At 68.0% G+C, this 55,562-nt stretch carries 57 protein-coding genes and 1 pseudogene (2 of these 58 running past the window's edge); 20 read left to right on the top strand and 38 right to left on the bottom strand.

The window, feature by feature from the left end; translation table 11 throughout:
- On the bottom strand, positions 1 to 1,863 hold the 5' portion of the coding sequence (locus IE206_RS34045; protein ID WP_189969111.1) for an ABC transporter ATP-binding protein. Its footprint begins 156 nt before the window's first position; the window shows 1,863 of its 2,019 coding nt (coding positions 1-1,863); it begins with the start codon at positions 1,861 to 1,863; the stop codon falls past the left edge of the window.
- A 535-nt stretch (positions 1,864 to 2,398) separates the two neighbouring features.
- Here IE206_RS34045 and IE206_RS34040 point away from each other — a divergent pair.
- Entirely contained in the window at positions 2,399 to 2,959 is a 561-nt protein-coding gene (locus tag IE206_RS34040) for an NUDIX hydrolase (RefSeq protein WP_189969109.1), read from the top strand.
- 89 nt (positions 2,960 to 3,048) lie between these two features.
- Here the strand turns inward: IE206_RS34040 and IE206_RS34035 are convergent, their stop codons facing one another.
- The 13 genes from IE206_RS34035 to IE206_RS33975 form a co-directional block, all read right to left on the bottom strand.
- Entirely contained in the window at positions 3,049 to 3,882 is an 834-nt protein-coding gene (locus IE206_RS34035) for a class I SAM-dependent methyltransferase (protein WP_189969107.1), read from the bottom strand.
- Positions 3,883 to 4,015: 133 nt separating this feature from the next.
- Complete coding sequence (locus IE206_RS34030) at positions 4,016 to 4,657, bottom strand: mycothiol-dependent nitroreductase Rv2466c family protein (protein ID WP_189969105.1); 642 nt, start codon at positions 4,655 to 4,657, stop codon at positions 4,016 to 4,018.
- A 57-nt stretch (positions 4,658 to 4,714) separates the two neighbouring features.
- Entirely contained in the window at positions 4,715 to 5,377 is a 663-nt protein-coding gene (locus IE206_RS34025; RefSeq protein ID WP_189969103.1) for a 3'-5' exonuclease, read from the bottom strand.
- A gap of 94 nt (positions 5,378 to 5,471) precedes the next feature.
- Positions 5,472 to 6,440, bottom strand: coding sequence for a phosphoribosylaminoimidazolesuccinocarboxamide synthase (locus tag IE206_RS34020; RefSeq protein WP_229853277.1), 969 nt, complete (start codon positions 6,438 to 6,440; stop codon positions 5,472 to 5,474).
- 28 nt (positions 6,441 to 6,468) lie between these two features.
- The gene (locus IE206_RS34015) at positions 6,469 to 7,251 is read right to left on the bottom strand and encodes an HAD family hydrolase (protein WP_189969101.1); all 783 of its coding nucleotides are present in this window, start codon (positions 7,249 to 7,251) and stop codon (positions 6,469 to 6,471) included.
- A complete protein-coding gene (locus IE206_RS34010; protein WP_229853276.1) occupies positions 7,248 to 8,018 on the bottom strand; it encodes a nucleoside/nucleotide kinase family protein in 771 nt (256 codons plus the stop codon). The genes IE206_RS34015 and IE206_RS34010 overlap by 4 nt, the downstream gene beginning before the upstream one ends.
- A 76-nt stretch (positions 8,019 to 8,094) precedes the next feature.
- Positions 8,095 to 9,156 (bottom strand): DegT/DnrJ/EryC1/StrS family aminotransferase, encoded by a 1,062-nt coding sequence (locus IE206_RS34005; RefSeq protein ID WP_229853275.1) that lies wholly within the window; start codon positions 9,154 to 9,156, stop codon positions 8,095 to 8,097.
- A 41-nt stretch (positions 9,157 to 9,197) separates the two neighbouring features.
- Complete coding sequence (locus tag IE206_RS34000) at positions 9,198 to 10,235, bottom strand: radical SAM protein (RefSeq protein WP_189969097.1); 1,038 nt, start codon at positions 10,233 to 10,235, stop codon at positions 9,198 to 9,200.
- Positions 10,225 to 11,001, bottom strand: coding sequence for a dTMP kinase (locus IE206_RS33995; RefSeq protein ID WP_189969095.1), 777 nt, complete (start codon positions 10,999 to 11,001; stop codon positions 10,225 to 10,227). The genes IE206_RS34000 and IE206_RS33995 overlap by 11 nt, the downstream gene beginning before the upstream one ends.
- Positions 10,991 to 11,518, bottom strand: a complete 528-nt coding sequence (locus IE206_RS33990) for a phosphoribosyltransferase (RefSeq protein ID WP_189969093.1) — start codon at positions 11,516 to 11,518, stop codon at positions 10,991 to 10,993. Before IE206_RS33990 ends, IE206_RS33995 begins: the two co-directional genes overlap by 11 nt.
- A gap of 39 nt (positions 11,519 to 11,557) precedes the next feature.
- Positions 11,558 to 12,004: a GTP cyclohydrolase I gene (locus IE206_RS33985; protein ID WP_268254459.1), complete on the bottom strand. Its 447-nt coding sequence runs from the start codon at positions 12,002 to 12,004 to the stop codon at positions 11,558 to 11,560.
- 246 nt (positions 12,005 to 12,250) lie between these two features.
- Entirely contained in the window at positions 12,251 to 13,000 is a 750-nt protein-coding gene (locus IE206_RS33980) for a 7-carboxy-7-deazaguanine synthase QueE (RefSeq protein WP_229853274.1), read from the bottom strand.
- Positions 12,997 to 13,407: a 6-pyruvoyl trahydropterin synthase family protein gene (locus IE206_RS33975; RefSeq protein WP_189969091.1), complete on the bottom strand. Its 411-nt coding sequence runs from the start codon at positions 13,405 to 13,407 to the stop codon at positions 12,997 to 12,999. The genes IE206_RS33980 and IE206_RS33975 overlap by 4 nt, the downstream gene beginning before the upstream one ends.
- 302 nt (positions 13,408 to 13,709) lie before the next feature.
- Between IE206_RS33975 and IE206_RS33970 the strand changes: the two genes are divergently transcribed.
- Positions 13,710 to 15,119: a Twin-arginine translocation pathway signal gene (locus IE206_RS33970; protein ID WP_229853273.1), complete on the top strand. Its 1,410-nt coding sequence runs from the start codon at positions 13,710 to 13,712 to the stop codon at positions 15,117 to 15,119.
- 1,856 nt (positions 15,120 to 16,975) lie between these two features.
- Here the strand turns inward: IE206_RS33970 and IE206_RS33965 are convergent.
- The 8 genes from IE206_RS33965 to IE206_RS33930 all read right to left on the bottom strand — a co-directional run bounded on the left by IE206_RS33965 (position 16,976) and on the right by IE206_RS33930 (position 23,130).
- Entirely contained in the window at positions 16,976 to 18,214 is a 1,239-nt protein-coding gene (locus IE206_RS33965; RefSeq protein WP_189969089.1) for a cytochrome P450 family protein, read from the bottom strand.
- 11 nt (positions 18,215 to 18,225) lie between these two features.
- A complete protein-coding gene (locus IE206_RS33960; protein WP_189969087.1) occupies positions 18,226 to 19,422 on the bottom strand; it encodes a cytochrome P450 in 1,197 nt (398 codons plus the stop codon).
- Entirely contained in the window at positions 19,419 to 20,021 is a 603-nt protein-coding gene (locus IE206_RS33955; RefSeq protein WP_189969085.1) for a GTP-binding protein, read from the bottom strand. The genes IE206_RS33960 and IE206_RS33955 overlap by 4 nt, the downstream gene beginning before the upstream one ends.
- On the bottom strand, positions 19,999 to 20,328 hold the full coding sequence (locus tag IE206_RS33950; protein ID WP_189969083.1) for a DUF742 domain-containing protein: 330 nt from the start codon (positions 20,326 to 20,328) through the stop codon (positions 19,999 to 20,001). Before IE206_RS33950 ends, IE206_RS33955 begins: the two co-directional genes overlap by 23 nt.
- 23 nt (positions 20,329 to 20,351) lie before the next feature.
- A complete protein-coding gene (locus tag IE206_RS33945; RefSeq protein ID WP_229853272.1) occupies positions 20,352 to 20,774 on the bottom strand; it encodes a roadblock/LC7 domain-containing protein in 423 nt (140 codons plus the stop codon).
- Positions 20,774 to 22,078: an ATP-binding protein gene (locus IE206_RS33940; RefSeq protein WP_189969079.1), complete on the bottom strand. Its 1,305-nt coding sequence runs from the start codon at positions 22,076 to 22,078 to the stop codon at positions 20,774 to 20,776. The genes IE206_RS33945 and IE206_RS33940 overlap by 1 nt, the downstream gene beginning before the upstream one ends.
- Complete coding sequence (locus IE206_RS33935) at positions 22,078 to 22,590, bottom strand: hypothetical protein (protein WP_189969134.1); 513 nt, start codon at positions 22,588 to 22,590, stop codon at positions 22,078 to 22,080. The genes IE206_RS33940 and IE206_RS33935 overlap by 1 nt, the downstream gene beginning before the upstream one ends.
- Before the next feature lie 96 nt (positions 22,591 to 22,686).
- On the bottom strand, positions 22,687 to 23,130 hold the full coding sequence (locus tag IE206_RS33930) for a DUF6415 family natural product biosynthesis protein (RefSeq protein WP_189969077.1): 444 nt from the start codon (positions 23,128 to 23,130) through the stop codon (positions 22,687 to 22,689).
- A 250-nt stretch (positions 23,131 to 23,380) separates the two neighbouring features.
- On the opposite strand from IE206_RS33930, the gene IE206_RS33925 reads away from it, so the two are divergent.
- Together IE206_RS33925 and IE206_RS33920 are read left to right on the top strand one after the other, a co-directional pair.
- The gene (locus IE206_RS33925; RefSeq protein WP_189969075.1) at positions 23,381 to 24,769 is read left to right on the top strand and encodes an NsdA family TPR-like regulatory protein; all 1,389 of its coding nucleotides are present in this window, start codon (positions 23,381 to 23,383) and stop codon (positions 24,767 to 24,769) included.
- A 54-nt stretch (positions 24,770 to 24,823) separates the two neighbouring features.
- A complete protein-coding gene (locus tag IE206_RS33920; protein ID WP_189969073.1) occupies positions 24,824 to 25,306 on the top strand; it encodes a TrmO family methyltransferase domain-containing protein in 483 nt (160 codons plus the stop codon).
- Positions 25,307 to 25,409: 103 nt separating this feature from the next.
- Here IE206_RS33920 and IE206_RS33915 read toward each other — a convergent pair whose 3' ends face one another.
- The 4 genes from IE206_RS33915 to IE206_RS33900 all read right to left on the bottom strand — a co-directional run bounded on the left by IE206_RS33915 (position 25,410) and on the right by IE206_RS33900 (position 29,105).
- Positions 25,410 to 26,333, bottom strand: a complete 924-nt coding sequence (locus IE206_RS33915; protein ID WP_189969071.1) for a hypothetical protein — start codon at positions 26,331 to 26,333, stop codon at positions 25,410 to 25,412.
- 12 nt (positions 26,334 to 26,345) lie between these two features.
- Positions 26,346 to 27,131 (bottom strand): hypothetical protein, encoded by a 786-nt coding sequence (locus tag IE206_RS33910; protein WP_189969069.1) that lies wholly within the window; start codon positions 27,129 to 27,131, stop codon positions 26,346 to 26,348.
- 110 nt (positions 27,132 to 27,241) lie between these two features.
- Positions 27,242 to 28,117 (bottom strand): GntR family transcriptional regulator, encoded by an 876-nt coding sequence (locus IE206_RS33905; protein WP_189969067.1) that lies wholly within the window; start codon positions 28,115 to 28,117, stop codon positions 27,242 to 27,244.
- Positions 28,118 to 28,598: 481 nt separating this feature from the next.
- Complete coding sequence (locus IE206_RS33900) at positions 28,599 to 29,105, bottom strand: ATP-binding protein (RefSeq protein WP_189969065.1); 507 nt, start codon at positions 29,103 to 29,105, stop codon at positions 28,599 to 28,601.
- Positions 29,106 to 29,397: 292 nt separating this feature from the next.
- Between IE206_RS33900 and IE206_RS33895 the strand changes: the two genes are divergently transcribed.
- Complete coding sequence (locus tag IE206_RS33895; protein ID WP_189969063.1) at positions 29,398 to 30,300, top strand: helix-turn-helix domain-containing protein; 903 nt, start codon at positions 29,398 to 29,400, stop codon at positions 30,298 to 30,300.
- Positions 30,300 to 30,503, top strand: coding sequence for a DUF397 domain-containing protein (locus IE206_RS33890; protein WP_189969062.1), 204 nt, complete (start codon positions 30,300 to 30,302; stop codon positions 30,501 to 30,503). The genes IE206_RS33895 and IE206_RS33890 overlap by 1 nt, the downstream gene beginning before the upstream one ends.
- 146 nt (positions 30,504 to 30,649) lie before the next feature.
- Here IE206_RS33890 and IE206_RS33885 read toward each other — a convergent pair whose 3' ends face one another.
- Positions 30,650 to 31,567, bottom strand: a complete 918-nt coding sequence (locus tag IE206_RS33885; RefSeq protein WP_189969060.1) for an rRNA adenine N-6-methyltransferase family protein — start codon at positions 31,565 to 31,567, stop codon at positions 30,650 to 30,652.
- A 101-nt stretch (positions 31,568 to 31,668) separates the two neighbouring features.
- Here IE206_RS33885 and IE206_RS33880 point away from each other — a divergent pair, with 101 nt between their 5' ends.
- The 6 genes from IE206_RS33880 (at position 31,669) to IE206_RS33855 (ending at position 36,503) form a co-directional block, all read left to right on the top strand.
- A complete protein-coding gene (locus IE206_RS33880) occupies positions 31,669 to 32,004 on the top strand; it encodes a DUF805 domain-containing protein (RefSeq protein ID WP_189969058.1) in 336 nt (111 codons plus the stop codon).
- 232 nt (positions 32,005 to 32,236) lie between these two features.
- A complete protein-coding gene (locus tag IE206_RS33875; RefSeq protein ID WP_189969056.1) occupies positions 32,237 to 33,322 on the top strand; it encodes a hypothetical protein in 1,086 nt (361 codons plus the stop codon).
- Between the two features lie 93 nt (positions 33,323 to 33,415).
- Positions 33,416 to 33,754 carry a hypothetical protein gene (locus IE206_RS33870; protein WP_189969054.1) on the top strand — a complete coding sequence of 113 codons (339 nt, stop codon included), beginning with the start codon at positions 33,416 to 33,418 and terminating at the stop codon, positions 33,752 to 33,754.
- 226 nt (positions 33,755 to 33,980) lie between these two features.
- Entirely contained in the window at positions 33,981 to 34,418 is a 438-nt protein-coding gene (locus IE206_RS33865; RefSeq protein WP_189969052.1) for a DUF3592 domain-containing protein, read from the top strand.
- A 673-nt stretch (positions 34,419 to 35,091) separates the two neighbouring features.
- The gene (locus IE206_RS33860) at positions 35,092 to 35,535 is read left to right on the top strand and encodes an RDD family protein (RefSeq protein ID WP_189969050.1); all 444 of its coding nucleotides are present in this window, start codon (positions 35,092 to 35,094) and stop codon (positions 35,533 to 35,535) included.
- Positions 35,536 to 35,594: 59 nt separating this feature from the next.
- On the top strand, positions 35,595 to 36,503 hold the full coding sequence (locus IE206_RS33855) for a phytoene/squalene synthase family protein (protein WP_189969048.1): 909 nt from the start codon (positions 35,595 to 35,597) through the stop codon (positions 36,501 to 36,503).
- A 143-nt stretch (positions 36,504 to 36,646) separates the two neighbouring features.
- Here the strand turns inward: IE206_RS33855 and IE206_RS33850 are convergent, their stop codons facing one another.
- From IE206_RS33850 to IE206_RS33830, 5 genes are all read right to left on the bottom strand, one after another.
- Positions 36,647 to 36,949 (bottom strand): PadR family transcriptional regulator, encoded by a 303-nt coding sequence (locus IE206_RS33850; RefSeq protein WP_229853271.1) that lies wholly within the window; start codon positions 36,947 to 36,949, stop codon positions 36,647 to 36,649.
- 82 nt (positions 36,950 to 37,031) lie between these two features.
- A complete protein-coding gene (locus IE206_RS33845; protein WP_229853270.1) occupies positions 37,032 to 37,634 on the bottom strand; it encodes a hypothetical protein in 603 nt (200 codons plus the stop codon).
- Entirely contained in the window at positions 37,631 to 38,872 is a 1,242-nt protein-coding gene (locus IE206_RS33840) for a DUF6545 domain-containing protein (RefSeq protein WP_189969046.1), read from the bottom strand. The genes IE206_RS33845 and IE206_RS33840 overlap by 4 nt, the downstream gene beginning before the upstream one ends.
- An 18-nt stretch (positions 38,873 to 38,890) precedes the next feature.
- Entirely contained in the window at positions 38,891 to 39,466 is a 576-nt protein-coding gene (locus tag IE206_RS33835) for a hypothetical protein (RefSeq protein WP_189969044.1), read from the bottom strand.
- A gap of 79 nt (positions 39,467 to 39,545) precedes the next feature.
- Positions 39,546 to 40,046: a hypothetical protein gene (locus IE206_RS33830; RefSeq protein ID WP_053725204.1), complete on the bottom strand. Its 501-nt coding sequence runs from the start codon at positions 40,044 to 40,046 to the stop codon at positions 39,546 to 39,548.
- Positions 40,047 to 40,439: 393 nt separating this feature from the next.
- Here IE206_RS33830 and IE206_RS33825 point away from each other — a divergent pair, with 393 nt between their 5' ends.
- Positions 40,440 to 40,952: a CUE domain-containing protein gene (locus IE206_RS33825; protein WP_189969042.1), complete on the top strand. Its 513-nt coding sequence runs from the start codon at positions 40,440 to 40,442 to the stop codon at positions 40,950 to 40,952.
- A 175-nt stretch (positions 40,953 to 41,127) separates the two neighbouring features.
- Here the strand turns inward: IE206_RS33825 and IE206_RS33820 are convergent, their stop codons facing one another.
- The 3 genes and pseudogenes from IE206_RS33820 to IE206_RS33810 all read right to left on the bottom strand — a co-directional run bounded on the left by IE206_RS33820 (position 41,128) and on the right by IE206_RS33810 (position 43,656).
- Positions 41,128 to 41,592, bottom strand: coding sequence for a beta-ketoacyl-[acyl-carrier-protein] synthase family protein (locus IE206_RS33820; protein WP_189969040.1), 465 nt, complete (start codon positions 41,590 to 41,592; stop codon positions 41,128 to 41,130).
- A pseudogene (locus tag IE206_RS33815) lies at positions 41,555 to 41,782 on the bottom strand (transposase); the annotation flags it as partial. The gene IE206_RS33820 and the pseudogene IE206_RS33815, both read right to left, overlap by 38 nt.
- Before the next feature lie 119 nt (positions 41,783 to 41,901).
- Positions 41,902 to 43,656, bottom strand: coding sequence for an MmyB family transcriptional regulator (locus IE206_RS33810; RefSeq protein WP_189969038.1), 1,755 nt, complete (start codon positions 43,654 to 43,656; stop codon positions 41,902 to 41,904).
- A 514-nt stretch (positions 43,657 to 44,170) separates the two neighbouring features.
- Here IE206_RS33810 and IE206_RS33805 point away from each other — a divergent pair.
- The 4 genes from IE206_RS33805 (at position 44,171) to IE206_RS33790 (ending at position 48,027) form a co-directional block, all read left to right on the top strand.
- The gene (locus IE206_RS33805) at positions 44,171 to 44,716 is read left to right on the top strand and encodes a hypothetical protein (protein WP_189969035.1); all 546 of its coding nucleotides are present in this window, start codon (positions 44,171 to 44,173) and stop codon (positions 44,714 to 44,716) included.
- A 145-nt stretch (positions 44,717 to 44,861) separates the two neighbouring features.
- On the top strand, positions 44,862 to 46,250 hold the full coding sequence (locus IE206_RS33800; protein WP_308433971.1) for a cytochrome P450: 1,389 nt from the start codon (positions 44,862 to 44,864) through the stop codon (positions 46,248 to 46,250).
- Between the two features lie 275 nt (positions 46,251 to 46,525).
- Positions 46,526 to 46,870 (top strand): hypothetical protein, encoded by a 345-nt coding sequence (locus IE206_RS33795; protein WP_189969025.1) that lies wholly within the window; start codon positions 46,526 to 46,528, stop codon positions 46,868 to 46,870.
- Positions 46,871 to 47,508: 638 nt separating this feature from the next.
- Complete coding sequence (locus tag IE206_RS33790; RefSeq protein ID WP_189969022.1) at positions 47,509 to 48,027, top strand: hypothetical protein; 519 nt, start codon at positions 47,509 to 47,511, stop codon at positions 48,025 to 48,027.
- A 149-nt stretch (positions 48,028 to 48,176) separates the two neighbouring features.
- On the opposite strand, the gene IE206_RS33785 is transcribed toward IE206_RS33790, so the two are convergent.
- Entirely contained in the window at positions 48,177 to 49,499 is a 1,323-nt protein-coding gene (locus IE206_RS33785; protein WP_189969020.1) for an FAD-dependent oxidoreductase, read from the bottom strand.
- Positions 49,500 to 49,751: 252 nt separating this feature from the next.
- Here IE206_RS33785 and IE206_RS33780 point away from each other — a divergent pair, with 252 nt between their 5' ends.
- The gene (locus IE206_RS33780; RefSeq protein WP_189969019.1) at positions 49,752 to 50,990 is read left to right on the top strand and encodes an MAB_1171c family putative transporter; all 1,239 of its coding nucleotides are present in this window, start codon (positions 49,752 to 49,754) and stop codon (positions 50,988 to 50,990) included.
- Between the two features lie 82 nt (positions 50,991 to 51,072).
- Here IE206_RS33780 and IE206_RS33775 read toward each other — a convergent pair whose 3' ends face one another.
- Positions 51,073 to 51,576: an NUDIX hydrolase gene (locus IE206_RS33775; RefSeq protein ID WP_189969017.1), complete on the bottom strand. Its 504-nt coding sequence runs from the start codon at positions 51,574 to 51,576 to the stop codon at positions 51,073 to 51,075.
- A 932-nt stretch (positions 51,577 to 52,508) separates the two neighbouring features.
- Between IE206_RS33775 and IE206_RS33770 the strand changes: the two genes are divergently transcribed.
- Together IE206_RS33770 and IE206_RS33765 are read left to right on the top strand one after the other, a co-directional pair.
- Positions 52,509 to 52,826 carry a hypothetical protein gene (locus IE206_RS33770; RefSeq protein WP_229853279.1) on the top strand — a complete coding sequence of 106 codons (318 nt, stop codon included), beginning with the start codon at positions 52,509 to 52,511 and terminating at the stop codon, positions 52,824 to 52,826.
- A gap of 189 nt (positions 52,827 to 53,015) precedes the next feature.
- Positions 53,016 to 54,503, top strand: coding sequence for an outer membrane protein assembly factor BamB family protein (locus tag IE206_RS33765; protein WP_189969012.1), 1,488 nt, complete (start codon positions 53,016 to 53,018; stop codon positions 54,501 to 54,503).
- 613 nt (positions 54,504 to 55,116) lie between these two features.
- Here IE206_RS33765 and IE206_RS33760 read toward each other — a convergent pair.
- A protein-coding gene (locus IE206_RS33760; RefSeq protein WP_189969009.1) for a helix-turn-helix domain-containing protein crosses the window boundary here: on the bottom strand, positions 55,117 to 55,562 show its 3' portion. Its footprint extends 313 nt past the window's final position; 446 of the gene's 759 nt are visible here — the last part of the coding sequence; its start codon lies beyond the right edge, outside the window — the gene reads right to left on this strand; the stop codon is at positions 55,117 to 55,119.

The raw sequence follows: 55,562 nt of genomic DNA, 5'->3' as shown, positions 1-55,562 counted from the left end.
GTCGCAGGCGACGACGCTCGCCAGGCGGTGGGAAATCAGCACCGTGATCTGGTCAGGGCGCGGGTTGTCCCGCAGGACCGCCTCGTACACAGCGTGCTCGGCGCGGGGGTCCATACTGGCGGTTGGTTCGTCCAGCAGCAGTACGGGGGCGTTCTTGTACAGGCCGCGGGCGACGGCGACCTTCGCCCACTGGCCGGCGGACAGTTCCTGGCCGCCGCGAAACCGCTTGGACAGCAGCGCGTTCCACCCGCCCGGCAGTCCGGCAATGACCTGCTCCGCGCCGGAGGCCCGCGCGGCGTCCAGAGCCCGCCGCGGGTCGGCCTCGGTGAGGGTGCCCCGGGAGATGGTCAGGTTGGCCAGCGCGCTGAACGGGAACCGGACCGGGTCCTGGAGCACGCAGCCCACCCGGGCCTGCAACGACTCGGCATCCATGTCCAGCACGCTCACCCCGTCCCAGCTGACCGTGCCCCCGTCCTGGGGCTCGTACAGTCCGGCGAGGAGCCGCGCGCAGGTGGACTTGCCGGAGCCGTTGACACCGACGAATGCCACCGTCTGACCTGCGAGCAGCGTCATGGAGATGCCGTTGAGCGCCGGGGTGTCCTTGCCCGGGTAGGTGAAGGACACGTCCTTCAGCGTGATGGACTTCACCGTCTCGGGGGCGGGCAGCCCACTGCGGCGCGGCTGGAGAGTGCGGCAGCGTTCCTGGAAAGCCAGTAGGTCGTCCACCCACATGGCGTGCTCGTAGACCAGGTGGGAGACGTCCACGAGCCGGGTCAGCGAGGACTGGGCGGCCTGGATGGCGAGGACCGCGCCCGCCCCGGAGGCAAGCGGCAGCCAGCCCGCGATCAGCATGGCGCCGAGCGCCGTATAGGTGATGCCAGTGCCGATCCCGCCCACAGCCCGGCCCGCCAGGGTCAGCCCGGCCGAGCTCACTCCCAGGCGGGTGTCTTCCTCGGCGATCCGGGTTGTCAGCCGGTGATGCTCATCCAGCAGCGCGCCCTGGGCGGTGTCCGAGCGGAGTTCGGCGGAGGCGTCCCTCTCCAGCAGAAGCCAGGAGAAGATACGCACCCTGCGCTGCAGGGTGTTCCACCGCTTGAAGGAGTGGAAGCGCGCCCGGGCGCTGCGAACGGCCGCCGCGCCGACCGGAAGCACCGACAGCAGGAGAAGAGGGAGCAAGGCGGGATGGAGGACGCCCAAGACGCCGGCGGTGCCCACGAGCCCGAGCAGTGCCGCGGCCAGGGAGACGACCTGGCCGACGATCTGCCGGGCGTAGAACAGCCCGCGGTCGTTGGCCCGGTAGGCCTCGTCGTGCCAGTCCGCGTCGTCGACGACCTCCAGCCGCACATGGGCGGTCAGGGTGAGGAACTCCGTCTCCAGCGCGGTGCGGATCTTCGGGGTCACTCTGGCCTGCGCGATCGCGACGCCTGCCTCTAGGAGCGCCCGGGCGGACAGGAAGCCGACGACGACCAGGAGTTGGGGGATGGCCGCGCGCACCCGGTCCGGGGTGGGTCCCTCGGCGAACAGTTCCCGCAGCACCGCCACCGAGGCCATGAGCCCGAACGCCGTCATCGCGGCCGACGCCAGCTGCAGGACCACGACCGCGATGGTCGCGGTCCGGTCAGCCTGCCAGGCCAGCCGGCCGATCTGGCGCACGATCCGCGGCAGCCGCGCGAGGATCTGACCCACCGTGGCCTTGGACGCGGCGCCGTCATACACGGACCAGTACGCCTCCTCCAAGCCGTCGGCAATATCACCGTCGTGCGGCCCGCCCGGCACGGCGGGGGGCGGCAGCGGAAGTTCCGCACCGCGCGGGCCGGGCACCGGCCCAGGGCGGATGCCGTCTGCGTCACCACCGCTGCTCATGCCCCCCACCTCGTATCCAGCCGTGCTGAGCGGCGCGTGTAGGTGTCGCACTGCTGAGGTCCGCAGGACAGGGAGGCGAGTAGGGACCCCTGCCGGTGTTCGAATCCGGAGGGATGAGTGAGAGCGGGCTCAGTGTTCATGGTGTGCTCCATCTGGGCGACTGGTTGGTACTGGTGCTCTAAGAACGCGCCGGATCCGGGGCCGTAACGGCCCCGTACAGGCGAATGTCTCGAACGTGAATGCGGGTCTGGCGTCTGGGGCAAGAGCCGCTTGCCTGGTCGTTGTTGAACTCACACGTTCGAGTGGTTGGTGATGTTCGGCACCGGATCGGGGGCTTGCGTGGCCCTCCCGCAGGTTCAAGTACCGAATGGCAGCAGGCGCATTGGCGTCTATCGGGCCGGGCGGACTTGTAGAGTGCGGGGCCTCCGTTACGCCATGACCCCTGTGGAGCTGACCGTGTACGTGCTTGGTGGCCGCCTTCGACTGGCAGGTCTCGGCGGAATTCCTCCGCGGGCCGAGCGGAGGGCGATGGCCCGTGGCGATCACTGATAGCGACATCGCGGGAGTACTCACCACCTACCTTGAGCGCTACCCGCAGGAGGCCGGACAACTGGCCGAGCCGCTGCTGCTCCTGGCCGAAGGACGGGAGTTCGCCTCGCGGCGGACCTTCCCGATGCACGTCACCGCCGGCGCACTGCTGGTCCGGGACGGCGCCGAGGTCCTCCTGATTGAGCACCTCGCGTACGGGATCACTTTGCAGCCAGGCGGGCATCTTGAGCCGACCGATACGACGCTGGTCGGCGCGGCGCTGCGGGAGCTGGCCGAGGAGACCGGCATCGATCCCGGCCAGGTCGTCCCCGTTTCGGCGCACCCCGCCTATGTCGAGTTCGGCCGGGTGCCGGCCAGACCCGCAAAGGGCGAGCCGGACCACTACCACCTGGATTTCGGCTACGTCTTTACGACAGCCGACGCCGAGGTCGGGCGTATCCAGGAGTCCGAGGTGACCGGGGCCGCCTGGTACCCACTGGATCTGGCGGAGCGCCTCGTCGGGCCCCGGATCACGCGGGCGGTCACCACATCGACCGGGAGCAGGTAACCCCTCCGCCACCGGAAGCTCGCGAGGCGGCCGACTGCCGGGCAGGGAACATGCCGTCGTAGAAGATGCCCGGGCAAGCGGGTTCGGCGTCATACCTCCTCCGGGAGCTCGGCGACGATCACGAGCCAGCTCGTCACCGTGACGTCGTCCGGCTTGGTCTGGGCGGTGGCCTCGGCGAGGATGGCCATCTTTTGCTCGTAGGAGAGGGCGCCCTCGGGGTGGGCGAAGACGGGAATGGACAGCCAGGCCGACCGCTCAGCGTTTGTGGTGCTCTGACCGGTGACCTCCGCGGCGACAACGCGTAGTCCGGCATGGGCCAGAAGCTCGGTGATCACGGGGAGCGGGAGTTTCGCAGGGACGGGGGCCGTCGGCGGGACGATGCCGTAATCCTGGATGGCGATCTGCTCGATCAGGGCACTGAGGGAGAGCCCCGTCGGCGGGGTCAGCGCGGCGGGGTGCGTGACGCCGGCGAAGACGCCGCCGACGTTGAAGACGAACCGGCCTCCGGGCCTCAGAACACGACGCACCGCATTGACCACGTCGGCGACGTTGGTCTTCCACACCGCCGAGTTGCACACGACGGCATCAACGCTGCCCGCCGGGACGTGGTCGGCCAGGACTTCGGCGGCGGCGTTGACCCAGGTCACCCGGGGGTCGCTCAGGAGGCGACGCCCGATGCCCTGCATGGCGGCGGAGCTGTCGAGGGAGACGACGGTGGCATCGGGCGGCGCCAAGGCGAGGATCGCCTCGGCTGTCGTACCGGTGCCACCGCACAGATCGACGATCACACGGCTGTCGGCGAGACCGGCGCGCGCGGCCAAGTCGCGGCTGGAGGCGCTGTACATGGGGTAGGCGCGGGTGAAGGCGGCGTAGGTCTCGGCGGTGGCATCGTCGTCCCAGCCGGTGAGGGCGTCGTACTCCAACGGGTTCACCTCGTTCTCGTGGACGGGTAGCGCACGTGGCGGGAAGGGAGGCGATCTGGAACCGCTCGGGCCGGATCGGCGGCACCGACCCGTGCGTTCTGCGTGTCGTCGGAGCCGTCGGTTCGCGGTGGACTCAGTCGAAGGACGGCTTGGCGTTGCGGCTCCGCTTGAGCTCGAAGAAGCCGTGCGTCGCCGCGACTTTCACCAGGCCGTCCCAGAGCTGGCCGGCGGCTTCGCCGCGGGGGGCCGGGGTGATGACGGGGCCGAACAGGGTCGTGCCGGCGATCCGCAGGACGGGTGTCCCGACGTCGAGTCCGACCTCGTCGAACGCCTCGTGGTGAGAGTCCTTGATGCGCTGGTCGAACTCCGTGCTGGTGGCTGCCGCGGCCAGTGAGGCCGGCAGCCCGGCTTCCGCCAGGGCTTCGGTGATGACGGTGGGGTCCTCGCAGCGCCGCTGATTGTGCAGCCGGGTGCCGATGGCCGTGTACAGCGGCCCCAGGACGGGGCGGCCGGCGTGCTCGGCGGCGGCGGCGCAGACCCGCACCGAGCCCCAGGCCGTGCTCATCAGGTTCCGGTAGTCCTCGCTGAGGCCCTTGCCGCTCCGCTGGTCGAGGTTGAGGTAGGCAAGGGACATGATCCGCCAGTCGGCGCGCACGGGCCGGACCTGCTCAACCTCCAAGAGCCAGCGCGAGGTGATCCAGGCCCAGGGGCACAGCGGATCGAACCAGAACGGGACCTGGACCTCGTCACGTTGGGTCTCTTGCTTGTTCGTCATGATGCGTACCGTCCTGTCTGCGAGTGGCACTGCATGGCTCGTCGCCCGGAGGGTGGGCTAGATGTCGAACAGCCCGCCCTGGACCGGGATGTTGCTCTTGGCGGTGCGCCCCGCCACCTTCACCAGGGCGGCGAGGTCGGCGAGCTGCGCGGTGTCGTCCGCGGCACGAAGGAGGCGGAGGAGTACCTGCGCGGTGACGTCGACGTCGGCGTAGGCCCGGTGGCGGGCGGTCGGCTGCGGGATGGCGAAGTGCGCCAGCAGGGTGTCGAGTTTGTAGTTCGCCAGGCCTGGGGCTAGGTACTTGGCGAGGGGGATGGTGTCGAGGAAGTCGATGCGGGCCAGATTCGGGCAGTGCTCGCGGGCGTTGTGGATGACGTTCGCCTCGGTGGCGGCGTGCTGCGCCACCAGCAGGTACCGGCCGCCAGGGGTGAATCGTCGGTCCAGGGCACCCATGACGTGTGCCACGTCCGGGGCGCCTGCCAGTTCGGCCGCTGTCAGGCCGGTCTGGGCCGTGTCGGCCCGTGTCACCGGGGCGAACGCGGGCGGCCGGATGAGGGAGGCACTTCGGCCGGCTTCCGTCCATGCACCGGCCGGGCAACGCAGAGCGAGGGCGGCGACTTCGATGGGCTGCGCCGGGTAGCCCGTTGGCGTTGTCGTCTCGAAGTCGACGACCACGAACGTCGTTGCCCGGAAGTCGGGGTCGTCGGTCAAACTGCCCATGCGTCCGCCGTTCACGTCGGTTGGGTGGCACCGCTGGCGTGTGCCCTGCTCATCGAGAAGAGCACGCGCCGGCGGCTACCTGGGTGGGTTCTGGTCAGTGCCCGATGACCCGGGCCACGGCCGCCGTGGCCGCCGGCAGATCCGGAGCGTTCCAGAGGCGCTCGCCGGTCCAGGTCTCACTCAGGGACCGGTAGAGATCGGACATCACCGGCAGGAAGTCGCCCGGCAGTGGGGTCGGCGTGGGCCACTGATGCCGGGGCACGCCTTCGGCGAGCAGCCGGTTGACGGGCACTTCGAGCCCGTTGGCGACGTACCAGTTCCGCAGGACCTGCTTGCCACAGTGCACGCCATCGAAGAGCAGGCGGCTCTCGTCGGGAGTGCCGGGACTGTCGGCGAGCACGAGGCTGCCATCGGCCGCCACCACGAATTCGAGTTTGCCGTCACCGTGCCGCAGGCCCACCGTGCGCGCGTGCTCGGTCAGCACGCGGTTGACCGTGACGGTGACGTCGCGCAGGGCTTGGAACCGGTCGTCGTCCAAACCTGTGAGGCGTTGGGCTTCCGCCGCGTCTATGTACTCGTTGACGTCGTCCAGCATGGTCGCGAACTCGACGAACGGCTCCTTCAGTTCCTCCCCGGCCGCGGGGAGGGAGCTGAGTCCGACCTGGGCCGGGGTAAGGGTGCCTGCGGCAAGACGGCGGTGGACGGAGCTGCCCTGCGGGAGTTCCGTGCGGACAAGGACATGCACGGGGAGCAGCGTGTTGCAGACGTCGGGGCCCAGGGGCACGGCATCCGGGGCGGGAAGGCGGGCGAGATCGAACTCGATGCGGTGGGGGGCGATGAACCGGCGGAAGTGGGTCCGCACGCCGGCCGCCTCCAGCAACCGGAAGTTGAAGGCGGCCATGCGGGCTATGGCCTCGCCCTTGCCGGGGATCAGGTCCGGCATCCGGCCGTAGTGGAACACCGTGTAGGCATCGGTGTACTCGAAGACCCCGACGCCCGCACTGGCTTCCGTGACGGGGGTGGCGACCTTCAGGTTCTTGGTCGAGTGGAGGACGGGCATCATGCTCCTCTGCTGCGACGGCTGGGAGCCGTCACCGGTCGGAATCGGCGGTCGACGGCGCGGGAATGGATGCGGGGCGGCTGCGGGCGGCCGCCTGCCCGAGAGCGCAGCCGGGCAGCGTCGGTGCTCCGGCTCCTGACGGCAGGCCCGCGGCCTCTTCGGTGTTCTCGCCGGTGAGGGCCAGGTGGCCGTCGACCACCCTGAGCACGTGCATGCCGGCGGCGAGCGCCGAGGCGATACCGTCCGGGGAGTCCTCCACGGCGAGGCAGCGCTCCGGCGGAACGCCGATGCGGCGAGCGGCCTGAAGGAACAGGTCAGGGGCGGGCTTGCCGCGTGCGGCGTCCTCCCGCGTGACGACGGCTTCGAACTCGGGCCCCAGGCCCAGGGCTTCAAGGCCGGGATGGACGAGGACGCGGCTGGCCGCCGACGCCACGGCACAGGGCAGCCCGACCTCGCGCGCCGCGTGCAGGAGCGAGACGCTGCACGCGATGGGGGCGATGGTGTGCATGTGAGCCAGGAGGTGGGCGCGGCTGCGGCGGATGATCTCGTCGTGGGGCAGCTGCCGTGCGCCCGGCAGCGCGGCGAGCAGGTCGTGGATGGACAGGCCGCAGTGCCGGCGGTACCAGTTCGTGTCCAGGTCGAGCCCGTACGGCTGGAGTGCCGCCCGCAGCGACTGCTCCTGGTTGGCCGTCGTGTCGGCGAGGGTGCCGTCGAAGTCGAAGACCACGGCCTCGATGCCGTCAGGGATGACCGGCGAGCAGCCCGCGGCGTGGGCGGGGTTCGGGCTGCCCGGGGGGAGGACCATCTCGTTCATGCCGGCACCACATCCACGCGGTGTCCGCAGCAGATGCACGGCGCCTCCTCGCCCGCCCACGGCTCACGCAGGCAGTCAAGGCCCGGTCCGGCGCCGCCGATCCAGTCCCGGATCTGCGCGGCGGCCTCGTACTCGTCGACGAGGCGCCGGTCGATGACGCTGTAGCGGGCCGGGTCGGTGGCGGCGACCCGTTCGAACAGCGCGCACGCCTGACGCATGAACGTGGCCTGCTCGGGGGTGAAGACCCGCTGGTCGCGGCGCTGCGCGCGCACGAGGGCCTGGTCCGCGTCGTCGGTGATCAGGATCGTGAGATCGGGCAGCGGCCGGTAGAAGGACGCGAGGCCGAGCAGGGCCAGGGCCGTCTCAAGGGCCTGGTCCGGGTGGTCGGGGTGCAGCAGCAGCGCCTGGCACACCGCCGTGGTGTCGACGCTGCGGCCTTCGACGACCGTGCGCCTGCCGGCCAGGTCGGGGAGCAGGGTGTCGAGGTCGTGACGCTTGATGGCCATCAGCAGGAGAGCTTCGGCCATGGGGGTGCCCCCGCGCAGGAACGGGTCGCCGGTGCTGGCCTCGCGCAGCGCCTGGAGCAGGGCTTCGCCCAGTCCGGGGCGTCCGTTCGCCCGGTGGGAGAACTCGTCCAGCACTAACGGCTTCTCGTTGAGGGCTTCGACGGCACGGTTGGTCAAGTAGGTCTTGCCGACACCGTTGAGGCCTTCGGTGGAGATCAGCGGGCCGCGGGTGCACGCGTGGCGTGCCGAGGTGATCGTCACGGACGGGATCCTTTCGGAGACGAGGACGGGGCGCCGGAGCGGCTCTTGCGGACGGGGCCGGCGTCCCGGCCGGCGGTCATGGTGCCCACGCGGCGGCTGCCCGGGCGACGACGTTGGCGTAGTGGTCGAGGGTGGCCGCAGTGTCGCCCTCGGCGAGGACGACGGCGAGCGTGCGGTCGAGGATCTCTGCCGTGCCGCGGCACGGCTGCTGCGGCACGGGGAACGGGGGCCGGGTATCGCAGGGCACGAGGCGGAAACTGCCGGTGGAGTTCGGCACGCCCTGCTGCGCGAGATGTTCGGCGAACGCCCTGGGGCCGGGCAGGCCGATGTGTAGCAGCGGGGAGAAGCCGTTCCATTCCTCACGCGCAGCGGGAGCGAGGGCGCTCAGACCGGGGACGCGCTGCAGGGCGTTCAGGAGGTATCGGGTCTGGGAGCGGCGCCACTCGAGGAGGCCGGGCATGCGGCGGAGGTTGGCCAGAGCCAGAGCCGCCAAGGGGGCGGCGAGGCGGAAGTTGGTTGCCAGCCGGCTGAGCGGGGCCTCTCCCGGTGGGGCGGGCTGCCAGTGGCTGCGGAAGGCGCGTGCGTGCTCGGCGACTTGGCTGCTGGCCGTGGTGAGGAACCCGCCTTCGCCGCTCCACAGGATCTTGCCGTCCTTCATGCTGAAGCAGCCGACCGTGCCGACCGTACCGGCTGGCCGATTGTTCCGGACGGTGCCAACGGCCTGGGCCGCGTCCTCGACGATCGCGAGTCCGTGCTCGGACGCGAACGCTGCCAGGGCGCCGGGGTCTCCCATCCGGCCCCACAGGTGGACCGGGATGATCGCCCGGGTCCCGGCGGTGACCTTCCGGGCCGCATCCTCGTAGTCCAGGTCCAAGGTGGCCGGGTCACTGTCGACGAACACCGGCGTGGCCCCGAGCGCGCGAAGAGGTGCCACCGTCATGATCACGGTCAGCGCCGGGACGAGGACTTCGTCTCCCGGTCCGATCCCGCAGGCGGACAACGCGGCGTGCAGAGCAGTGGTGCCTGAGGACACGGCGACCGCGTGCGCGGTGCCGAGAGCGTGCGCGGCTTCGTCCTCGAACAGCCGCAGATGGCCCGAGGCCGCCGGATCGGGCATGGCCGACAGGCTGGCGGTCATCTCTCGCAGGAGAGGCGCTCTGTCGGGGGGCAAGGGAAGGGTCATCGGCTGGACTCCTTATTGAGCAGGCGCGGCATGTCCAGGACCAGCGGCCACATGTTCACGCAGTCCCGGCTGAAGTGGGAGCAGTCCGTGCACGGGGGCCGCCCGTCGAACAGCGTCCGGGCGTCCGCCCCGGCAATCGTGCGCCGTCGCTCTGCGGGGGTCGCGGCGATCCGGCGATCGGACGGACAGTCCCACAGCGAGCCGTCCGGCTGGACGAAGAACAGCTGCGCCCCGCCGAAGCACTCCTTGACGCGCCCGCTGACCTGGGTGGAGATCGCGGAGACGAAGCGCAGCATGGAGCCAGGTGAGGGAACCTCCAGGCCCGCCGGGTCGGCCTGTAGCTGGGCCAGCTCCTGGGCCACGGGCACCGTGTCCTCGGGGGTGTGCGCGAGTTCGTCGAACAGCTTGTGATCGGGTGCCAGGGAGATCGGCTGCGGCACGAAGTAGTCCACGCCGAGGTCGGCGCCCAGCCGTGCCACCTGGGTGATTTCCTGCGGCGCCGGCCGCATCACCACGCTGTAGATCCCGACGCGCGGCGCCGGGCCGGCGCCGCGGGCCCGCAGCAGTGCCTGGATGCCGGCCAGCACGTCGGCGTGGCCGAACTTCCCGGAGCGCGACGGCCGCAGGCGGTCGTTGGAGGCCGGGTCCACGCTGTCCAGGGACACCGACACCCCGTCCACCTGAAGCTCGACGAGACGTTCGGCGATCCCCGGTCGAGTGAGGGGGATGCCGTTCGTGGCGATGACCACCTCGCATTCCGCGTTCTTGATGATCTCGATCAGGTCCAGGGCAGCGGGCCAGTCCAGCGGCTCGCCGCCGGCGATGACGACCCGCTCGACCGGGGAGCCTTCCAGGGTCCGCGCGAACGCGGTGATCTCCTCCCGGCTCAAGTCGTTGCGGGAGATATGCGACAGGATGCCGAGCTGGTCCGGCGGGCTGGCCTTGTGCTCCTCCACGATGCCGAAGTAGCAGTACAGGCAGGCCACGGCGCAGCGGGAGCGCAGTCCCCACAGGAGCGTGATGTCACGACGCATGGACAGCCTCCCGCCGCTGGATCAGGTCCTCCACGGCCGCCCGGAGTGCCTTCGCGCTCTCGTCTTGGCTGCAGCCGTTCACGTCCAGCACGATGAACCGGTCGGGGCGGGCGCGGGCGAAGTCGCGGTAGAGGACCTCGGCCTGTTCGATCACCACGAGGTCCCGGTCGGCGAGCACCCGGCCGGTCCGGGCGGCGAACCTGCTGTTGGCTACCTCCCGGTCGCAGGTCAGCAGGACCGTCGCGTCGGGAGCGGGGCGCCATGGGGCCATCGTCGCCAGGATGCGCTCCGCCAGTGCCTGAGGCTGTACACCCGGGTGCTGGGCGGCCAGGATCACCGCCTGGTAGATGGCCGTGCTGTCGATCCCGCGGTCTTCGAGGATCACCTCGACGCCGGTCAAGTTGCGCTCGCTCAGGAGCTCGTACTCGCGGACCTTCAGAGCGAGGAAGGCCAGGGTCTCGACGACGGGATGCCCCGTCCGCAGGAAGACGTCGCCCGTCGAGCGGAGAGCGGCGATCACCTGGCCCGGCAGCGTGTCGCCGTCCTGGTCGGTCAGTTCGCTCAGCCGCAGGCACCGTGGGCCCAGCTCTGCCGCGACCGCGCGGATGGCCTCGCTCTTGCCCACCCCGTTGAGACCCTCGACGCTCACCCACAACGGGCGGACACAGCCGGCAGCGGCACGGGGACCGGGAAGGGCGGGGGCCGTCGTGCCCGGCTCCCTCCGGTCCGCGGCGCACCCTGCCGGGAGCTCCAGTTCAGCGCTCATGCTGCCCCTCCCAGGGGAAAACGACCCAGGTGTCCGTCAGTGAGGCGATGTAGTCGATGTCGCGGTGGGGGTCGGAGCTTTGCGTCCAGTTGGCCCGGTTCACGGCGAAGACCGCGGTACGCACCCGGGCGGGGCCGAGGTCGTGGATCAGCCGGGCTGTGTGGGTGAGGGTCCCGCCACTGCCGGCGATGTCGTCGACGAGCAGCACGTCCAGGTCTGTGAGGTCGCCGAGCGACGCGGGGTTGCGGACGGCGGGGACCGTGCTCTTGGCGGCGTTGATGCCGTCGCTGGTCGTGCGGGTGACCTCGACGGTCCGCACGTCGCGGATCGCGAGCCGGTGGGCGAGCCACGCGGCCGGGATCAGGCCGCCGCGGACGATGCCTACCACCGCCTGCGGCATCCCTGCGGCCGCCACCTGATGCGCGAGGGTTGCTGTCGCGGTGGTGAGGTCGTCCCACGTCAGGTACAGGGGTCCGGGCCGCTCTGCGTGCGTCGATGTCGTCGGTGACGGATCCATCTGCTGCACCTCCTCCTTGGTCCGCTTACCGGGCAGGGATCAGGCCGCGTTCCACTGGGCGCCGGCCAGAGTGACGAACTGCTGGTTGAGCACCGGATCGATCGCGAACTGGCCGCCTGTGTGCAGCGTGGTGGTGCGGGCGGCCTCCAGCCGCACGCCCCGCATGCTCATGCACAGGTGCAGACCGCGTACGGCGACCGCGACGTCCTTGCGTCCGATCACGTCCACAAGGTGCTCGGCGACCTGCCGGGTGAAGCGCTCCTGGACCTGGAGCCGCCCGGCGTAGTGCTGGGCGATCCGCCCGAACTTGGACAGTCCCACCACCGCGCCGCCGTCGGGTACGTATCCGGCCGTGACGTGCAGGTTCATGGGCAGCATGTGGTGCTCGCAGAGCGACCACACGCTCATCCCACCCACGATGACCAACTGGTCGCCCAGCTGGGACTCGGTGAAACAGGTGGCCATCGAGGCGTCGTCCGGGGACAAAAAACGCGCTCCACCAGGCCGCGACGCGGTCCGGGGTGTCGAGCAGTCCTTCGCGGGTGGGATCTTCACCCAGCTCAACCAAGAGCTGGGCGACCAGGTCCGCGACCCGGTCGATGTCGACGGGTGCAGCAGATGGTGCGGACACGGTGTCGGCGGTGCTCGGGGCCGCCGCGGGACGGTCGAGGCTGGTCGTCATCGGTTCTCTCGCTTCCAGGACCTGGGGGAGCGGACAGGGGGTGAGTGTGGTCAGCGGCCTCGCGCATCCGCGAAAGCCAGTACGTGAAGCCGGGTGGTGAAGTGCCAGTGCCGGGCAGCGACTTGGTCCGCGAGGGCCCGGGTGCGTGCGGTGACCGCCTCAGCGGTGGTGCCTTCCGGCATCACCCACACCGGCGCCAGTTGGTGGGCGTCGGCGAGCGCGGCGATCCTGTCGAGGTCGCAGACCGAGGAGGCGACGAACTTGAACACCGCCCGTCCGGAGGCTGCGAATGCCTGCAGCGCCGCTGGCACGATGCTCTTGCCTTCGTCCACACCGAAGCTCTTCAGCTTCGGCGAAACGTTGAACCGCACCCCGTCGACCAGCAGCGCGCGCTCTGGCGCGATCGTGCCGTTCGTCTCGAACTCAATCTGCTTTCCGGCTTCCAGTAGTCCGCGGACGAGTGGTGCCACATTCCGCTGCTGGATCAGCGGTTCACCGCCGGTGATCACCACCAGGCCGACCGGCGACGACGCGGCCCAGGCCAGCAGGTCCGTCACGGGCTGCTTCGTCGACTCCTTGCGAGAATCGAACTGGGCCCAGTCCCACGTGTACTTCGTGTCGCACTGCGCGCAGGTCAGGTTGCACCGGGACAGACGGATGAACAGCGCCGGGCACCCGCAACTAGGGCCCTCCCCCTGGAAGGTGGGTACCTCGACGCCGAAACGTTCCGCGACGATCAACCGGGGATTGGTGTCCCCCCGTGCCAGCCCCAAAGGGACCGGCGTGAATGCGGTGGTCACTGCCCCTCCACGTCGAAGCGCGCCCAGCTGCGCCCGGTCTCGCGGACCAGGACGGCGACCAGACGGCCCGGGATCACCGGTTGGAGGTTCTTGATGAACCAGCCGGCCAAAAACTGGGCCAGGCACTCCGAGGTCGGCTCGACGGGGAGAATCTCGTGCAGGTTGCGGTGATCCAGCTCGTTTTTAAGGAACGTCGCGAACGGGGCGAGCGCGCCGAAGTCGGCGACGAAGCCGGGCTCCTCCAGGGAGGACGAGGCAAGAACAAGCTCGACCTTGTAGCTGTGACCGTGCTGGCGCGCGCACTTGTGGCCGAGCGGCAGGCCGGGAAGTAAGTGACCAGCCTCGAAACCGAACCTCTTACCGATGGTGAAGGTGCCGGGTACGAGCGGAACGGCAGTGAAGTCCATGATCGTCCTTCGGAGTTGGGACAGGGCAACTTCGGCCAGAGACGTACGCGGGTACGGGCCCGGCTTCACGGAGCGCGTCCAGCGGTGGACGCCGCCTCGGTCCGAAACGGATGCGATTCGGCGGGCTGAAGAGGGCCTCGGTGCGCTCCAAGGGGCTCCCTCTCACGATGCACCGGCGACCGCCTAGCCGTCATTGCCGGTCTCCGGTAGGAACATTGCCGAACCCGCGCAATGTCTCGGGTTCGGCGCGGACCAGTACAGCCCGAGCACTTGGCGGAACGGCGAAGGCGAAGGGGCCAGCAGTGAGCGGAGTTTCCCGAAGCCGGCGTGCGGAGATCCAGCGCGAGGCGTCCCGGATACGCGCACAGTGCCAGCGAGACGGGCACGCTCATGAGCGCATCGTCACCACGCTGCGCTCGGCACTGCCGGAGCTCACAGCCATGGAGGCATGGCGTCTGGCCTTGGGGTGGTCGCGGCCCCAGGCGGTCCGCGAGGTGGCCGCCGTCTACCGGGCCGACGGCCTGCGGCCACCAGGACTGACCCCAGCCAGACTGTGCCGGTACGAGCACGGTCAAGAAGACCCCGGCGACGAGCATCGGCTGATGATCTCCCGCGCCTACGGGGCCCGGCCCGATCAGCTCGGCCTCGACACGCGCTGCTTGTGGTGCAGCGCTTGCGCATCCCCGCAACTCCTCCACTACCGTCAGCCTCAGCGTGAAGAGAAGTTCACCGGCCGAAGGGACTCCATGACGACCGCCAGCGGGCTGCCCGCCATCCGCGAATCCGTCCAATGGGCCGTCCTGGACGCCCCCCATGGCTCGCCGGACCTCGTCGCCCTGGCCGAAGCGGCGGTCGAGCACTACGCCCTCAACTACAGCAAGCACCCACCCGCCGTCCTGTTCGACGAAGTCCGGGAGACCCGTGCCCTTTTGTCCACCGCCGTCGCCGACGCTGAACCGGCTGTCGCTCGGAACCTCCGCCGCCAAGTGGGCTGGCTCTCCGCGCTCCTCGGGAATCTGTGCTGGCATCTGGATGACGGAGCCGGCGCCCGGACACACCTCACCCTCGCCTCCACCTTCGGCCAGTCCACCGAGGAACCGGCACTGACCGCCTGGGCGAGCGGAGCCCTGTCCATGGTCGCCATCGCCCGGCAGGACTGGCAACATGCCCGCGAACACGCTGACTACGGACTCCAGCACGCACCAGCGGGCTTGCGCCGTGCCCAGCTCCTCGGCTGGGCCCTCCTCCCCACCTTGGCAGCACTCCGCCAATCCGCAGAGGCAGACAACGTCATCGAAGAGAGCGACGCCATCATGGCGTCCGGCGTCGAGATGCCCGGGCGCTTCGGGTACGACCGCGCCGAGCACCGCCTGCACGTGGCCGAGGCATACCTGACGCTGGAGCGCTGCGACCAGGCCGCCGATGTCGCAAACCAGTCCATCGCCGCGGCACCGCCACAGACCCCAGGCTGGGTGGCTGCCACGCTGGTACTCGCCCTCGTCGAGGCACGCCACGCACCGCAACAGGCGGCCGACCGCGCGCTCGGAGTGCTTGACCTGATCCCGCCCCCGCGGCTGCGAGCGACCGCGCGCCACCGCCTGGCCCGGCTCGGACGCCTGCTCGACAGCTCCACGGCCCCTCCGGCAGCCGAACTCGCCGAGCGGCTCCGCACGCTTCCCGCGCCGATCCGCCCCGACGGAACAGCTGCGTAGCGATCCCGAAGCGACCTGGACCGCGAGGTAGGAAGGCGTCGGCGCGGCCTCGGACCTCAACCGGCGGGGTTGTGGGTGACCGTGGGTGGCTATGGGCGGAGCGGAACTGACCTGGGGCACCGCGCACCTCCTGCGTTTCGTCGTCGTGGATGCTCGCCGGCCCGTGCAGAGACGGGGTTTCAGATGGTGGCTTCGCCGCGCACGAGCCAGAGCCCGGCATGGTGGCCGGCGTACCAGGTCAGCTGGTCCTCGTAGAGGCGCGCCGCGAGGGTGATAGCGGTGCGGCTGACGGCCACTCGCCTCGTACCGGGGAGTCTGGGTCGGCCATCATCCGCAACACCCGGGCATAGCCGCGGCGAAGAAAGGGCTCGTCGGCGCGGGCATCGACCGAGTCGAGGGTGTCGACGATCGTGGCCACGACATCCAGGTGTTTGATCGTTGCGTAGCCACGGGCTGCTGCCAGGTCTGCGTTCGGTGTCTGGTCGGCCACGGTCAACGCGTACGCCACAACACTCGCGGACCCCGCCTGCGAGAGGGCCGCCCGGTTGATCGTCCTGCGACGCGCCTCCAAGGATTTCAATGTCAAAGGCACCTGGGCCCCAGGGCCAGCAGCCTGCCGCGACGGCACGTCGCGGGCTGGTGGTAACGCGAGGTGTAGACGCTGCTCGTAAGGGATCAGAGTGGACGGTTGCATGGTGAAGTCGCTCCCATTGGGGCTGGGTTGGTGGAGACCTGGAGGGGGACTGAGCAGTGGAGGGCTGCTTTCAATGCCTCCCATTCCTGCGCAGTCAGTCGCAGTCGGGTGACACGGCCGCCGCCCTCTGCGGGGTGGCCGGATCCGGTGACCTGCCAGCCGAGGCTGCACAGGTATTCGAGGAGCGGGTCCCTCGTGGGGTCGCTGCCCGCGTGCCGGGACAGAGCTTCAGCGTGCACCCGCCGTGCGCCGATTCGCTCGGCGAAGTCCGCGGCCCACAAAGTGATCAGCCAGCCGACCTTGAGGGTGCGGCCAGGAGCCGTGTGGACAAGGGAGATACCCAGGCTCCGCGTAGCAGCCTCGCCTGTTGCCTGCGTGGTCAACGGCCGATGCAGAAGCAGGCAGCCTGCCAGTTCCTCCTCGTCGTCCCCGGCGTACTCGTACAAGCCCACGGCGTCAGCGGAGGTGTCTCGGAAGGCGGCGGCCACGTGAGGAGGAAGCGGGATTCCGCGGTCGGCCATCCACCGGGCACGGTCCTCGACGAGGGCAGCGGCCGCAGCGAGCTCGGCATCGGTGCGCAGCGGCCGTATCTCATACGGCCAGCGTGGCAAGGGCCATATCCGCTGGGCAGCGCAGGGGTCTGTCTTCACTGGTTCGCTCCGTCAGGCATGGGGGTGACGTCCGCGTGCGGCGGCTGTTCGATGGGAGACCTTCCGGGTGGTGGGAGGAGCCTCCCGCCACCCGGCTGGATGGTGTGTCAGACGCGCGAGTGAACCGTCTCTGCTGATCGATGTCACTGACTTCACGCCGGTGATGGTCAATCTCGAGCCGGGTGCCGCCCGCACTGGCACGGGCGGCATCCGTTGCTACAAGGCGGACTGGAACGCCGACGCGGACGGCGTGTGCCCCGGCGTGGTGATGCGTTCGAGTGTGGGAGAGGGCTGGCCGGCCTTCCGTGCAGCGGCTAGTTCTTTGAGAGGCACGCGCTTGGCCGTAGGCGGTCTCGGGGCGGCGGCGCGGGCGACCGCAGAGACAAAACCGCCCGCGTACTGGTGGGCAATCTCCTGCACGGGGGAAGCACTTGTGAGTGTCAGAGAGTTGGACATGCTGGGCTCCGTACGTTGATGGGTCTGTCGGTTTCCGAACGGGTGGCTAGTGGGAGTCAGGCTGCGGACGGGCCGAGCTGGGCGGGCAGAGACTTGTGCCCGTTGCTGATCAGGGATCCCTGGGGTCGCAACTGGGTGGCAGGGACGGCGAGTTCGAGCCGGGGGAAGCGGGTGAACAGCATGCGTAAGGCGGTGGCCACCTCGAGTCGGGCGAGGGGTGCGCCGAGGCAGAAGTGGACGCCATACCCGAAGGCGAGATGGTCCTTGCTGACGCGGCTGATGTCGAAGACATCGGCGCTCTCGCCGTGCCAGTCCGGGTGGCGATTCGCCGCCGCGTACGAGGCGAGGATCGCCTCGCCCGCTGCGATGGTCTGGCCGTCGGGCAGTTGGATGTCCTTGACTGCGTAGCGGAGAGGGAGGTGTTTGACGGCCGGCTCCAGGCGCAGGGATTCCTCGACGACGTCGTTCCACCTGGCGGCGCCGGCTTGGACGCGGTGGAGTTGCTCGGGGTGGGTCAGCAGCAGGCTGATGGCCTGGTCGATCACGTTGACAGTGGTCTCGTAGCCGGCAGTGATCATCAGCAGGAGTGTGTCGCGGAGTTCGGCGTCCGACAGGCCGTGTCCGTCGCCTTCCTCGTCACGGGCTGCGATGAGCAGGGAGGTCATGTCGTCGCCGGGCGCGGAGCGCTTGGCGACGATGAGCCGTTTGAGGGCGGCGTAGAGCTTCTTGGTGTTGGCCTGCTGCTGTTTGGTGGACAGTGTGGTGTCGAAGATGCCGTCCGCGAGAGTGCGGAAGACGGTTCGCTGGTCGGCTGGGACTCCCATGAGGTGGCCGATGACGGCGATGGGCAGCGGGTACGCGAGGTGTTCGCGCAGATCGACGGTCTCGTCGGCGCGGAAGGTGGCGAGGTGGTCGAGGATGTCTGTCACGATCGCTTCGACGACGCAGGTGAGGTCGGCGATGCGGCGGGCGGCGAACGCGGGGGCGATGATCCGCCGCAGCCGCCGGTGGTCGGAGCCGTATGCGGTGAACATGTTGTTCACCCCCACCCACAGGTTCAGGGGCCAGGTCTGTATGACCTCCTGGAAGTCGGGCCAGTGGGCTCGGCCGTCCTTGGAGACGTCGGGGCTGGTCAGCAGTGTCTTGAGCAGGGCGGGGTCGGTGATGGACCAGGCCGTCACGCCGAGTATGTCGACGAGGACCGCGGGCCCGCTGGCGCGTAGCGTCTCGTGTTCGCCGTGGTGGTCGGCGCCGGTGAGGTCGAGCACGATCGGGGTAGTGGGCTGGTGTTCCACAGGGGGCTCCTTCAGGCGGCGGGGAAGCGGACCGGGAGGCGGGTCAGGGCGCGGTGGAACGGGCCCGGGCGCCAGGTGAGTTCACTGATGGGGCAGGCGAGGTCCATGTCTGGCAGGGCGTCGAGGAGGTGGGTGAGGGCGGTCTCGGCGATGAGATAGGCGTGCGGGCGGGCGGGGCAGGCATGCGGGCCGGCGCTCCAGGACAAGTGGGCCCGGTCTCCCGAGCCGCCGGTGGGGCTGTCCACGGCGGGGTCGTTGTTGCAGGCGGCCATGGAGATCACGACCGGTTCGTTGGCGGGCAGCCGGACCCCGTCGAGGGTGACGGGGTTCGGCGGGTAGCTCATGGCGTAGTTCGCCAGGGGCGGGTCTCGGTACAGGACCTGGTCCAGCGCCTCGCGTACCGATGCCCAGCCTGCGTGCACAGTCGCGGAGAACCCCTCATCGGTGAGGATTTTGAGGAGCGCGTTGGTGATCAGGTTGACGAGCGGTTCGATCGCGGCGCCGTACAGCGTGACGAGCTGGTGTGCCATCTCGGTGTCGTCGAGCCGGGTGGAGTGGGCCAGCAGGCGTGAGGTGATGTCGTCGCCGGGCCGGCGACGGCGCAGGGCGACCAGGTCGGAGACCGCCTCGGACAGGACGACGTTGCCGGCCTCGGCGTTCACACCGTCGAAGATCGCGCCCATGCCGTCAGCGATGCGCCGCCCGACGTCGTCCGGGCAGCCCAGCAGCGTGCCGAGGACCTGGGAGACGATCGGTGAGGCGAACTGGGACAGGAGGTCAGCGCGGCCCGCGGAGCGGAATTCGGCGATCGTGCTGGAGGCGACCTGTCCGACCAGGTCGTAAAGCCGGTGCTGGTCGACACGGTTGAGGGCGGCGCTGTTCGCCGACCGGTAGCGGTCGTGCGCGGCGCCGGCCGAGCGCAGCGCGTTGGGCCGCCACTCCATCATCGGCCGCACAGGGCAGGTGGCCGGGACCTTCTGCTCCCACCTGCGCGGGTCGGCGGGAAAGCGGGCCGGGTCGGTGAGGATGCGGCGGGCCTGGTCGTAGCCGATGACCAGGGTCGCAGGCAGGCCAGGGGCCAGGTCGACGGGGACGAACGGGCCGTGCTCTGCACGCATCCGGGCGTAGGCGGAGTGCGGGTCGTCGGCGAACTCCGCCTCGTACAGCGCGATGCGGGGTGGTGTTGTCGTGCCGGGGGCAGCGTTCACGGGCGGATCTCCAGGGAGCGGAGGTGGCGGGCGGTCAGGTATTCGACGAGTTCGATCAATGCCAGGTAGCTGGATCGCCTCTCGCGTGCGTCGCAGCCGGTCAGCGGGGTGCTGGGATCCAACGAGAGGGCTTGGCGGATCTCGTGGGGCGGATGGACGGGGGCTCCGTCAAAGTGGTTGATCGCCACGGCGTAGGGGATGTTGTGGTTCTCCAGGAGGCCCAGGTGCTCGTGGGAGGCGTCCAGGTCGCGGGTGTCGGCCAGGACCAGGGCGCCGAGTGCGCCTGCGGTGAGGCTCTGCCACAGCGGACGGAACCGGTCCTGCCCCGGGGTACCGAAGAGGTAGAGGACCAGCGCGTCGTTGATGTGGATGCGGCCGAAGTCGACGCCGACGGTCGTGGTCGACTTGTCCGGGGCGCCGGTGAGGTCGTCCACGCCGACACTCGCCGTGGTGATCGGCTCGTCCATGCGCAGCGGCGGCACCTCGGAGACCGCGCTGACGAAGGTGGTCTTTCCGACCCCGAAACCGCCCGCCACGACGATTTTCGCGGAGCGGACCGCGCTGGTGGGGTGGCATTCAGACCTTGGCCTGTAGGCCACGGAGTACCTCCCTCAGGATGTCGATGTCGGGCTGATTTTCGCGAGCATTGACGGGGCTGCCCAGATGGCCGCTGTCCATCAGGTCGCAGACGAGGATGAGGACCGTGGACGGGGGCAGCTTCAGGCCGGCCGCGATGTCGGCCACCGCCAGGCCGCCCCGGACGCTGCGGGCCAGGGCCAGCACCCGGCGGTGATCTGGTCCGGGCAGCTGGGCCGAGCCGGTCGCGGCGAGCACCAGGGACTCCAGGCGAATGTCTGCCCGCGTGGGCCGGGTGCGCCCGTTGGTGCGGACGAAGGGCCTGACCATGTCCGGGTCCCGCCGCGGCCCGGTCACCTGAGGGGGGCTTCCGGGGACGGCCGGCGCGCTTCGGCCTTCATCTCATGGCCGACCCTCTCGACCAGCTGGTTCATCTGGTGACTGATCGTGTCGATGTCGGCGTCCACGCCGGAGGTCTGCACTAGCAGCACCGTGTTCTCTCCGGCCTGCGTGATCAGGACGAAGTGGCTGGTCAGCTCCACGAGGAGCTGGCAGACATCACCGCCGTCGAACTCGTTGCTGTAGGCGTGCCCGGCACCGCGCAAGGTGCTGCCGAGCGCGGCGAGCTTCTCGGCCTGCTCCTGTTCGAGCGACGTGGTGCGGGAGGACAGCAGGCCGTCGCCGCTGAACAGCACCGCGCACTTGACGCCGTTGACGCTGCCGAGTTCGCCATCGAGCAGCCATCCGAGGCTGTTGGCGTGCGTGTCGCTGAACATCATGAGCTTCCTTCGGTGGAGGTGGTCGACTGGCGCGAGCGGCGGGTGCCGGCTGCCCAGGCGGCGGCCGCCATGAGGTTGCCGGGCCGGGCCGGTGCGGGGCCCGCGGCCCGCTGCGGAGCGGTGGCGGTGGGACGCTGTCGCACGGTCAGGCCACTGGGCGTGGTTGCGGGTTCTGATGCGGCGGGTGCGCGTTCCGCCGGCGCCGCCGGGGCCTGGGTGAGTGTGGTCAACAGGGCGTTGGGCAGCCAGAGTTCGGCTCGGGTGCCGTGGTAGACGTTCGGAGATTCGAGTTCGACACTGAAGCCGTAGTTGCGGGAATGGATTGCAGCTACGGCGAACCCGGTGCGGGGATGCGCTCCGAGCTGGGTGACGGCTTGGAGTTGCCCGCCGGCCAGGAGCCGGCGTGCGTCGTGGAGGGTCTCGGAGTTGATCCCCAGTCCGCGGTCGTCGATCTGCACGGTGGTGCCGTGATGGCCGGACAGTACGCGGACGCGCACTTCGGAGGGGGCCGGCGAGTTCCGCAGTGCGTTGTCGAGGAGTACGGCGAGCGTGTGGACGGCCGGTCCCACCGCCCGGTTGACCACGGCGGGCGGGTCGGACTCCTCGACGGTGATCCGTTCGAATCCGTTGAGGTGGCCCATGGCCGCGCGGATCACGTCGGTCAGGGAGGTTTCTGGCCAGCGCCGGGGCAGTTTCCCCCCGCCGAGGATCACGTAGTTCTGCGCGGCCAGGAGCAGTTGCTGGACGAGGCGGTCGATGGTGACGAGCGTCGCGTACGCGTCGTCGTCGGCATGCCGGCGCATGCCCTCGCTGATCTGCTGGCTGACCCGGGCGGCGCTGCCCACCAGGGACGTGGCGAAGGCCCGCACCGCCGCCTGCGCGGCCTGATCGGCTGTGCTGCGGGCTTCGGCGGCCTTGACATCGGCAGCCTCCTGGATCTCGGACACCGCCTGACGGGTGGCTATCTGCCCGTCGTACTGCACCTGCCGAAGTGCCTGGTCCACAGAGGCGACGACGGCCTGCACCTTGTCCGCCACCGGGATTCCTGCCAGCTCGAGCGGCGGGGTGAATCCGACACCGTGGCCGCCGCCGGGATACACCGCTGCCGCCCGCAGCGCAGGGATGACATGGCCCGCCACCTCGCCCAGGGACACCTCCGTGGCCCGCAGCTGCCGGGCAAGGAGCTCGGCGCTGTCCCGCGCCTTCCCCAGTCGCACACTCAGGTGCCACGCGGTGACTCCGCCTGCCAGGGCCAGCATCGTCGGTACCGTGACCGCTGCGGCTTCAATAAAGGTGCTCATCAATTCCTCACGGACATCGGGTCAGTTGGGGCGGCCGGAGTCGGCGGCCGCAAGGGGGCGAGTAGGGGCAGTACCGCGTGCAGCAGCAGGGGTGAGGTGAACAGGCGGCCTTCGCTGTTGCCGAGCCGGGCCCAGTGCCGTTCCTCGGCCGGACCCGCGCTCAGCGGGGGCACGGATAGGACGCCGGTATCGCGGTGTTCCACCGGCCAGGGCCAGTGCAGGCCCTGGCCAGAGCCGGGCGGCAGGATGAGCACCCACCGGCCGCCGGTGCCAATCGCGGCGCCCACCGGGTGCGGACGGATGTGGCCCAGCAGGTCCAGGGCCTGGCGGGCGGACTGCTCGGGCAGGGCCGCGGTCTCGAAATCGGCGCCGACCCTCACAGCGACCGGAGGGCCGGGCGGGATGTCGAAGCGCGGCAGACCGAGCCACAACGTCGACCCGTCGCGGCCCACCAGAGCCGCGGCCTGCATGTCTCCGACGAGCGCGTGGTCCTCGATACGCGGCAAATCCATGATGTCCGATCTGTGGTGCGAAGGCCCGCAGAAGCGGGGCATACAGGGGGACAGGTCCGATGTGTCAGGGCGTGGCTGTCACGCCACACGGCTGCCTCACTGGCGGGGCAGCGACGCTGCGGTGATCACGACGGCCATCGCGAGGACGAACACCACTCCGCGGACGGCGTTGCGGCTGGGCCGCCACCGCCTCCACCACACCCCATCCCGGGGCCATCCCGCCGTGGGCACTGTCCGGGGCGCCGCCGTGTCCCGCACGGTGGCCACGAGTTCTTGGGTCACCTCGGCCAGCATGACGAGATGCACTCGGCTGGGCATGTAGCCCGTGGGAGTACCCGCCGAACTGAGCTGCTGCGCATGGTTCAGCGTGGGCTCTCCGGGCGGAACGAGGACGCCCAGCTGGTGGATGTGGCCGCGAAGGCGCCGCGTGAGGTCCTCGACGTCGGCGGGGCCTTCGGGCAGCGGCGAGTTCGCGTCCAGCACGAGCGCCACCGTCTCCGCCGCTGCCGTGGCGTGATCCCGTTCCGGGGCGGGCCCCATACATGCGCTCTCCTTCCTCCTCGGAGTGACACGGTGAGAGACGTCCGGGCGGTCGCCCAGCGAACGGTGCACGGCACAACTCCAGTTGAATCAAGTCAAGTTGGTTGATCTGAGGCGGTGTCAGGCACGCGAACGGCCCGGCGGAAGCGCTACGTTGAGGCAACCGTGAATCGGCGCCCGACGACATCCCCGCACGAGCGCCGATGCCGCTAAAGGTGCTAAAGATCAACTCCGGTCCAGGGGGCAGGCCATGGCCTACACGCGCAACGAGGCGCTTGCTGCACTGCTGAGTGAAGCTGGCTGGCAGCAAGGCCAAGCCGCCGCTGCCTTCGTGAGAGTCGCCGCGGAGTGCGGAGCGACGGAACTGCTCGCCGTCACGCGGTCCCACATGTCCCAGTGGGTGAGGGGAGTGCGCCCCAGCGGGCAGACGCCCCATATCCTCTGCGAGACGCTGTCGCGCAGGCTTGGACGCCGGCTTACCCTGACCGACATCGGTCTGGACTCCACCGTCGCAGACCAGGCCGGCCCCAGTCCTGACTGGCGCGTCGATTCCCTGACCGTGCTGGCCGAGATCGGAAGCGACGACCTGGATATGCACCGACGCAAGCTCCTCGCGACCGCCGCTTACTCGGCTGCCGGTCTTGCCCTGCCCACCGACGCGTGGTGGGCAGCTGCTCCTGCCGCGGCGGCGCAACGCCCGGCCGTCTCCCCCCGGCTGGTAGCTCAGAGCGACATCGACGACGTCCGTAATCTGACCACCTTCTACTCCGCGCGGGACCAGCAGCGCGGTGGAGCCTCCGGGCGAACAGCCCTCGCCGGGCACCTTCGTGACGAGGCCATACCGCTCCTCGGCAGCACCTTCGCCACGGAGCAGATTGGTCGCGATACCTACTCGGCCGTGGCAGAGATGACGTACCTCGCCGGATGGATGGCCTTCGACGCCTCCCACCACCGCACCGCCCAGCGCTACCTCACCGCGGCCGCCCGGCTCGCAGCGGAAGCAGGTGACGGCCCGCTCAGCGGGCACATTCTGCGCGCTCTCGCCCACCAAGCGGTCGACCTCGGGCACCCTCACCGAGCGCTCGCCCTGGCCGACGCTTCCATGTCCCACGACCGCTATGGCCAGGCCAGCCAACGCGAGCGGGCACTGCTCGCGATCGTCCACGCCCGAGCCCTCGCAGCCAGCGGCGATCGTGCAGGCACCCTCGCGGCCATCAGCCGCGCGGAGCGCGACCTCTCCCGCGCCGACCGGGACGACGCCCCCAGCCGTGTCGGCTTCTTCCAGGACGCCTCCCTGGCCCATGAAACAGCCTGCGCCCTGCGTGACATGGGGCAGCCGAGGGACGCTGAAACCCACTTCAAGCGCAGCGTCGCCACACGCCGCCGCCAGCTCTACACGCGCACCCACAGTGTGACCCTGGGCTACCTCGGAGCCGTTCAAGTCCGTCAGGGACGGCTCGACGAGGCCTGCCACACCTGGAGCCAGGCCCTCGACACCATGGCCGGCGTCCACTCCGGACGCGCCCGCGACGTCATCGTCCGCATGCGGCGCGACCTGTCCCCAGTACGCCAGCGCGGCGGCCGGCATGTCACCGAACTCGACCAGCGCGCCAGCGAGATGCTCCGCACCATAGGCTGACGGGGCAACGACGGCCCAGGGCACCTGGGCGATGCAGGACAGGGGAGGCGCGCAGTGCCGGCATTCGAAATTCCGCAGATCGCCACGGTGGTCGGCGGCCACACCACCGTCCACGACGACTACCAGGGCGGCGTAGAAGCGATCATCCGCCTGGACCCCGAGTACCCAGTGGAGACCCTCCAGGGCCTTGATGCCTTCTCGCACGTAGAGGTCGTGTGGAAGATGACGCGCGCCAGGCCGGAGGATATTGAGCTCCACGCCCGCAGTCCCCGGAACAATCCCAACTGGCCGGCAACGGGAACGTTCGCCCACCGCAACCACCGCCGCCCGGACCAAATCGGCATCTCTCGTCCGAGGCTGCTGTGCGTGGACGGACGCGACATTCACGTCACGGACCTCGATGCCGTGGACGGCACACCCGTGCTGGCGCTCCTTCCGTGGTTCGAGGAGATGGGCCCCCGAGGCCCTGTCGATGAGCCCGCATGGGTCAAGGAAATGCTGCCCAACTACTGGGCCGATTCCAGCGCACGTCCCTGACCTGAGACCGGCACGGTCCGTGCCGAGAGTGATATCAGCGAGGTGCATCAGATTCATTCCTGTGGAAGGTGAGGGTGCGTCGAGCCAGACGCACGGGCCGTGGCTATCGGGCCGGGCGCCATACGAGGAGATCGGCACAGTCGTCCCTGTGGGGGGCCCAGGGACGCGTGCGCTGTCGTACCTGCCAGCCGGCCGTGCTGAGGGTGTCGGTGATCTGGGCGAGCCGGGCGGTCCAGTGCTCGGCCGCACCGGACGGGAGAGCCCCGTCGGCGGTGCGGCCGAATTCGGGGGCGGGCCGCCAGATCAGGTGGGCGCACAGTTCCGCGCCGACGGGCCAGACCAACTGAGTGACGTCCCGAACCAGACAGACTCCTGTCCCGGCGGGCACGTGCGGGGCGCGGTAGCGCGGGCGGGCGAATTCCTGGACGCCGTCGAGGGCTTCCTGAACGGCGTCCTGCGGTGACTTGTCCGGGTACCAGGCCTTGCGGCGGAAGTTCGGCGGGCACGGCTCGATGCCCGCCCAAGCGTCCGGGGGCTGGCGTTGTGGGCTGAGTCCGTTCGGTATCCGGTAGACCAGCAGTTTATTGCTGGAGTGATGGTGGGGGGTGCGGCGTGGGCCGCGCTCTTCGGCCACGAAGCCCGTCGATTCGATGGCGGTGATGACGGCATCCGTGCGCTCGCGCCATGGGTCCTCGGTGTCCTGGGGCACGGTGCCGGCGAGGTAGCGGCGTTGGAACCGACGGTCCGGGAACCATGTGACGGCGACGCACAGGTCGGCCTGGTCAGGCCAGAAGGCGTCCTCGAGGGCCTCGGCGCGGCACCAGCCGAGCCCGTCGACCCGGATCGAGTGTCCCAGGCCGTTCGCCATGAGCCAGATGTCGCCGATCCCCAGCCGGCGCAGGTGCCAGTTGACCAGATCCGGCCCGCTGCGCGCCGAATTCGCCGGGTCATAGGCAGGCGGCACAGATGCGGCCTGCAGAAGGGCCCGCTCAAGCAGTTGCTCGATGGGCGTGTTCGCGATGCTCACGTGGGATTTCCTTCAGCCGAGGGCGGTCCCGAGCCGCTCGGCCTGATCCACCGTCAACGGAGAGATCACGACCGGCCGGTCCGGGTCCCGGATCACGTCAATCCGGACATCACCGCCTACGGTGCGGCGCAGGAGCGGGACCAGCAGCCCGACAACGGGGACCAAGTGATCGGGGTCGTCCTCGTCGAAATCCTTGGGAAGGGTGCCGCCCAGGGCCTGGTGAAGTGCGGCGGCCTCCCACGGCAGCAGCGCCGAGACCCGGACCAGACCGGCGACGCGCACTCCGGCTTGCACAACTCCCACCCGCTGCAGACCCGTTCGTAGCTGGTCGACGACCCTGAGGTCCCACGGAAGGCGGGCTCTGATCAGGGCCGCGCAGCGTACGGCGTCGTCGGCGGTCTCGAAAAGGATGTGCAGCCCGGCCGGCAGCGGAACAACGGTGACATCGGCCCTGATGGCGTGTGCGCGCAGAACCCGCTCGGTCGCCGCGGCCGGGTCACCACCTTCTACACAGCGGATTTCGGGCAGACACCTCCACAGCGCCTCGCGGCCCTCTTCGTAGACCCCAACGGTCACTGCGGCATCACCTGGCATGAAGCCGACCCACGGCGCGCTTCCGGTCCCCGCGGCCAGCAAGGCCTGCGCCAGCAGATGGACGGCCTCCTCCCGCGCCGACCGCTCAACAGGGTCCACCTGCACGGCCCGGGCGTTCTGAAGCGCCGCGGGCCGCGGGCTACTGGCCAGGCGCGCCCTGGGTGTTGAGGACCGGTTGGCTTCCGTGCTGTCGGTGTCCTGCATCGTCTTCCTTGAGATCGCGGGGATGGCGGGTCGGTCTCGGGGGCGTCTTCGGGTTCAGCGGGGTGTAGGTGTGAGTCGGAGGAGGGCGTGCCGGTCACATGGGGCCGGGGTCACGAGGCGATCCGAGCAGAGTGGGTGCTTTGCGTGGGCGCTCTCGCGACGCGTGTACCGCGGAAGCCGATGCCGGTCTCCAGACGGTTTTCGCTGACGAGCAGTCGGCGGGCGAGATCGATGGTGCCGCGAGAAACACCGAGGCGGGCGGCGAGGGCCGAGCCGGCGGGGAGGAGCTCACCGGGCGGGTAGGTGCCATCGTCGATGCGGTCCCGAAGCCACTGAGCCACCGCCTCTGTGCTGGAGACCGACTGCTGATCCGGTGAAACACCCTCGGCAGCGAACGCCTTAAGGGCCAGCAGGGCGGTGTCCGGCGCGACGGCGTATGTGCGGGCGACCTGGGTGATGGAGAGCCGACCAGGCCCGCTGCCACGTTTCGCGAGGTCTTCACGCAGGGCCTCACACACCCGGGCGTGCTCGAGGCGGCGCGAGGGCGCCGGGGCCGCCCCGACTCGGGGCGGGAACTCGGTGACGATCTTGCGAGCAGCGAGCAGGCGCAGCGCGTCCTGTACGGCGGGGTGGGGAAGACCGAACTGGGCACTCAGGTCACCGACCGTCGGGAGCAGGGTTCCGTCCGCATATTCGCCCTCCTTGATCCGGTGCTGGATGCGACGGGCAAGGCGTTCTGCGCCTGGTGCCGGTACGGGCATCGTGATGCGCCACCGCTTGGGCGCGGCTACGGTGACCGGCCACCCAGCGTCCAGGACCCCGCTCTGGAGCAGACTGCGCAGGGCGTGATGGATGGCCGGGGCGGGAAAACCGAGCGTGCATGCCAGTTCGGCAGGACCGGGGAGGGGATCACCGATCTTGTAGGTGCCGTGCTGGATCTGCCACAGGAGAATGCGGGCTGCCTCGCCCAACTGGTCAACGGGCATCGTCGTGCACCTCCGCAGCCGCAACGACGTGTACACCGCTGAATGTGACGATGGCAGGGACGGGCGCGGCACCCGCTGTACGCAGGCTCGCGGTCATGGGGAACACCTAATTCTCTTGGCGTCGGACGGGCAGGCATGGAAAAGGGATGGGCCAGCCGCCGCTCCACCCGGGGGAGGGCGGCCGGGGCACACGCTGCCCACGCCACTTCAATCAGCGGCGGCAGAATCGGGCATCGGTGCCGCGTCCCTCCGTTGGTCCGCCAACCACCCGGGCGCCACCGCGGGCTCGGTCGGGGATGGGGGGATCCCGTGTGGAGGTCATCTCCCGAGCGCGCCACGGGGCAGGGGATCCAGCTGCGCAAGGGAGATGACCAGCTTTAGGCGCCGGGCGGACCGTGTGCGTCGGCTGCCTGGACCAGCCGGGCCAGGGCCGCTGACTCCGTCGCGCAGGTGCAGGGCGGCATGAACGCTTCCTGCTGTGTCATCGGGACTCCGTCCGGGCCGGTGCGAGGAAAGCCCAGGTCCACTTGCCGCGCCCGCAGGATCGCTCCCTAACACCCCACTGGTCCGAGACTAGTTGGACCATGAGCAGGCCGCGTCCGTTCTCGTCTTCGGGACCAGCGTTAAGCCCACGTGGTGGCATCGGTGAGCTGTCGGCTACCTCGACCTGGACCCCACTGTCCGTACGGATGAGTCGAACGCCGATCGTGTCGCCTCCACCGTGGATCAGGGCGTTGGTCAGCATCTCAGTGAGCGCGGTGTCGACGCGGTCGAGGAGACAGGGCAGGCTCCATTGTTTGAGTAGTTCCCTCGAGGCATGCCGGAAGCGACTCGGCCACGCAAAGTCCTCGCTGGGTAAAGGGCCGTCCGGCTCCGCGGCCCTGGCGATCCACTGCTCGTGTTCTGCCAACGCCAACTCCCGGCCAGTCTCTATGTTCTCGCCGCACAACGCCTCGGTGTCCTGCTTGCTAGGTGCGATGAGAGTCATGAGCCCGGTCCTCCACAGGTGAGGCGTTCCGCGGACAGTTGGCGAGAGCCAGTGGTCACTACGACTGGCAGAGAGAAGAGCGAAGTGCTCGGCCACGGCTCAGCATGGCAGCAGAAGCGCTACCGTGGAACCTACTTCGCAGAATTCTGTGAGAAGAATTCTGTTGCGAACTCCCGTTCGTAGCAAGGTTGTTGACGCAAGGGCTCGAACGTTCTGCGAAATGCGAGAAGTTTCGTTGCCAAGCTCGAACGTTCGCCGTCAGACTGTGAGGCAAGCGAAGGGGAGGGGCAGCATGATCGAGTCCGCAGAGTCGGCGACGCCTGCCATCGAGTCGGCGTCGGCAGCACTCTGCCGCCTATGGCTGGGTGCTGAACTGCGTCGCCTCCGCTCCGATTCCGACATCAAGGGCGCCGAGGTGTGCCGCCGTCTCTCGTGGGCTCCGTCGAAGCTGACGCGGCTCGAAACCGCAGGCAATGGCGTCGTGGAACCAGCGGACGTGATGGCCCTGTGCTCGATCTACGACGCGCCAAAGGAGACCGAGCAGGTCTTGGTCGAGTACGCCACCGTCACCAAGACCAAGCTGGACTGGTGGCAGTCACCCGACGTGCGCGACGTCATCCAGCCCGGCTTCAAGGCCTACTTGGGCCTCGAAGCAACGGCTTCCAAACTCGGGAACTACGAGAGCGAGTTCGTCCCGGGACTGCTACAGGTGCCGGCATACATTCGGGCACTGCTCGAACGTGCTCGCCCGGACATGGAACCTGAGCAAGTCGACAAGCTCGTGGCCGTCCACATGACACGTCAGGAAGCCCTCACCCGCAGCGTTGCCCCGCTGGAGTTCACGGCGATCATCAGCGAAGCCGTCCTCCGCCGGGAAGTAGGGAGCGCCGAGGTGATGCGCACCCAGCTCATCCACATCTGGAACCTTGCCCGAACCAACCCCCACGTCAAGGTGCAGGTCGTCCCGTTCGGAATCGGCTCCCATCCCGGCATGAACGGCCCCTTCACGGCGCTCAAGTTCCCCGAAAATCTCTTGAAGCCGATCGTCTACCTCGAAAGCCTTGCCGGCGCCACCGTGCTGCGCAGGGAGGAGGACGTGAGGAAGTACGAGGACGCTTTCAGCGACCTCCAAGCACTTGCTCCGGGGTACGAAGAGTCCCTGGGCATGATCGAAACCGCAAGCAAGGAGTTCTAATGCAGATGCGTGCCGATGACCCGTCGGTCGACTGGTTCTCGTCGAGCTACAGCAACGATCAAGGGGGACAGTGCGTGCAGGGCGGACGGCGCACAGACGGCCGGATGGCTGTGCGCGACTCCAAGTGGACCGACGGCCCGGCCTTTGTCTTCCCGCCGGCAGCTTGGGCCGCCTTCATCTCGGATATGAAGAACGCCGAGTAGCACGTCGCCCACCTGCCAGAGAGCGGTCCTCCTCAACCACGATGAGGAGGACCGCTCTCTGCTTCAACTCTGTACCCACTCGAACAGATACGGCAACCGACACTGCCCAAGCGCAGATGCCGAGGCACCCCGCGCTTACGCGCCGCTCAGCAGATCCGGACCTGTTGCCGACCGCCTCCGACAGTGACCCGGTAGTCGGCATCGGCGTACGCCGGCCATGGGCCGTCCACCGTCGGCCAGCCCAGTTCCGCGAACGATCGATCGGCGCGCTGTCCGCGCATCTTCATGAAGGCGACGCCGGTGACGAGCCGACCTTCGCCGCCGCCTTGCCCGTCGGCAGTGAGGCGAAGAAGGGCGTCATGGCCGAACGGGCCGTACAGCGGGGTCACAAGAATGGCACCGGGCGCGGCCTGGTCGAGCCAGGCCTGGGGGATCTCGCGGACGGCCGCGGTCGAGATGATCCTCGTGTAGGGGGCGTGGGCCGGGTCACCGAATTCGCCGTCGGCGGCGAGCACCGCGGGGTACAGGCCGAAGCTGGCGAGCGTGTGGCGGGCGCGGTCCGCGAGCTGCTCGTCGATTTCGATCGTCACCAGGTTCTCGGGCCGGACCCGGTAGGCCAAGAGCGCGGTGCTGTAGCCGGAGCCGGTGCCGATCTCCAGTGCGGTGTCGTCGGGTCCGGGGTCGAGATAGTGCAGCATGTCGACGACGACCGCCGAGCAGGACACGGCGCTCGTGAACGGCGCGTCCGTGGGCCCGTCCTCCGGTAGCACTCTGCCGTCGGCGACCTGCGTGATCAGGGATGCGCGGGGCCGGTAGACCCCCTTGAGCCAGGCTCGGGGCCGTTCATGACGGTCGATCACGTGGTGCATCCCGTCGTCGCGCGGCGTCGGCCACCACACCTGGTCCGGTACGAAGTGCTCGCGCGGCACTTTCAGGAAGGCCTGCCGCAACCACGGCCGGTCATTGAAATGCCCCACCATCCGGCTGTCGATCTCGGCTGCGCACTCGGCGCGCAACTCCGCAGCCAGGCTTGCCAGCCGATCCTCCGCAGGGGCATCAGTCATCATCCGGCTCCGGCTCCGGGGCCGGCATCGGGTTCCCGGGGTCGCCCGGACTTGATGAGTCCCCGCCTACCTGCCCGTCCTGATCACCGCGGCTGCCGCCCATGACGCCTCCCAACGTCGTCGCATCGCGCGCCTTCGAAGCGCGCCGCCTTCGTCGCCAGGCGACCATCAACTCCGGCTCCTCGCAAGCGACTTGCTGGAATCTGCATGCGCCATATCCGCCCGTGCTCATCTACACGCTCGCGACAGTTCTGCCGAACCTGGCCGTGACCGTCCGCCGGCTTCACGACACCAGCCGCTCAGGATGGTGGTGCCTGCTCAGTTTCGCCCCGCTGATCGGCGTCATCTGGCTGGTGGTCATGCTCGCAGGGAGGAGCGACTACGACGAGACCTACGGCCCGCACCCGGGCACCGCAGACCCGCTTCCCGCGGTCTGACCTGTCGTACACACAGGCCCTGCTGACGTCGCCTCGGGCGACCAGCGGGGCCTGCATTGCGTTACGCGGCGGGCGCATCGACCGCAGGCGGTCGGCGACGTCGTGCACGCCAGCGCGGAACGGCGATGCCGGTGATCAGGTCGTGCCAGGGCTCGCACTCGGCGCTGACCGGCCGGTCGGAGGCTTCCAGGTAGGCGGTGTGATGTCGGAGGCGACTGACATGATCCGCTGTATGAACACCTCGAACACGGTCGGCTGGGTGACCAGCCGGGCATCCACCCTGCGGCACGCACAGATATTGCACGACACCAACGGGTGCTGGACCCGCGACGCCGTGGAGCGCCTGGTGGACGGGCACCCGGACTGGAAAATCCGGCGGGAGTTCGCCGACCTCCTCGTCGTCGGCCTGGAACCCACCGAACTGCACGCCTCCCTCGGTCCGGAACTGTTCTTCGACGCACGAATCCCCAAGAGCCCGTACTTCGGCCGCGCGCGACTGCCGCTCATCGAGTTCGGCTTCCAGGCAACTCCGGCAGAACGGGCAGCAGCCCTGCAGGAACTAGCCGAAATACTCTCGGGGATCGGCCGGCCCACGCCCGTGCCGGCGGCCGCCGACGGTTTTGGTCTGCGCTGGCAGTCCGAGGAGCGCACCATGCTCCTGCAGAGCAACCAGCGGCGTGCCTGGGTGTCCATCCAGCCCGTCGAGCACCAGGCCCAACATCTCCCATTGGACTTCCCCCCTGTAATCGCGGCTCTTGTGCCCCTGCTGCACGATGACGCCACCGGAATGTGCGACCGCTCGGCCATCGAACAATGCATCACCAAGACGCCGACCTGGTCCGCCGAGTTCGACGAAGCACAGGCCCGAGCCCTTGTCCGGACCGCCGACAGGGACGGCGAGGTGGTCTTCCTCGGTCCTGCTGGTCAGCGTGACAACTACAACCGCCTGCACCTGTACCGTTTCACCGACGGCCCGGACCTGGAACGACGCCGGTTCATCTTCGGTGAGATCTTCCGGGCCGTGTGCGGCGCCATCGGCGAACCGACCCTCCTCGGCGGCGGTCCGAACGGGCCAGATGTCCGCTGGAGGAACTCCGGCACCGATGCACGGGTCCTGCGCCTGCGGGCGGACCTTCGGCACGTCTGGATCGAGACCAGCCCCGCCGAACAACTCGAAGATCAGGAACTGTCGACATTCGAGCACGGAGGACCGGCTGCGGGGCTGGGCGGCCCCAGCGACTTCCCGCTGCTGCCCTACAACTGGCAACTCGTCCTGTCCGGGCCGGGTGACACGGCGGAGTACCTGCCGGGAGGCTGACTGGCGCTGACCCTGCCGCACCTTCAAGAAGCCCTGGAGACACTGCTGAGCACGTGGATCGAGCAGCTCCCCGTCCAACAACCCGGCAAGAAGGTGACCTTCACGATCGCCGGCAGCGGCATCAGCGGCGGCCTCTCCTTCGCCTACGACACGACCAAGGGCATCCTGCTCCGCATCGGCAGCCGTACAGGAGACCTCGCCGCCGATGCGAACGAGATGAGTGCGCTCGGCTGGGAACAGTCGGGACGCCGCTGGAAGGCCGAGTTCAAGAAGCCGACCGAAAGCACTCCCGGTGAGGTGGCCGCGCTCATCGTCGGTGAACTTGCCGCCCGCGGCCTCACCGATCCTGAGGACCTCGTCGCGAAGCGCATCCAACTCGGGTCCCCCCACGGCTTCTTCCGGGCCACCGGGCTCGGGATCACTGCAGGGTGAGGGCAAACAGCACGCTCAAGGTGCTTGCGGTACTACCGGGCAAACTGGGTACAGCACATGGGCGGGATACGGGGCGGGCTCTCTACGGGGAGCGGGGGGACAGCCTGGCGGGAGCCTTCCGGGGAGCGGACCGGATCCTTCTACTCTCTCGTACGGTCCTGGGCGGGCCAATATCGTCGTGCTCTGCATCCACCCAGGGCCCAAAGATCGTCAAAGGTACGGACGCATGACGGAGACGCTGACCATCGTGGCACTGCTGGTGCTTCCGACCATCGGCCTGGCCTCGCTGCTCGCCTATCTCGTGCGGCGGCTCCTGCGGATGCGCCGGGTCGTCCTGCACGGCAAGGCCGCCGTGGCCGAGTGCATCGAGGTCCGGGACATCGCCTCGAACTCCACCGACATGGATGGGTCGCGCTACCACATTTTCGCGTTCGTGACCGGGGAAGGCCACCGCGTCACTTACACCGAGGACGCCGTGGCCCCGTACACCCAAGTCGGGTACCGCGCCACCGTCCACTACGACCCGGCGGACCCCCAGCGCACGGCCACGGTCGCAGGCCGTGACGACCTCGCGCCGGTGCTGGTGCCGGGCTGCGCCGCGCTCGGCGTCGCCGCCGCGCTCGCCGTGCTCCTGTGGATCGACGTGTCGGTGCTGTTCCAGTAGCGGGAACAGCACCGTTCCCGCGACCAGAGCCGAAGTCAGAGGCCGCAGGATCGGGAATCCCGCGCCATGCGCCGAGATCAGCCCCGGCTTGCATCGCCAACACGGGCGCGTCCTCGTCCTCTTCGAACCCCACACCGGAGTCGCCATCCTGCCCGGCGGTACCCCCGAGGTGCAGGACCAGGACGACCCCGCCTCTACCCTGCGTCGCGAAGTCGAAGAGGAGGCAGTCGCCCGTATCGGGAGCCCCTACTCCTGGGATACGTCACCGGTCCCGGCATGCAGCGCGGATACCTGCGCTACGCCGCGGCACTCACCAACGTCGCCCCGCGCAGCCCGATCCGGCCACCGGCCACACCTACACCCGCATTCTGGCCACCCGAGAACAAGCCACGGAACTCTTCGACTGGGGACCGGCTACTGCAGACCAACTCGCCGCCGTCCACGAGGCCCGTCGGCAGTTCGGCTTTCCCTAGGCTCCCCGCCAGCCCTTCTCCGAGCTGACCACCCCCACGGCCTGGTAACCCCTTCTTCCGTGTCCATTCCATAGTCTTGAGGCACCAACTCAGGAACCGATTGCTCGCCGGCAGGCGAGCCGACGGCTCTCCCCTGCCGGCGAGCAATCGACAGCGATGGGTACGGTGTGGCGGAGCACCGACTGAGGGGGGAACACAACATGAGCGCGGCCGCGCACGTCGACAACACGGCAGGTCTGGGGCGCCGCTATGCCTCGGCCGTGATAGATGGAGTGTTCTTTTCGGGCTGCGGATTGGTGGCGGCAGTCGTCTACGTGGGGGTACGCGAGAGCGGAATCCTTGGCGCCTCCGGCGCCGTTGGCAGTGAACTGCTGGCGGGTTTCGCGGTCGGCGCGCTCATCGCATCCTTCCTCAACCACGTGGTCATGGTCTGCCTGGCGCACAGAAGCGTGGGAAAGGCGCTCGTCGGCACCCGCGTCGTCCGCCGCGCAGACGGTGGCCGGCCCCGGGTGCACCAGGCCGTGGCCCGGTGGCTGGGAGGTTTCCTCTTCGGAGTCGTGGTGCTACCGCTGGCCTTCATCTTGGGCGGTAGTGAGGCCGAGCCGCAGGATTTCGCCGGACTGCGCATCATCCGTTCCCGGTGAGCCGACGGGAGAGAACTAGGCTTGGGGCTCAACCATCCACCCGCAGGGAGATCGTCGGCATGCGCACATGGAACAAGACCCTCGATATTGCCGGCATCAACAGCCTGCAGTTGCGGCACGACTACACCCAGCAACGTTCACTCGTTGCTGGCTATCGTCGGCACACATACGTGGCAATACGTCTTCTGCTGCCGCCAGTTCTCGTACCACACGTCGTCGCCGCTGTCGCGTTCATGCATCACACCGACACGCTGCTCGATGCGACTCCCATGCCCTCGCCTGCCGATGACGCGTATGCCGAGTGGGAGGAGGAGGTCCGCCGGGGTCTGACGACGGGGGAGAGCGCACACCCGGTGCTCCGTCCCGTCCTGCATACCATCGCGGAGTATCCGCAACTGCGGGAGCATGTCGAGCAGTTCCTCGCGGGGGCGCCCATGGACCGAAGCTTCACGGGCTTCGCAGACGAGGCGGACTACCAGCACTATGTCGACGCCTACTCGCTACCGGCGTTCATGCTCGTAGCCTGCCTGCTCCTGGCACCGGATGCCGACGCGGCGGAAGTCCGTCGTTCCTGCCGGTCCTACATCGATGGCAGCCAGCGCCTCGACTTCGTGTGTGACCTCGCCGAGGATCTGGCTGAGGGGCGGCTCGGGCTCCCCGAACGGACCCTCAAGGAGCATGACGTCTCCCGCGAGGATCTCGAGAGCGGACGGGACACACCAGGGGCACGAAGGCTGCTTCGGGAGGCGTTGGGCCAGGCACGACAGGACCTGGGCAACAGCCGGAAGTTGGTGGCCTTCGTACCACCGGAGCACCGGGCGTTCATCCGCGCGTTCGTCTCCCTGGAAATACTCACCGCCGATGCGGTGATCGCCAAGGGCACTGAGATCCTGCGCAACTCCGCGAGGCCCTCAGTGCCTGACGCGCTGCGTGTGCTGGCCTGTGAGTACTACCGGCGAGGCGCCTGACAAACGACGTCCTGCTCGGTTTCACCGCGAAGAGGCAGGACTCTCGTAGTCAGACTGCCCAAAGAGGGGCCCGGATGTACTTCCCGGGCCCCTCTTTGCTGAGTCTGCGCTTCCAACGGTTGGCTCAGGGTAATGAGTCGCGGCTACAGGTCTGCCGTCCTGACCGAGCGGTGCCACAGCGCGAAAGGACGAGTCTTCCGCTGACGCAGGCCACGCTGTCCCTGAGGGGTCGGCCAGTAGTACCGCCGCCGCGGGCGGTTGGCCGATTCGGACGTCTCCCACCGCCCCTCGATCCAGCCGATCTCTTCGAGGCGTTCCAGTGCGGGGTAGATGGAGCTCGGTCCGCGGCCCGTCTTCTCAAGGACCGTCAGGCCCCAGACCGGCTGTTCGGTGGTGGCTCCATCCACCACCGCCATGATCTCCGTCATCACTTTGGTCAGGCGCATGGCGATAGGTAAGCACGGTAGGCGCTGGCGGAACCAGGGCGATGGGCCTCAGCTTCTGCATTCGTCACTGCGACGTTGTTCACTAGCTCGCCATGAGGGCGAAGGCGAGGCCGGCGACGGCGCCGCCGACGACGGCTCCGGCGATGACCTGGCCGAGGGTGTGATCCTTGATCTCGACCCGGGACCAGCCGATCAGCCCGACCAGCGGTAGGGCGAGCACGGCCCACCAGGTCACGCCGATTGCGATGACCGCGATGGCCCCTGTGCTCACGGCGGTATGCAGGCTGATTTTCCAGAACGCGGTGATCGGCAGGATTACGATGAGGGTCGCCATCATCGACAGGACCAAAGCCTTCATCTGCTGCGGTGCACCGCCGGCGTACATGGCGACGAGGCAGACCGCGACGGAGCCCATGATGACTGGCAGGACGGTCATGCGGCTTGCTCGGTTGCCCACGTGCTGGTCGCTGACCAAGCCCTTGCGCATCGACCGTTTGATGTAGGCCATCGGGATCACGGCCGAGAAGAGCAGACCGAGGAGCGCCCACGCCAGTCCGGTCCAGGGGCTGTCCTGGGCGGCGCCGAGAGCGAGGCACTCAACAATGAGAACGTTGGATGGCTTGAGGCCGTCTGTGACCAGCCGGGCGCGGCGGGACTCCGGGGTGGTGGCCGTGGCGGTACTCATGCCGGCTCCAAGGCGTCGATGCGGTCTGCAATGGCGTCCATCAGCTCGTCCTGCTGGTAGTAGTACGAGACTCGGGCCAGCCACGCATGGGTCTCCTCTGGATCGTTAGACAAGGTCAGCGGTGCGACTTCGGAGGGTGTCTCGCTGGGGTCTTGCTGGTGAACGTACTGCTCGCGCGCTATGCGCAGGGCAAACGCCTCGGCTGCGGCCTGGGCGTTATCACCGCGGAGACCCTCCAACTTGGAGGCTGCCAGTGCACGTCCGGGCAGCTTGGCCTCAATCCAGGTGGCCAGCGGCACGGCGCTGTCAGTGATGTCGAGGGTGCGCTGGTCGAGCCGGTTGTACAGGCCGCGCAGGCTCCGGCGGTCGTGGGCCAGTGAGGTGCCCTCGTTGAGCACCTTCACGATGGCGTCAGGTGGGAGTACGGAAGCGAGGTCCAGCCACAGGGGGCGCAGTTGGATGAGCCAGCGTCGGTAGCGCCGCAGGTTCATGACGTTGTCGAACCCACGCACTGAAGAGCCGACGGCGAGAGCCACGATGCACACGAGCTGGAGCAGGTTCCCGATCACTTGGACCAGTGACAGGGACAGCGGGGCGGATGCTCCGGTGAGTCCGTACGCCAAGTACACGCCAACGAAGGTGAAGTACGCCGCGCCGGACCAGCAGCCGGTGGTGAAGATCGTCATGCAGATCTTGAGGAGGCGCTTGCCGTCCTTCCGGGCCGCCATGGTGCTCAGGTAGCCGGACATGTACATCGAGGCCCCCGAGACCACGATGTACGCCGCGAGGGACAGTGTTCCGCCCGCGTGGCCGTACTGCGCCTCCAAGAAGACGCGGTGCTCGCCTTCGAGGATAGAGGGGGAGGCCAGCGGAGCTGTAGCGATGGCGAGCGTGACCGCGATGATCGCGAGGATGTTGCGCGGCCGGTCATGGGCCAACTTCCGCCACATGGGGGTCGGTTCGGGGTCCGGCGCAGAGGCGTCGCACCACCGCAGCATCAACAACCCCGCCATGATGATCGCGACATGCTTGCTGACGGAAACGACCTCCTCCACGCCGGTCACGTCGATGACCCACGTTTCGATGGCGGCCAGCCGCAGGGTGGCGCCGATCGCGAGGAAGAGGAAGCAGCACCAGAGGGATCTCTGCCCTCTCGTGTTGAGGAGACTCTTGGATCTCCATATAACGGCCGTCCACAGGGGGACGGCCATGAGCAGGGCTATGAAGTCATGGATCACAGAAACGATTCACTTGCGCTAGAGGCTGCGGTACAGCCGGTTGAGCATGGGGTCGCCGTGCTTCTCGTCGCGGCTTTGCACCATGGCCTGCCGGCGCAGAAGGCCGGCGAAATTTTCCGCTTCCTCTTCGTGGAGGACGTACGTGGGATCGCGGCGGCTGACTCGGGAGCGAGTTCTGACTCCGAGCAGGGAACCCTCAAGGAATGCGGGACTCAACCACTTGAACCCGGACTCCTCCTCTTCCGCTTCCGGAGGTGGTGTCATCGGTGTCATCTCGGCCGCCGGAGGGCGGACTTTCAAGGGCGGGTGCTCAAGGAGCATGTGCCCCAGTTCGTGCGCGAGGGACTGGACGGCCTGGACTCCCACGGCGATCGGGTTGACCCACACGTTGTCGCGTCCCTCCTCATCCGGCCACCACAGCCCGCACGGCTGCTCAAGGCGGGACGGAAAGGGGCTGCGATGCAGGATCAACGGCCGAGCACGCTGCTCCTGGATGGCCTGGTACAGGGTGTCTATGGTGAGTGGATAGGGGATGCGGAACTCGCTCAGCGCTGATGCGACGCGACGGCGCGAAGTGGGGGGCAGCACGGCCATGGGATTACTCCTCTCCCGTGTGACGGGCGGACGGACGCAGTGGTGAAGGGTGCGGGAAGTCGCATGCGGTTCAGTCCGCTCACCCGCCATCCTGCTGCTCCCGGGCCTTCTGAGCCTCCTCCAGGCCCTTGATGAAACCCAGGACTTGTCCCTGACTCATCGGCGTGAGCCCGTCGAACGTCCGCGCGAGGAACTGGACGTGCTCGTCGGGCCGCTCCCGCTCAGCCTCCTGAGCCTTGCGCTGTCGCTCCGCCTCCTCCTTCTGATGCAGCCTCTTCTTGAGTTCCCCGATGACCTCTTCCTGGATCTTTCCCGTGCGGAAGTAGTCGAGGGGTACGTGGAAGAAGTCCGCCAGGAGGCTCACCTTGTCAAGTGAGGGACTCGGGCTTCCCTCGTGCCGCAATTTGCGGATGGTCTCGTCGGAGATGGCTTTACGCCCTGCCCGCTCATTGATGTCGTCGGCTACCTGCTTGTTGGTGTACTCCTTCCCCGACGGCCCTGTGCTGGCCTTGAAGAGCAGATTGAGAGCCTGATCCATGGACAGTTCCCCACTTTCTGGGGCGTTGTCCCTGCGCGGCATGAAGCCTCCTGTGAAGAGTCGGGGCGGGGCTGTCGTACAGGAGGAGGATGCCACAGATCTTTGGTTTGACACCCGGAAAATGCCATGGGTCGAGACACATATCCTTGGGTTAGGGTGTGCCTCGGACGGTCACCTGTGCGCAACGTGATCAGACTGTCGCGTAGCGGCATCCGGATGCCGTGAGCTGGTTGGGGACCACCACTCGGCGTTCAGGCCGCCGCGCTCGCCAGACCGCCACCAACCAGGCAATGAGACAGGTGACTTGAGAGAATGTGCGAGACATCGGGAGGCCAGCACGGGGCCGTTGGCGGCCGTCATGTGCAGCCAGCAGCTTCCAGCGGCCCCCGGTTCGTCCGATTCGCGCGTTCGCTGTGCAATGCGTTCCAGAGCCAGTTGGCCATCAAGCTGTCGGCGTGGAAAGTCACCAGGCTCATCCGTCGGGATCTGGGCCTGTCGGGAGTGCAGGACATGCAGGATCTGGTCGCGACGGTCGCTCAGAAGCGGGGCCGGCCGATCGCGATTTCGGAGGAGCCTCTGCCCGCGAAGGTGTCGGGGTTCTGTGCCCGTGGCAGGAGGGTGGACTTCATCGTGGTGGACTCCAACGCCAGTGAGCTGACCCGCCTTCATGCCACTCTCCACGAGCTGTACCACCTGTGGGACGAGGAGCCGGACTCGCACGAGGCTTCGCAGGCCGTGACCATGGCAGAGGCTGTTCGCCAGCTGCTTCCTGATCTTGATCCTGAGGCTGTGCGGAAGGTCCTTGCCCGCTCCCACTACGACAGCCCGCACGAGCGGAGGGCCGAAGCCTTCGCCACGGTGATGGTCCAGCGGCACCTCAAGCTCGGCGGAACCCGCGAAGACGGCTTCATGACCTCAGCCTTGACACACAGACGCTCCGGCGTCTGAGCTAGCAGTACCGAACAGGGCCGCCGCCGACCGCACCACAGGAGTGGTGCTTCGGTCCGCAGTACACGCCTTCACCGATCGGACGGGTATTGAGACGGGGTGTGCGGCCTGGCGGTGCCCGGCCAGGCTTCCTCGCTGAGGAGGGGCATGGCGTCGTGGTGAGTTGGAGACAACCTCATGCCAGCCATGTAGCTGTGGCGGCTGCTGCGGCGAAGCCCGGGCCGAAGCCGAGTAGCAGCCCGCGCGCGCCGTCGGCCGGTGGGTCGTCGTGGGTTCGGGAGAGCACGGCCATGACCGCTGCACCGCCGAGATTGCCCTGCTCGCGCAGCGTGGCCCAGGCATGGCGGGTCAGCTTGTCCGCTTGCGGATCGGGATTGTGGTCCAGGCCGGGCGCCCGCTCGGCATCCTCGATGATCCTCGGACCTCCAGGGTGCAGCATGGTGAATTCAGGCTGAGTCAGGCTCTGTTGAGCCAGGTGACTGCGCAGGGCTGGCATGAGGTCGGCAACTGCCTTGGTGGCTGCCTTCTTTGAGTCGAAGTGCAGTCCTGCGGCATCGAGGCGGCCGACGTAGCGGTGCCGACTGTCGGGCAGGATGTACTCCCAGGCAGTCCCCGCCCAGCGCCATCGCGAGCGCCACATCCAGCAGGACCTTGCCCGGATCGTGCACCGCCCGAGCCTTCCGCCACGGCTCAAGCGCTGCCGATATCACCGCGTCCAGACCGGTCTTGCGGACCGTCTCGATCAGCGGCACCCTGCCGGCCTGCGAAACTACTCCGTGACCGCCACCCTCGACGCGGACATACGGGTATGACCCGATACGGTGTTTCACCTGGAAAGTGCCTCCGGCGGCGCTCGGAGGCATCGCGGCTTCATGCCACCGCCTGCAGACCCTGCACAAGCTGAGCGCCTACCTGCACGACGGCACCGGGGGCACAGATGAGCCGCGGGTCAGTCGCAGGGCGTGAGACTGGTCAGTCGGTAGCCGAAGGGTTTTCCGTGAAGGGGAATTCCGGCAGTTATTTGGACGGAAATTTCCATGCGGGTGCCGGTGGTGTCACCACGGGCGGGGATGCGTATTTTGCGTACATCTCCGTCGCTCTGAGTGGCGAAGGTGGTACCTGATCCCTCCAGCTCCTGGCGGGCGCGCTGCGTGTAGACGTCCCACAGAAGGGGGTTCTCCTTGAAATCTTCGAGGAGCGCGACATGCTCAGGGTGGGGTGCCTTGGCATGGCGCATCAGCGTGGCTCCGAAGTCCGCCATGCCCGGGATCAGCCATTTCTCGTACCAGTCGACGAGAGTTTCGCGGGCGTCGGGGCAGAACGCCAAATAGCGCAGCCAGTTGACGGTGGGGTGGCTGAGCGGGTCCTCGGGTACGTGGTGGAAGAGCCGGCGATAGGCGGAATTGCAGTGGATCACGTTCCAGGCGCCATCCGTGAGGATGGTCGGGCTCGCCTGGTCCGCCACGTGCTGCCGTGCCCACCGCGCACAGCGCGCTTCCATCCCCGGGCCTCCCCGCACGCCGAGGGTGGGCGGGTCGCCTTTGGTGACCAGGATCTCGAGGTATTGCTGCACCCACACACTCAAGTTCAGGGCGGCAGCCAGACGAGGAATGTACTCCGGTTTGGGAGCCGCTTTGTCGGCCTCCCAAGCTCGGAGCGTCCGCGCTGTTCTTACGGGCAGGTTCGCGAACCGCAGGACGGCATCCTGGCTCAGCCCGGCCCGGTGGCGGTACGTACGCAGGAGCTGGCCGGCAGTCAGGGCACGGTCGGGCGAGGGACGATCGAGCGGCTCGTGGATGACGGCAGCGGCGTCTCTCACGCTGGAAGGGCCGGCGGTCGGTGAACACTGCGTTGATGACAGGCTCGTTGGCGTGTCGCTGCCAGCCCACCCGCGGCCAATCAGGCTCAGCTTCATCAACTGATAACCATAGTGACGGGCATGCCAGGGAATCATGGTGGTGAGTAGGATCGTCCATGCCTCCCCGTGGATCATCACGGTCCGTTCATCGACGTCAGCCTGGAGGATAACGTCGGTGCCTCGGTCGGTGAGTTCCTGACGTACGCGATTGGTGTAGATGTCCTCCAAGAGATCGCTTTCGCGGATGCGTCGGCGCATGTCCTGGAGGTAGGGGTTGTCCGGGTGCAGGTCGTAGTGCTGAGCAAACTGGGTGACACCGGTGACGAGCCACTTCTCCCCGGGGTGCATGCGTGCAGCATCTGGGTGGAAGAGCAGGAAACGCATCGGGTTGATCAAGGGGTGATCGTCGGGGTGAGGCGGAACATCGTCGACGATCTCTGCCCAGGCCCGGTTGAAGTGCCGCAGATTCCATCCGCCATCCATCAGAATGACGGGGTCCAGCTGGGTGTGCACGTGGACGTCTGCCCACCGCGCAGTGATGCGATCGAGTACGGGGTCAACCTCGAGCGCCTTGAGCGCTGGAGGCGCTCCGGTCACCAGTTGGAACAACTGATCTTTGGCCTCAGGACTCATACGCAGGTGCTCACGCAACGCGTACATAGCCCCCATGCTGATCCGCCCGCCGTTCTCCATGTCGCTGTAGCTGCGGTGGCTGTAGCCGTGCTCGTGGGCGAACGCCTCCTGGCTGCTGTACCCGAGTCGAATGCGGTGCGTGCGCAGGAGCTCTGCGGCGGTGATCGGCGGCGCTGACGGAGAGCGCCTTGCCTCATCGGACTTGCCGGTCATCTCTGGCTCCGTCGGGGGAGCGCTTGCGCCGAGCCGCGCAGGCCTCGGCGCAGAGGTACGCGGGGGCACTTCTCACGGCTGTCTGGAGAGTGGGTCATGGAGCTCCCCGGGCGGCGTAGCGCTTTTCAGCAGTTGTGCGGGTCACGAGAGCGTAGTACACGGATCGGAGGAACGGGCCACAAGCTTCCTTCGCTTCGCCGCGATACATCTCACCCTGGTCCCGCGGAGTGAAGGTGCACATTTCCCAAAAATCAATCCAGCAGGGGAAATAGATAGACAAGGAGAGCTCTGTGTACGGTTGTTCGCCCCGCTCGAGGTCTGGCCGGGGCGTCACCGTTACGGTGGCAACCGGTTTGTGGCTGCTTAGGAGGGTGTTGTGGGGAGAGGGAAGTCTCGGATGCGAGTCCTGCGAGAATCGGCGGACCCCGAGGTGATGGCCTCCGTCCTCCGTAAGTCCGGCTGGAGCGCGCAGCAACTGGACCTTCTGCCCACCACCCGGGTCACACAACCAGACATGGCCTACAGCCTGGGCGTCGCGCCCATCACCTATGAGAACTACGAACGGCTCAAGCGGGAGCCATCGGTCCCCCTCCTGCTCACCTTCGGCAAGCTGTGCAACGTCCGGGACATGCTCGTGCTCGACGACCTGTGGAGGGAGGTGAAGGGGCGCAGATACCCCCGCACATCCGACCTCGTCGGCCTGAACGTCCCGAGCGAACTGCGGGATCTGATCATTGACGACGCATACGACGCTGAGGTGGAGGCCGGCCTGATATCGGCTCTGCGAGCTGCGGCACTCCGTGCGATCCATCACCGCCTCGACAGTGACGCTGCGGTCGACCCCAACCCGGAAACAGCCCGCGTCCCGGTGGCCAGCCTGGCTGCGGCTTTCGACCAGGAAGCCCCGTCGCAAGGCGAATTCCTTACTCGGGTGCTGGAGGCCGATGTCGAGATGCAGTCGGCCGTGCGGGCTTGGGTGGCCTGGGAGCTGCGACGTTTGGGGCATCCTCAAGCAGCGCGTGATCTGCCGGGGGCCGACCGGACGGCACGCCGCCCCTAACGGTCGCAAAACAACGCATCGTTGACGACAGGCCGGGGGCCAACAGACTCAGTGCGCCAGCGATGTGTGGCCCGCTGTGCTCGGGCTGGTCGAGCGACTCGGCGCTGGTGAACACCGGCACGGACAGTAGGCTCCAACTCTGGCAATGGCGCCCGGCCCACACTGTGCGGCCAGCGAGCGCTCCCTGCGACATGAGGACACCATGACCGCCCCTGCTCTGCCCTTTCCGACGGTCCCCGGTGCTGTGCCCTTGCTCGGGCACCTCCCGCACATGGCCCGCTCGCCCCTCGCCTTTTTCCGGCGGTTACCCAGCCATGGCCCGGTGGTACGTCTGCGCGTCGCACGCCGCGAGGTCCTCGCAGTCACCAGCCCTCGACTGGCCCACCGGATCCATGTCGACGACCAACACCTCTTCGACAAGGGGGGGCCACTGTCGGAGTCGATGAAGGACACGCTCGGCGACAACCTGGTCACCTGCCCAGCCGGTGAACACGCTCGCCAGCGCCCTCTGATGAATCCTGCTTTCCACTCCTCTCGCATGCCGGCCTACTCGGACGTCATACGAGAGGCGGCCGTCGAGGTCGCCACCTCCTGGAAGGCCGGCCAGACTGTCCGGCTTGACCGCGAAGCGCACCGCCTTGCCGCACTGGCTGTGACGCGGTCGCTGGTCTCCGCGCCGGCCGCCGCCGACGCGGCCAGCGTGCTCGCCGCGGGACTCGATGACATCAGCCAAGGCATCTACGTGCGGAGCCTCTTCCCAGGCCAGCTCTTCGCCAAGCTCCCGCTCCCGGTCAACCGGCGGTATGAACAGCAGATGGCCAGGATCCGGCAGGCCATGAAGCGAGTGACTGCCCAGTACCGCGCGGCCGGAGACGACTATGGGGATGTCCTGTCCAAGGTCGTCCCGGCATGCGAAGAGGCCGCCAATCCTCAACAGGCAGTCCATGACCAGGTCCTCGGGATGGTCTTCGGGGGCGTGGAGACGACGGCGGCCGCCCTGGTGTGGACACTCCGGCTCATCGACCAGTACCAGGTCGCTGGCGACCTGCACCAGGAGCTACGCGACGTCCTGGGAGGCAGCCTCCCATCCCACGAGCACATCGACCAGCTCGACTACATGCGACGCGTCGTCACTGAGGCTCTCCGCCTCCACCCTCCGGCCTGGCTGGGCACCCGGATATCCACCGCGCCCGTGCCCTGGACTGAGGGGACCATCCCGCCAGAGACGGCCGTGCTCTTCAGCCCGTACGCACTGAACCGCGACCCCGACCTCTTCGAGAACCCCGACAGGTTCGACCCCGACCGGTGGAATCGGGAAAGCGTTACACCCGAGCAGAGGCGCTACTTCTTCCCGTTCGGCGCAGGCACCCGCAAGTGCATTGGTCACGATTTCGCCATGAACGAAGTGATCCTCGCCCTCGCCGTCATCCTCACCAGCTGGGACCTGCGCCACCACAGCACTCCCACTGCCCGCCACACCCCACGCTTCATCATGGGCCCCCCGCCCACGCCCGTCACGGTGCAGCCACGCTGAACGCTCGCTGCCCACGTGTAAACAGATCATTCCCATACGCTTCGTATCGGAAATTTCTTTGCATGGTCCTGCGCAAACATATGGGCGAGAATCGGCCCGCGGATGCGCAGCAAGCCAAAAACCTACCGTGCTCACAACAGTGCTTGACGCGGCATTAGGCAGCACATGCCAACACCGTGCGTACGTGAGCTGCTCCGCTGCGAGCAACCGCCGTCAAGAAGCATGTTCGGCGCTAGGCGACTACACGCCCAGCGCCCCGGTAGGAAGGCAACGCCATGGAGACCGAGTCGGCCCTACACGCCTCTGACTTCCGATTTCACGAGTCGGGGTCCATCACCACGAAGGGGTTCGTCTTCCTAGGCGCAGATGCCTGTGTGCTGTTCACCGAGCCGGAATTCGGCGGAGACTCTCAGATATTGGAACCCGGCGACTACACGAGTTCCTCGATCCCTGGCTCCGTGCGCTCGGTGTTCATAGGAGCGGGGTTCCAGGTCACGCTCTTCGCCGGAGACAACTTCTCCGGGTACAGCACAGTCGTGTGTGGCAATGGCATCCGCGTGGGCCAGCATCTGGACGGTGGTGTGTCCTCGCTCAAGGTAGAGGCCATCCAGGACGCGTGACTCAACCGACGCGGTTGGCACCGGCTGCGATGGGGCAGCTGGGCTGATGTGTCTGGACGGCGAAGGCCGCTCATGGCAGGGGCCGATTGCAAGCGGCTGGCTCGGGACGGGGTGCCGCCGAACAAGTGGCGGCACCCGCATGCAGCCGAACCCGCGCCAAGGCGAGCGAGCCTGGGCGCGGGTCGGAACGCCTGCTTGATCCGCACTTCGGCAGGTCCTGCGCGACGCCCCGCGACGGTTTCGGCGCCCGAAAGAGACGTTCGCGCGGTACAACCTGGTCTGTACGTCGCTGGGCGAGCAGACCCTACTGCGGGACCAGTCAAGGATGCGGACATACCGCCTCTAAGGCTTCGCGAGAAGGGAAGCCTGGCCGGCGCCACCCAACTTGCGTAGGTGATGGTGACCGAGTTCGCGTAGGGGGATCGATCTGCCGTGCTGGTGGTTGGGAGTGCACCGTACGCAAGAGGCGTAACGCAGTCCGCCGTCAAATCGGCCACGAGATAGGGCTACGAGGGAGAATGTGCGCGACATCGGACGGCACCCACCAGGACGGATGCAACCACTCGGAGTCGATAGCCCGACCTGGCTTGCGGCTTGTCCGACCTATCCGTTCTCTGCATGCCGCATTTAAGGACCAGTTGGCCATCAAGTTGTCGGCATGGTCCACCACGCGGCTCATCCGTCGGGACCTGGGCCTGTCCGGGGTCCGCGACATGCAGAGCCTGGTGGATGCGATCGCTCAGAAGCGGGGTCGGCCGATCGTGATCGCCGAGGAGCCTCTGCCGGCGAAGGTGTCGGGGTTCTGTGTTCGCGGCAGGAAGGTGGACTTCATCGTGGTGGACTCCAACGCCAGTGAGCTGACTCGCCTCCACAGCACGATGCACGAGCTCTTCCACCTGTGGGACGAGGAACCCGAGGCCCAGGACACCTCGGCGTCGGCCGAGACCGCGGCCGAGGCCGTGCGCCAGTTGCTTCCGGACCTGGACCCGGAAGCCGTCAGGAAGGTGCTGGCGCGGTCTCATTACGACAACCCGCACGAGAGGCGCGCCGAGGCGTTCGCCACGGTGATGGTGCAGAGACACCTCAAGCTCGGTGGTCCTGCAACCAAGGACAACTACATCGGCTCAGCCCTCGCGCACAGACGATCCGGAGTCTGAAACCCCGAGGCCAGAACGCGCCTCACAGAGAATGCCGGGCATGTTCAGCCGGGAAGGCAGAGCAAGCCACTTGGCCATTGCGCACATCCTCAGGCGTGGCCGCGGAGACCTGACATCTCGCAAATCCCGGCAGCGGTGGGTGCCCGGCTTCAGGGCCGGAAGAGCACCTGGGCTGTCCGCAGCAGCACCCGGGGCCTGCTCAGTGCCTGCGGGCGGGCACGCATGTGCAGAACATCCATGAAGACCCTGTTGACGGCCGAGTCCCTGACCGACGCCTCGATGACCCGGTCGCCGACCCAGCGAGTCATCGCGTACCCGGGAGGGTAGGGCCCACTCACGTGAGGCTGAGCGAGATCGGCCGTTGTGGAGAGCTGCCACGCGGCATTGACGACAGCCGCGGCGCGTTGGAAGTAGCCCCGGGCTGGAACGTGCGGAGACACCCCGGTGCGGAGGTACGCATGCAGCGATGACGCTTGCAGCATGGCGAGGGTCAGGCCTTGTCCGTAGATGGGGTTGACGGACGCGAGGGCATCTCCCACGACGACCAGGCCGCCCGGGAACTGAGGCAGCCGCAGGTAGTTGCGGCGCTGGCTCTGGCGGAACCGGAACGGCTCCACAGGGCCGTCGAAAGCCCCGATTTCGGCGATCTGCTGGAGCGGACTCACGCAGCGCCGCATGCGTGCGAGGAACTCTTCAGGATCGCGGCTCGGCGCATGGTCCGCGTACCCGGAGAGCACGACGCTCCACCGGTCACCCTCTACGGCAGCGAGTGCACCTGCTTCACTCAGCGTCGGCTGATATCCGCTGGAGGGCCCGGGCGAGGAGTGCGCGATCACGAGGTCCGGCATTTCAGTACCACGCCGGAAGGCGGCGGTGGCATACCCAAGGTCGACTCTCATCCGGTCCACCGGCACCACACCCCAGCCGTCGTCGCTCAGCCACGACACCAGACGGCTTGCTTTGCCCATCGCGTCAACGACCAGGTCGGCGGCGACAGACTCCTCAAGAACGCCATCGTCATCAGCGGACGCCGTGTAGCGAACGCCGGCCACCCGCCTGCCGAGGAGAGTGAGCCCGCGTGCCCGGCCGCGCACCTGGTGCACGTTGGGCAGTCCCAGCACTCGGCTTCGGACGTGGCGCTCCAGAAGGGGACGGGTCGCACCGAGCATGACGGAGTCCGGGATCGGAGCCTTCAGGACGCCGTCCACGTAGAACTGCACCGCGGATCCCGACCCGGTGCGCGCACCAGCTGCGGTCAACTCGTCGGTTATCCCGGGAAACCACCGCTCGAGCTGGGTATGGCCCATGGCCAGCAAAGCGTGCAACTGCCCACGATGCGGGGCGCCACGGCCAAGACTGTCCGGCTCGAGCGGATCGGGCTCCACGATGACGACTTCCACCGCGAGGTCGCTGAGTACGCGCGCGGCCATCAGGCCGGCAAACGATCCACCGAGGACGATCGCCCGTCGCATTGGGTCCCCCATGCCTGGCCGGACATGCCGCAGCCAGGTCTTGCTCAGTACGCGGAACAGCGCCGCCCTGCGCGGCACTTGGAGACTACCGGCCTTGTCGTGCGGCGCGTACGAAAGTGCCTGTATGAATCAGAGTGGCGACGGCTGCACCCGGCGCAACATGGGGCGGGGCATAGAGCCGACGTCTGTCGGTTTGCTGGAGCCGGGACCCTGCCGCCGTGCTGATGACCCCGCGGGCTATATAAAAGGGAGGTGTCTGAAGATGCATCCAACATCGTTTACTTGGCCATATCGGTCATCACGCTCGCGATAGCCGCGTGGAAAGCCCTGGCGCTGCGCCGCGACCCAACAACCACGCTCGCACTGACCACCAGCATGTTGTTCTGCGCCACTCTGGTCTACGTGATGGCTTCGCCCGTGGGATACCGAACCCTGGGTGACTGGACCGGGCAGCCGAGCTTTGCCACCCTGCCTGTCTATGTCGGCATCCTCGCGTGTTTCGCGCTGGTGCATCTGATCACGCTGCTCTGGGACTCGGCGCTGCTGGAGGTCCCGAAGCGCAGGCGGAACCTGGTCACCGCGTGGAGCGTCGGCTACGTAGCCTCGGGGTGCCTCATGGTGGCGGCGTTCGCTGCGGCCGACCTGTCTGGGCCTGCTGACCCTCTCAAGTTCAACACCGCCTTCACGGACGATCCTTTCGTGCTGATCTTCCTCGCGGTGTTCCTTGCCACGCTGACCAGCGGGACTCTGAACACGTACCGTCAGTGTCGGCGTGCTGAAGTCTCAGACCCCGGCCTGCAGCACTCGCTCGCAGCGTTCGGCTATGCGATGCTCGTCATCTTCGGCTACGTCGTCTGCTCGGTTCCGGCCATCGTCGCGGCAGTATGCGGAAGCCACGCCCTGGACACCGTAGGCGTCTTCGGTTCCTCCTTCGGAGCGTTCGGCTGCATCATCATGTGCTACGGCCTGTCCGGATCGGCCGTCGGCGCCTGGCTGCGTGAGCGGCGCGACTACACGACGCTGCAGCCGCTCTGGGAACTGGTCGTTGGCCAGGTGGACGACGACCTCGCCTTCAACCCTGACAGCACTCCGGGCCAGGGGGGCAAGCTCCCGGCCAATGTCTCGTTCAACCTGCACCGCCGGGTCATTGAGATCCTGGACGGCATCCGGACACTGCGTCCGTGGGTCTCACAGGACGTTATCGACGACGTCCGTCGTTCGGCCTCCGACCTGACCGAAGCCGACAGGGAGGCACTGGCCGCCGCTGTCGCACTCCAGGAAGCCGTGCAGCAGCTGCACATTGCACGCGAGGAGTTCGCCCAGCGGAGCCGCCCGGACATCGCGCCACCAGAAGGCCCGCCCGTCGTTCTGCCGGGGGAGAAAACACCAGCGAGTGAGGAGCGCGAACGCCTCCTGCGCCTCGCGCGATCCCTGGATCACCCGCTGGCTGAGCGTTCCCGAGAGGGCACAGAGGCCCGGCCGGCTGCCTGACAGAGTGGAGGTGGGGTGGAGCTGCCGAACGCAGCGCCACCCCACCTCTGTTCTCTGAGCCAACCGATAGCCAGGAAGATCATTAGGCGACCGCGGAGCGGTACTTCAGATAGCGCTCGAATGCGTCCCGGCTGTCGCTGACAAACGGCCATTGGTCCACCAGAACGGTCAGCTCGCGCTCGGCGAGCCAGTCGCACCAGCCTATTTCCTCCCTGCTCGGCTGGAGCTGGACCGGGTCGATCGTCGCTTCGTGAACAGCGAACCAGTAGGGGCCGAGTTCGCCGTCGCACAGGAACTTGAACAGGGGCGTGACGGCAGCCGTCACGCCCATCTCCTCGGCAAGTTCCCGGCCGGCCGCGGCCTCGTAGGACTCACCCACGCCGACCGCACCTGCGACCAGCCAGCTGTACTGTCCCGGAAAGCGGGAACTGTTCTTGGGACGCTGATGGACCAGATACCGCCCGTCGGGGTCCCGGCAGAGCACCATGGACATGCGGTAGAGCCACCCGTTGCGTACCGCGTCGCCTCGCTCCACCACGCCAATGACGTGGTCCTGTGCATCTACTCGCTCAATCAACTCGCCCATGGCCCTACCCTGTCAGAGCGGCCCAGGTTGCCCGCATGGCGGGGGACCCGCGGAGCACTGCAGTTGCTGCCAAGCGGGAATCGCGGATCACTGTGCGACTGGCAGGCCCGTTAAGTGGTCGAGTCGTCGCGGGGCTCCGGGCGGCCAAGTTCTTTGAGCCATCCAGGGGCGACAAGCTCACAGCCATACCCGAAACCCCTGGGCCCGCCGATCTTACGAATGATCGACTCAGACCCACGCTTGGAAGGAAGGTAGGACAAACTCAGAGTCCCGTACGGCAACGACCCCGCCGACGGCTCGCGCGCCAGATACACGGACGAGCGGGCTTCACCCTTCCCGCCACATCTGAGTGGTGGGAAGGGTGGGACCGCGCCGGCTTGCGCGGCTCGCCTCCTTGCCCTTGCAGGACTCCGCCCGGACGAGCTCGGCCCCGCCAAGGCGAGGCGACCCGACGCAGACGCCGACGGCGCCGCAGCAGGGGGATCCGGCTGACCAAGCTATGACGCCGTAGGCGCGGGCTGAGTAGGGGTACTCAGGCGCGTGAGCCCGGGGCTGTTTAAGGTGGCGTTCATGACAAAGAGTGAGGTGCGGCACGCCGACGAGGATCGCCTGCCGCCCGCACTTCTCCAACTGTCCTTCCCATTCAGCCCGTTGACGGCGCAGAGCCCTGCCGGCGCCGAGCGAGGAACCAAACACCCGTGACCAGCCCCCAGTGGCAGGGCTTCCCGCCCTCCCCCGGCCCCCACCAGATGGCACCGCAGCCCGCGTATCCACACCCTGGTACGCCACAGCCGGGCTCTTTCGGACCGCCCGCGCCCGGGGCCGCTCCGTTCATGCCCGGGTTGGTGGCACCGCCTCTGACGTGCAGAATCTGCGGTGCGCTCCCGGCCGCGTTCGCGACGTTCCGGTCACATCACGGTGTGTTGATGTGGATGCGGTTCTCGCGCGTGGACGGGCCGTTCTGCCGGACGTGCGGCCTCGCGATCTACCGCGAGGTGACCAGCAGCACGATGTGGCAGGGTTGGTGGTCGCCCCTGTCGCTCGTCCTGTTCAACCCCGGCACCCTCATCATCAACCGCTTCACACTCGCTCACATCAACAAACTGCCCACGCCTATCCCCGGGCAGCCCGGCCCGCAACTGGCCCCCGGAACCCCGGTGCTGCGGCGCGCCAGTTCTCTGGCCGCCTTGCTCCCTCTGGCCTGGGCGATATGGGCCCTCTCCCACATCATCAACGACCTGACGTCCTGACGCCCAGCCACCGACACGGCACCAGCACCCACGGCCAGGCGGCTCCGCTGGTGGGAGCCTCTGGCGAGTGCCGCCAACTTTCCTTCTGCTGAGGTACGTACCGTCATGAGCTACCCCCCACCACCCGCGCCCGGTGCTCCGCAGGGATTCGGGCCGCCCCCTGCGAGGTTCGGTCCGGCTGTTCCGCCGATGCCCACCACGCCGCCGAACGTTCCCCCTCCGACCGCGCGGCGCGCCCGGCTCTGGCCGGGGATCGTCGCCATCATCGCGGGATCCGCTCTCGTACTCGGCTGCGGCACCTGGTACCTGACGTCGGGCGGCGACAGTGATAGCAGCAGGCCCGCTGCCAGCGCCGGCAAGGGTGCCGACGGCAACGACGGCAACCACGCCTCTCAGGCCGCCCCGCCCTCCGCCAAGATGCTCTTCCACCAGTTCGCGCCCAAGGTCAGCAACAGCTTCGGGGACCGCGTCTTCGGTGAGTGGCTTTCCGACAAGGCGTACGCCAAGACTGGCTTCAAGGAGGTCACCGGTTACGACCGGGCGAGCGGCACTCAGCTCTGGAAGCTTCCCCTTCCTACCCAGGTGTGCGCCACGACCTTGCAGAGCACTGCGGACGGCATCACCGTGATCGCGTACGACAGCGAGAAGGGGTCCACATTTGAGGGCGTCGGAGACTGCTACGAGATCGCGGCGTTCAACATCACGACCGGCAAGATGCTCTGGCACGCCAGCACGCCCACTATCGGCGTGTCCGCCAACGGTGGCGGTGACCGCAAGATCTTTGTTTCGGAGATCGCCATCAGTGGCGGCACCGCCGCTGTGGGCAGTGCGAGCGACGGAGGCGCCGCCTGGGACATAGCGACGGGCAAGCAGCTGTGGAAGCCGACGGCCAACGCCGAAAATTGCCAGGACGACGGCTACGCGGGAGGCCCGGCGCTGGTTGCTGTGCGCCGGTGCGGCGACTATGCACGGCCCTCCCTCTCGGTCCAGACGCTGGACCCTGCGACCGGACAGCCGCTGTCCACGTACAAGGTGCCCTCGGCGTTCAGCGACGTGCACGTGCTGTCCTCCAAGCCCCTGGTCGTCGGCGGGTATCCCGGCGAGGGCTCCGGCGCCAAGATCTCCGACATCTACTCCATCGACGAGAAGACCGGTAAGGAACTGGCCCACATCACGATCCCCGACGAGAAGTACGCCATCGACTGCAAAAAGGAGGTGGGGACCTGCCTGGGCCCCCTAGCGGGCGGCGGCAAGCTGTTCCTGCCGACGGCGGATCACGCCAACACTTCCCCCGACGTGCCCGGCCAAACCAACGAGTTCGTCGCCTTCGACCTCGCCACCGGCAAGCCGGTGCCGGGCCGCGCCGACGCCGGCGACGGGCGGAAACTCTTCCCCATCCGTATGGACGGCAACAACGTCATCGCCCTGCGCACCCCGCCCTATCAGGGACACGGCGCCGTGGTCAGCATCGACGGCAGCACCCTGAAACAGACCGTCCTCATGGAGCTCCCCAACGACGACAAGATCCTCAGTTCCGTCCTGAAGTCCTTCGGCAACCGCGCGGACGACCTGCTGTACGACAAGGGCCGCCTGTACATAGGCGACCGGCTGACGGACAAATCCAGCGACGAGATCGAAGGCCCGCACTACCTGTTCGCCGTCCTCGGCACCAACTGACCAGGGCAGGCCATTGAGCGCTTGGGGTGGTGCGAAGCACCACCCCAAGCGGCTGTGGAACTGCACCCTGCCGCATCTGGATGCCCGCATCCGCGCCAGGACCGGACCGTACGAGATGAGTACGCAGGCTCACGCGACGGTCTTGGCGGTCTGCTTGAGTGAACACCGACAGCAACGGTCGCTCGGGACGGCACGGCAGACACGGAAAGGGAATTCGGGGATGGTACGGCGGGACGGTCTGCTGATGGTGGTCCTCGCGGCGCTAGTGACCGGATGCGGCGTCCGACGCAGGCTCAGGCGGCGTCCCGCACTACCAAGACTGGCCCGTTAGACGACCATTCCCTTCGCAAGGTGCCCGGGGAACAGGAAAGGGTCCCTCCTCCGGATAGAGAGAAGGGGCCGATCTGGACCGTCCCCGTGCTGGCGGGGGCGGGCCGTGCCCCTTGGTCTCGCAGCCGAAGAGGCGGTGCCTGAAACTCGTGCACAGTGGTGACGCTACTGCTGTTCGTTCCAGCGTCGTGGAGAAACGGAGAAGCCCGCCAGCCGGAAGGAACTCACAGCGCAGCGATGCAAGGTCTCGGTCCCGTTTGGATGTCCTGCCGGCAGGTGTGGGTCAGGGGCGGTCTTTGCTGTCGGAAGCCGGGTCCTCGTCAGCCCTGGTCAGTCCGAGCATGCCGCGCATCAAGGGGATGATCCGCCTTCTGCTGCGGCTGGGGAGGGCACGTACCGAGTCGGTCAGCTCTTGCAGTTCCTGTTCCTGCTCCGACCGGTCCATGGCAGCGCCGAGCGCGGACATCAGCTCCTTGCCCCACGCGGCGTCGTCATCCGTGGCCAGGGCACTGCGGAGCGCCAGCTGGTTGTATCCCACGCCCCTGTTCTTGAGCATGGCCAAGTAGGTGAGCTGTTCGCGGATCGGCTTGAGGGCGCGAGCGAGTGCCTGTCGGTCCGTGAGGGTGAGGAAGCCGGCCTCGACCCGGAAAAACTTCTCCAGTTCGACGGTGACCTGCAGGCCAGGGTTCCTCTTGGCGGTGAAGACGTTGTAGACCTGCGCCCGGGAGA

It is taken from the genome of Streptomyces violascens (assembly GCF_014649955.1).
Lineage (GTDB): Bacteria > Actinomycetota > Actinomycetes > Streptomycetales > Streptomycetaceae > Streptomyces > Streptomyces violascens.
Note: the sequence above shows the minus strand (reverse complement) of the source record. Positions and strands in the feature narration are given on the sequence as shown.

Excerpts from the sequence above, each read along its gene's own strand:
- IE206_RS33935 (WP_189969134.1), bottom strand. The coding sequence starts at position 22,590 with ATGGATTTGCCGCGTATCGAGGACCACGCGCTCGTCGGAGACATGCAG.
- IE206_RS33845 (WP_229853270.1), bottom strand. The coding sequence starts at position 37,634 with ATGAGTACCGCCACGGCCACCACCCCGGAGTCCCGCCGCGCCCGGCTG.
- IE206_RS34020 (WP_229853277.1), bottom strand. The coding sequence starts at position 6,440 with ATGATGCCCGTCCTCCACTCGACCAAGAACCTGAAGGTCGCCACCCCC.
- IE206_RS33940 (WP_189969079.1), bottom strand. The coding sequence starts at position 22,078 with ATGAGCACCTTTATTGAAGCCGCAGCGGTCACGGTACCGACGATGCTG.
- IE206_RS33850 (WP_229853271.1), bottom strand. The coding sequence starts at position 36,949 with ATGCGCCTGACCAAAGTGATGACGGAGATCATGGCGGTGGTGGATGGA.
- IE206_RS33995 (WP_189969095.1), bottom strand. The coding sequence starts at position 11,001 with ATGAGCGCTGAACTGGAGCTCCCGGCAGGGTGCGCCGCGGACCGGAGG.
- IE206_RS33990 (WP_189969093.1), bottom strand. The coding sequence starts at position 11,518 with ATGGATCCGTCACCGACGACATCGACGCACGCAGAGCGGCCCGGACCC.
- IE206_RS33910 (WP_189969069.1), bottom strand. The coding sequence starts at position 27,131 with ATGCAGGACACCGACAGCACGGAAGCCAACCGGTCCTCAACACCCAGG.
- IE206_RS33775 (WP_189969017.1), bottom strand. The coding sequence starts at position 51,576 with ATGGGCGAGTTGATTGAGCGAGTAGATGCACAGGACCACGTCATTGGC.
- IE206_RS33950 (WP_189969083.1), bottom strand. The coding sequence starts at position 20,328 with ATGGTCAGGCCCTTCGTCCGCACCAACGGGCGCACCCGGCCCACGCGG.
- IE206_RS33890 (WP_189969062.1), top strand. The coding sequence starts at position 30,300 with ATGCAGATGCGTGCCGATGACCCGTCGGTCGACTGGTTCTCGTCGAGC.
- IE206_RS33855 (WP_189969048.1), top strand. The coding sequence starts at position 35,595 with ATGCGCACATGGAACAAGACCCTCGATATTGCCGGCATCAACAGCCTG.
- IE206_RS33880 (WP_189969058.1), top strand. The coding sequence starts at position 31,669 with ATGACGCCTCCCAACGTCGTCGCATCGCGCGCCTTCGAAGCGCGCCGC.
- IE206_RS33860 (WP_189969050.1), top strand. The coding sequence starts at position 35,092 with ATGAGCGCGGCCGCGCACGTCGACAACACGGCAGGTCTGGGGCGCCGC.
- IE206_RS33875 (WP_189969056.1), top strand. The coding sequence starts at position 32,237 with ATGAACACCTCGAACACGGTCGGCTGGGTGACCAGCCGGGCATCCACC.
- IE206_RS33930 (WP_189969077.1), bottom strand. The coding sequence starts at position 23,130 with ATGGGGCCCGCCCCGGAACGGGATCACGCCACGGCAGCGGCGGAGACG.
- IE206_RS33830 (WP_053725204.1), bottom strand. The coding sequence starts at position 40,046 with ATGCCGCGCAGGGACAACGCCCCAGAAAGTGGGGAACTGTCCATGGAT.
- IE206_RS33905 (WP_189969067.1), bottom strand. The coding sequence starts at position 28,117 with ATGCCCGTTGACCAGTTGGGCGAGGCAGCCCGCATTCTCCTGTGGCAG.
- IE206_RS33800 (WP_308433971.1), top strand. The coding sequence starts at position 44,862 with ATGGCGCCCGGCCCACACTGTGCGGCCAGCGAGCGCTCCCTGCGACAT.
- IE206_RS33835 (WP_189969044.1), bottom strand. The coding sequence starts at position 39,466 with ATGGCCGTGCTGCCCCCCACTTCGCGCCGTCGCGTCGCATCAGCGCTG.
- IE206_RS33945 (WP_229853272.1), bottom strand. The coding sequence starts at position 20,774 with ATGTTCAGCGACACGCACGCCAACAGCCTCGGATGGCTGCTCGATGGC.
- IE206_RS33770 (WP_229853279.1), top strand. The coding sequence starts at position 52,509 with ATGCGGTTCTCGCGCGTGGACGGGCCGTTCTGCCGGACGTGCGGCCTC.
- IE206_RS34025 (WP_189969103.1), bottom strand. The coding sequence starts at position 5,377 with ATGGGCAGTTTGACCGACGACCCCGACTTCCGGGCAACGACGTTCGTG.
- IE206_RS33895 (WP_189969063.1), top strand. The coding sequence starts at position 29,398 with ATGATCGAGTCCGCAGAGTCGGCGACGCCTGCCATCGAGTCGGCGTCG.
- IE206_RS33785 (WP_189969020.1), bottom strand. The coding sequence starts at position 49,499 with ATGCGACGGGCGATCGTCCTCGGTGGATCGTTTGCCGGCCTGATGGCC.
- IE206_RS33885 (WP_189969060.1), bottom strand. The coding sequence starts at position 31,567 with ATGACTGATGCCCCTGCGGAGGATCGGCTGGCAAGCCTGGCTGCGGAG.
- IE206_RS33900 (WP_189969065.1), bottom strand. The coding sequence starts at position 29,105 with ATGACTCTCATCGCACCTAGCAAGCAGGACACCGAGGCGTTGTGCGGC.
- IE206_RS33865 (WP_189969052.1), top strand. The coding sequence starts at position 33,981 with ATGACGGAGACGCTGACCATCGTGGCACTGCTGGTGCTTCCGACCATC.
- IE206_RS33805 (WP_189969035.1), top strand. The coding sequence starts at position 44,171 with ATGGCCTACAGCCTGGGCGTCGCGCCCATCACCTATGAGAACTACGAA.
- IE206_RS33765 (WP_189969012.1), top strand. The coding sequence starts at position 53,016 with ATGCCCACCACGCCGCCGAACGTTCCCCCTCCGACCGCGCGGCGCGCC.
- IE206_RS34015 (WP_189969101.1), bottom strand. The coding sequence starts at position 7,251 with ATGAACGAGATGGTCCTCCCCCCGGGCAGCCCGAACCCCGCCCACGCC.
- IE206_RS33925 (WP_189969075.1), top strand. The coding sequence starts at position 23,381 with ATGGCCTACACGCGCAACGAGGCGCTTGCTGCACTGCTGAGTGAAGCT.
- IE206_RS34030 (WP_189969105.1), bottom strand. The coding sequence starts at position 4,657 with ATGACGAACAAGCAAGAGACCCAACGTGACGAGGTCCAGGTCCCGTTC.
- IE206_RS34005 (WP_229853275.1), bottom strand. The coding sequence starts at position 9,156 with ATGACCGCCAGCCTGTCGGCCATGCCCGATCCGGCGGCCTCGGGCCAT.
- IE206_RS34000 (WP_189969097.1), bottom strand. The coding sequence starts at position 10,235 with ATGCGTCGTGACATCACGCTCCTGTGGGGACTGCGCTCCCGCTGCGCC.
- IE206_RS33820 (WP_189969040.1), bottom strand. The coding sequence starts at position 41,592 with ATGTGGCGCTCGCGATGGCGCTGGGCGGGGACTGCCTGGGAGTACATC.
- IE206_RS33810 (WP_189969038.1), bottom strand. The coding sequence starts at position 43,656 with ATGACCGGCAAGTCCGATGAGGCAAGGCGCTCTCCGTCAGCGCCGCCG.
- IE206_RS33975 (WP_189969091.1), bottom strand. The coding sequence starts at position 13,407 with ATGGACTTCACTGCCGTTCCGCTCGTACCCGGCACCTTCACCATCGGT.
- IE206_RS33795 (WP_189969025.1), top strand. The coding sequence starts at position 46,526 with ATGGAGACCGAGTCGGCCCTACACGCCTCTGACTTCCGATTTCACGAG.